This window comes from Pseudomonas sp. KB_15 (assembly GCF_052114525.1).
GTDB lineage: Bacteria > Pseudomonadota > Gammaproteobacteria > Pseudomonadales > Pseudomonadaceae > Aquipseudomonas.
In genome coordinates, this window is record NZ_JBFREX010000034.1 from 1 (window position 1) to 52,807 (window position 52,807).

44 protein-coding genes and 6 pseudogenes are annotated in these 52,807 nt (G+C 57.5%); 28 read left to right on the forward strand and 22 right to left on the reverse strand.

Annotation, left to right across the window (positions count from 1 at the left end; translation table 11 throughout):
• Together AB4Z35_RS21885 and AB4Z35_RS21890 are read right to left on the reverse strand one after the other, a co-directional pair.
• A pseudogene (locus tag AB4Z35_RS21885) lies at nucleotides 1-357 on the reverse strand (IS5 family transposase); the annotation flags it as partial.
• A gap of 137 nt (nucleotides 358-494) precedes the next feature.
• The gene (locus AB4Z35_RS21890) at nucleotides 495-1,418 is read right to left on the reverse strand and encodes a LysR family transcriptional regulator (RefSeq protein WP_008000287.1); all 924 of its coding nucleotides are present in this window, start codon (nucleotides 1,416-1,418) and stop codon (nucleotides 495-497) included.
• A gap of 175 nt (nucleotides 1,419-1,593) precedes the next feature.
• Here AB4Z35_RS21890 and AB4Z35_RS21895 point away from each other — a divergent pair, with 175 nt between their 5' ends.
• The 11 genes from AB4Z35_RS21895 to AB4Z35_RS21945 all read left to right on the forward strand — a co-directional run bounded on the left by AB4Z35_RS21895 (nucleotide 1,594) and on the right by AB4Z35_RS21945 (nucleotide 13,781).
• Nucleotides 1,594-2,733, forward strand: a complete 1,140-nt coding sequence (locus AB4Z35_RS21895; protein WP_442099372.1) for an iron-containing alcohol dehydrogenase — start codon at nucleotides 1,594-1,596, stop codon at nucleotides 2,731-2,733.
• Between the two features lie 73 nt (nucleotides 2,734-2,806).
• Entirely contained in the window at nucleotides 2,807-3,586 is a 780-nt protein-coding gene (locus AB4Z35_RS21900; protein ID WP_442099373.1) for an enoyl-CoA hydratase-related protein, read from the forward strand.
• Nucleotide 3,587: 1 nt separating this feature from the next.
• Nucleotides 3,588-4,793, forward strand: a complete 1,206-nt coding sequence (locus AB4Z35_RS21905; protein ID WP_442099374.1) for a CaiB/BaiF CoA transferase family protein — start codon at nucleotides 3,588-3,590, stop codon at nucleotides 4,791-4,793.
• A gap of 93 nt (nucleotides 4,794-4,886) precedes the next feature.
• The gene (locus AB4Z35_RS21910; RefSeq protein ID WP_442099376.1) at nucleotides 4,887-5,753 is read left to right on the forward strand and encodes a TRAP transporter substrate-binding protein; all 867 of its coding nucleotides are present in this window, start codon (nucleotides 4,887-4,889) and stop codon (nucleotides 5,751-5,753) included.
• Between the two features lie 15 nt (nucleotides 5,754-5,768).
• Nucleotides 5,769-7,667 carry a TRAP transporter large permease gene (locus AB4Z35_RS21915; protein WP_442099377.1) on the forward strand — a complete coding sequence of 633 codons (1,899 nt, stop codon included), beginning with the start codon at nucleotides 5,769-5,771 and terminating at the stop codon, nucleotides 7,665-7,667.
• Nucleotides 7,668-7,698: 31 nt separating this feature from the next.
• Nucleotides 7,699-8,157, forward strand: a complete 459-nt coding sequence (locus AB4Z35_RS21920; RefSeq protein WP_442099378.1) for a thioesterase family protein — start codon at nucleotides 7,699-7,701, stop codon at nucleotides 8,155-8,157.
• A gap of 15 nt (nucleotides 8,158-8,172) precedes the next feature.
• Nucleotides 8,173-9,132 (forward strand): amidohydrolase family protein, encoded by a 960-nt coding sequence (locus AB4Z35_RS21925; RefSeq protein ID WP_442099379.1) that lies wholly within the window; start codon nucleotides 8,173-8,175, stop codon nucleotides 9,130-9,132.
• On the forward strand, nucleotides 9,125-10,084 hold the full coding sequence (locus tag AB4Z35_RS21930) for an amidohydrolase family protein (protein WP_442099380.1): 960 nt from the start codon (nucleotides 9,125-9,127) through the stop codon (nucleotides 10,082-10,084). The genes AB4Z35_RS21925 and AB4Z35_RS21930 overlap by 8 nt, the downstream gene beginning before the upstream one ends.
• Nucleotides 10,085-10,115: 31 nt before the next feature.
• Nucleotides 10,116-11,693, forward strand: a complete 1,578-nt coding sequence (locus AB4Z35_RS21935; protein ID WP_442099381.1) for an aldehyde dehydrogenase (NADP(+)) — start codon at nucleotides 10,116-10,118, stop codon at nucleotides 11,691-11,693.
• Between the two features lie 118 nt (nucleotides 11,694-11,811).
• Entirely contained in the window at nucleotides 11,812-12,384 is a 573-nt protein-coding gene (locus AB4Z35_RS21940) for a PPC domain-containing DNA-binding protein (protein ID WP_442099382.1), read from the forward strand.
• An 89-nt stretch (nucleotides 12,385-12,473) separates the two neighbouring features.
• The gene (locus AB4Z35_RS21945; RefSeq protein WP_442099384.1) at nucleotides 12,474-13,781 is read left to right on the forward strand and encodes an OprD family porin; all 1,308 of its coding nucleotides are present in this window, start codon (nucleotides 12,474-12,476) and stop codon (nucleotides 13,779-13,781) included.
• Between the two features lie 273 nt (nucleotides 13,782-14,054).
• Here the strand turns inward: AB4Z35_RS21945 and AB4Z35_RS21950 are convergent, their stop codons facing one another.
• The gene (locus AB4Z35_RS21950) at nucleotides 14,055-15,836 is read right to left on the reverse strand and encodes a helix-turn-helix domain-containing protein (RefSeq protein WP_442099385.1); all 1,782 of its coding nucleotides are present in this window, start codon (nucleotides 15,834-15,836) and stop codon (nucleotides 14,055-14,057) included.
• 168 nt (nucleotides 15,837-16,004) lie between these two features.
• Between AB4Z35_RS21950 and AB4Z35_RS21955 the strand changes: the two genes are divergently transcribed.
• The 12 genes from AB4Z35_RS21955 (at nucleotide 16,005) to AB4Z35_RS22010 (ending at nucleotide 28,533) form a co-directional block, all read left to right on the forward strand.
• Complete coding sequence (locus tag AB4Z35_RS21955) at nucleotides 16,005-16,604, forward strand: amino acid synthesis family protein (protein ID WP_442099386.1); 600 nt, start codon at nucleotides 16,005-16,007, stop codon at nucleotides 16,602-16,604.
• Nucleotides 16,605-16,718: 114 nt separating this feature from the next.
• A complete protein-coding gene (locus tag AB4Z35_RS21960) occupies nucleotides 16,719-17,681 on the forward strand; it encodes a flavin reductase (protein ID WP_442099387.1) in 963 nt (320 codons plus the stop codon).
• A gap of 22 nt (nucleotides 17,682-17,703) precedes the next feature.
• Nucleotides 17,704-19,215 carry an aldehyde dehydrogenase gene (locus tag AB4Z35_RS21965; RefSeq protein ID WP_442099388.1) on the forward strand — a complete coding sequence of 504 codons (1,512 nt, stop codon included), beginning with the start codon at nucleotides 17,704-17,706 and terminating at the stop codon, nucleotides 19,213-19,215.
• Nucleotides 19,216-19,233: 18 nt separating this feature from the next.
• Complete coding sequence (locus AB4Z35_RS21970; protein WP_442099390.1) at nucleotides 19,234-20,310, forward strand: LLM class flavin-dependent oxidoreductase; 1,077 nt, start codon at nucleotides 19,234-19,236, stop codon at nucleotides 20,308-20,310.
• A 5-nt stretch (nucleotides 20,311-20,315) separates the two neighbouring features.
• The gene (locus AB4Z35_RS21975; RefSeq protein WP_442099391.1) at nucleotides 20,316-21,131 is read left to right on the forward strand and encodes an alpha/beta fold hydrolase; all 816 of its coding nucleotides are present in this window, start codon (nucleotides 20,316-20,318) and stop codon (nucleotides 21,129-21,131) included.
• The gene (locus AB4Z35_RS21980) at nucleotides 21,124-21,519 is read left to right on the forward strand and encodes a carboxymuconolactone decarboxylase family protein (RefSeq protein WP_442099392.1); all 396 of its coding nucleotides are present in this window, start codon (nucleotides 21,124-21,126) and stop codon (nucleotides 21,517-21,519) included. The genes AB4Z35_RS21975 and AB4Z35_RS21980 overlap by 8 nt, the downstream gene beginning before the upstream one ends.
• Nucleotides 21,520-21,761: 242 nt before the next feature.
• The gene (locus tag AB4Z35_RS21985) at nucleotides 21,762-22,907 is read left to right on the forward strand and encodes a quaternary amine ABC transporter ATP-binding protein (protein ID WP_442099393.1); all 1,146 of its coding nucleotides are present in this window, start codon (nucleotides 21,762-21,764) and stop codon (nucleotides 22,905-22,907) included.
• On the forward strand, nucleotides 22,900-23,796 hold the full coding sequence (locus tag AB4Z35_RS21990; RefSeq protein ID WP_008001672.1) for an ABC transporter permease: 897 nt from the start codon (nucleotides 22,900-22,902) through the stop codon (nucleotides 23,794-23,796). Before AB4Z35_RS21985 ends, AB4Z35_RS21990 begins: the two co-directional genes overlap by 8 nt.
• Nucleotides 23,797-23,869: 73 nt before the next feature.
• Nucleotides 23,870-24,904, forward strand: coding sequence for a glycine betaine/L-proline ABC transporter substrate-binding protein ProX (proX, locus tag AB4Z35_RS21995; protein ID WP_008001674.1), 1,035 nt, complete (start codon nucleotides 23,870-23,872; stop codon nucleotides 24,902-24,904).
• A 164-nt stretch (nucleotides 24,905-25,068) separates the two neighbouring features.
• On the forward strand, nucleotides 25,069-26,541 hold the full coding sequence (locus tag AB4Z35_RS22000; RefSeq protein ID WP_442099395.1) for an NAD-dependent succinate-semialdehyde dehydrogenase: 1,473 nt from the start codon (nucleotides 25,069-25,071) through the stop codon (nucleotides 26,539-26,541).
• 23 nt (nucleotides 26,542-26,564) lie between these two features.
• Nucleotides 26,565-27,950 carry an aspartate aminotransferase family protein gene (locus tag AB4Z35_RS22005; RefSeq protein WP_442099396.1) on the forward strand — a complete coding sequence of 462 codons (1,386 nt, stop codon included), beginning with the start codon at nucleotides 26,565-26,567 and terminating at the stop codon, nucleotides 27,948-27,950.
• 91 nt (nucleotides 27,951-28,041) lie between these two features.
• Entirely contained in the window at nucleotides 28,042-28,533 is a 492-nt protein-coding gene (locus AB4Z35_RS22010) for an Lrp/AsnC family transcriptional regulator (protein ID WP_442099397.1), read from the forward strand.
• Between the two features lie 23 nt (nucleotides 28,534-28,556).
• Here AB4Z35_RS22010 and AB4Z35_RS22015 read toward each other — a convergent pair whose 3' ends face one another.
• From AB4Z35_RS22015 to AB4Z35_RS22055, 9 genes and pseudogenes are all read right to left on the reverse strand, one after another.
• Nucleotides 28,557-30,644, reverse strand: a complete 2,088-nt coding sequence (locus tag AB4Z35_RS22015) for a DNA/RNA non-specific endonuclease (RefSeq protein ID WP_442099399.1) — start codon at nucleotides 30,642-30,644, stop codon at nucleotides 28,557-28,559.
• Nucleotides 30,645-30,821: 177 nt separating this feature from the next.
• Nucleotides 30,822-33,593, reverse strand: coding sequence for a cystathionine beta-lyase (gene metC / locus AB4Z35_RS22020; protein ID WP_442099400.1), 2,772 nt, complete (start codon nucleotides 33,591-33,593; stop codon nucleotides 30,822-30,824).
• Between the two features lie 97 nt (nucleotides 33,594-33,690).
• Nucleotides 33,691-33,939 (reverse strand): annotated as a pseudogene (locus tag AB4Z35_RS22025) (glutathione S-transferase N-terminal domain-containing protein); the annotation flags it as partial.
• Nucleotides 33,936-34,532 (reverse strand): cysteine dioxygenase, encoded by a 597-nt coding sequence (locus AB4Z35_RS22030; RefSeq protein ID WP_442099401.1) that lies wholly within the window; start codon nucleotides 34,530-34,532, stop codon nucleotides 33,936-33,938. The gene AB4Z35_RS22030 and the pseudogene AB4Z35_RS22025, both read right to left, overlap by 4 nt.
• Nucleotides 34,533-34,549: 17 nt before the next feature.
• Complete coding sequence (locus AB4Z35_RS22035; protein ID WP_442099403.1) at nucleotides 34,550-35,386, reverse strand: amino acid ABC transporter ATP-binding protein; 837 nt, start codon at nucleotides 35,384-35,386, stop codon at nucleotides 34,550-34,552.
• Nucleotides 35,373-36,161 carry an amino acid ABC transporter permease gene (locus AB4Z35_RS22040; RefSeq protein WP_442099405.1) on the reverse strand — a complete coding sequence of 263 codons (789 nt, stop codon included), beginning with the start codon at nucleotides 36,159-36,161 and terminating at the stop codon, nucleotides 35,373-35,375. The genes AB4Z35_RS22035 and AB4Z35_RS22040 overlap by 14 nt, the downstream gene beginning before the upstream one ends.
• Entirely contained in the window at nucleotides 36,151-36,885 is a 735-nt protein-coding gene (locus AB4Z35_RS22045; protein WP_442099406.1) for an amino acid ABC transporter permease, read from the reverse strand. The genes AB4Z35_RS22040 and AB4Z35_RS22045 overlap by 11 nt, the downstream gene beginning before the upstream one ends.
• Entirely contained in the window at nucleotides 36,882-37,040 is a 159-nt protein-coding gene (locus AB4Z35_RS22050; RefSeq protein WP_442099408.1) for a hypothetical protein, read from the reverse strand. The genes AB4Z35_RS22045 and AB4Z35_RS22050 overlap by 4 nt, the downstream gene beginning before the upstream one ends.
• A 61-nt stretch (nucleotides 37,041-37,101) precedes the next feature.
• Nucleotides 37,102-37,944, reverse strand: coding sequence for a transporter substrate-binding domain-containing protein (locus tag AB4Z35_RS22055; protein ID WP_442099410.1), 843 nt, complete (start codon nucleotides 37,942-37,944; stop codon nucleotides 37,102-37,104).
• A 245-nt stretch (nucleotides 37,945-38,189) separates the two neighbouring features.
• Between AB4Z35_RS22055 and AB4Z35_RS22060 the strand changes: the two genes are divergently transcribed.
• Both AB4Z35_RS22060 and AB4Z35_RS22065 read left to right on the forward strand, forming a co-directional pair.
• Complete coding sequence (locus AB4Z35_RS22060) at nucleotides 38,190-39,041, forward strand: LysR substrate-binding domain-containing protein (protein WP_442099412.1); 852 nt, start codon at nucleotides 38,190-38,192, stop codon at nucleotides 39,039-39,041.
• A gap of 137 nt (nucleotides 39,042-39,178) precedes the next feature.
• Complete coding sequence (locus tag AB4Z35_RS22065; protein ID WP_442099414.1) at nucleotides 39,179-39,388, forward strand: hypothetical protein; 210 nt, start codon at nucleotides 39,179-39,181, stop codon at nucleotides 39,386-39,388.
• A gap of 275 nt (nucleotides 39,389-39,663) precedes the next feature.
• On the opposite strand, the gene AB4Z35_RS22070 is transcribed toward AB4Z35_RS22065, so the two are convergent.
• Genes AB4Z35_RS22070 through AB4Z35_RS22080 form a run of 3 tightly spaced genes read right to left on the reverse strand, consistent with a single transcriptional unit; the run spans nucleotide 39,664 to nucleotide 42,895 of the window.
• On the reverse strand, nucleotides 39,664-40,674 hold the full coding sequence (locus AB4Z35_RS22070) for an asparaginase (protein WP_442099416.1): 1,011 nt from the start codon (nucleotides 40,672-40,674) through the stop codon (nucleotides 39,664-39,666).
• Complete coding sequence (locus AB4Z35_RS22075) at nucleotides 40,674-41,408, reverse strand: aspartate/glutamate racemase family protein (protein WP_442099418.1); 735 nt, start codon at nucleotides 41,406-41,408, stop codon at nucleotides 40,674-40,676. Before AB4Z35_RS22075 ends, AB4Z35_RS22070 begins: the two co-directional genes overlap by 1 nt.
• Nucleotides 41,405-42,895: an alanine/glycine:cation symporter family protein gene (locus tag AB4Z35_RS22080; RefSeq protein WP_442099420.1), complete on the reverse strand. Its 1,491-nt coding sequence runs from the start codon at nucleotides 42,893-42,895 to the stop codon at nucleotides 41,405-41,407. Before AB4Z35_RS22080 ends, AB4Z35_RS22075 begins: the two co-directional genes overlap by 4 nt.
• 184 nt (nucleotides 42,896-43,079) lie before the next feature.
• Here AB4Z35_RS22080 and AB4Z35_RS22085 point away from each other — a divergent pair, with 184 nt between their 5' ends.
• Nucleotides 43,080-43,889: a helix-turn-helix domain-containing protein gene (locus AB4Z35_RS22085; protein WP_442099422.1), complete on the forward strand. Its 810-nt coding sequence runs from the start codon at nucleotides 43,080-43,082 to the stop codon at nucleotides 43,887-43,889.
• Between the two features lie 148 nt (nucleotides 43,890-44,037).
• Here the strand turns inward: AB4Z35_RS22085 and AB4Z35_RS22090 are convergent.
• The 4 genes and pseudogenes from AB4Z35_RS22090 to AB4Z35_RS22105 form a co-directional block, all read right to left on the reverse strand.
• Nucleotides 44,038-44,274 (reverse strand): annotated as a pseudogene (locus tag AB4Z35_RS22090) (histone-like nucleoid-structuring protein, MvaT/MvaU family); the annotation flags it as partial.
• A gap of 114 nt (nucleotides 44,275-44,388) precedes the next feature.
• Nucleotides 44,389-44,895 (reverse strand): cupin, encoded by a 507-nt coding sequence (locus AB4Z35_RS22095; RefSeq protein ID WP_442099424.1) that lies wholly within the window; start codon nucleotides 44,893-44,895, stop codon nucleotides 44,389-44,391.
• A 413-nt stretch (nucleotides 44,896-45,308) separates the two neighbouring features.
• Nucleotides 45,309-46,185: pseudogene (locus tag AB4Z35_RS22100) on the reverse strand (isocitrate lyase/PEP mutase family protein).
• A 166-nt stretch (nucleotides 46,186-46,351) separates the two neighbouring features.
• Nucleotides 46,352-47,281, reverse strand: a complete 930-nt coding sequence (locus tag AB4Z35_RS22105) for a LysR substrate-binding domain-containing protein (protein WP_223507570.1) — start codon at nucleotides 47,279-47,281, stop codon at nucleotides 46,352-46,354.
• Between the two features lie 229 nt (nucleotides 47,282-47,510).
• Between AB4Z35_RS22105 and AB4Z35_RS22110 the strand changes: the two genes are divergently transcribed.
• Nucleotides 47,511-48,797, forward strand: coding sequence for a dicarboxylate/amino acid:cation symporter (locus AB4Z35_RS22110; RefSeq protein ID WP_442099425.1), 1,287 nt, complete (start codon nucleotides 47,511-47,513; stop codon nucleotides 48,795-48,797).
• A 10-nt stretch (nucleotides 48,798-48,807) separates the two neighbouring features.
• Entirely contained in the window at nucleotides 48,808-50,328 is a 1,521-nt protein-coding gene (locus AB4Z35_RS22115) for an amino acid racemase (protein ID WP_442099426.1), read from the forward strand.
• 63 nt (nucleotides 50,329-50,391) lie between these two features.
• On the opposite strand, the pseudogene AB4Z35_RS22120 reads toward AB4Z35_RS22115, so the two are convergent.
• From AB4Z35_RS22120 to glnQ, 3 genes and pseudogenes are all read right to left on the reverse strand, one after another.
• Nucleotides 50,392-50,577, reverse strand: a pseudogene (locus tag AB4Z35_RS22120) (histone-like nucleoid-structuring protein, MvaT/MvaU family); the annotation flags it as partial.
• A 150-nt stretch (nucleotides 50,578-50,727) separates the two neighbouring features.
• The gene (gene serS / locus AB4Z35_RS22125) at nucleotides 50,728-52,008 is read right to left on the reverse strand and encodes a serine--tRNA ligase (RefSeq protein ID WP_442099428.1); all 1,281 of its coding nucleotides are present in this window, start codon (nucleotides 52,006-52,008) and stop codon (nucleotides 50,728-50,730) included.
• A gap of 527 nt (nucleotides 52,009-52,535) precedes the next feature.
• Nucleotides 52,536-52,807, reverse strand: a pseudogene (gene glnQ / locus AB4Z35_RS22130) (glutamine ABC transporter ATP-binding protein GlnQ); the annotation flags it as partial.

A 52,807-nucleotide genomic window follows, 5' to 3' on the forward strand; every position in this document is an offset into this window, starting at 1 on the left:
AGCTTGGTATGTACACCTCATCCAGCAACGGCTGGGCATAAGCGATGTCACTGGCTTGCCCGCCCGACAATAGAAATTTCAGTGGTACGCCGTTGGCATCGCACAGCATGTGGATTTTGGTCGTCAGGCCGCCCCGACTTCGTCCGAGCGCGTGATCTTGCGGTTCTTCAGACCCCCTTTTTTCCCGGCACCAGAAGAGGCCCGGGTTGCGCGTACTGCCGTGGAGTCAATCATCCAGGTCTGCAGATCAATTAACCCTTGCTCATTGAGCTTGATGTGAAGCCGCTTGAGCATCTGCTCAAACGTTCCGCGATTACGCCAGTCACGAAAACGTTGATAGACCGTTGACCATGAGCCAATGATGGGACAGGCAAAGTCCCGGCGAAGTATCGCGACGCTTATCCGCTACAACCACTGCGCCTGACGCAAATCAAATTTGCCTAAATTGCACGAATGCGCGACTCCAAAGCCAGTCAGTATCCCAAGCGCGTGGGTCACACCGGGTTCAACAACGCCTCACGCAGCAGTCTGGCGGCGGGTGAGTCCGGCACATTTTTGCGCGAAACCAACTCATACGGTTCGCTGCGCGAGGTAATGGGCAGCGGCAGCGTGGTGGTGAAACCGTAGCCGGAGCAGAACTTCGCCACGTCGGTCGAGACCAGCGCGACGAGGGTCGGGTTTTCCTGAAGCAGCGACAAGGTGGCGAACGCTGATGTCGTCTCCAGCAGGTGCACCGGAAAACGCAGGTCGGCCTCATGAAACTCTCGTTCCAGCAGCAAACGCATCGGCATGTTGGCGCGATAGACCACCCAGCGGTAATCCACCAGGTCCTTGAGCGACAACTGCCGGGCATAGGCAAACGGATGCTGGGTGCTGGCGATCACTGCCAGGGTTTCCTCGACGAACGTCGAGCTCTCATACAGATAGGGAGTGGTGCTGATGGTAGTACGACAGATCGCCAGATCCAGGCGCCCCGCGTCAATCTGGCTGAGCAGCGCGGCGCTGGTGTCTTCGACAATCTCGATGGACAGCTTCGGGTGATCGGCAATCACCCGGCTGATCGCCGTGGTCAATAGCGGCACGGCGCCCATGATGGTGCCGACTGACACGCGCCCGCCCTCGCCGCTCATGATGCCGATGATCTCTTCGCGCAGGTGCGTGAGGTCGGTCTGGATCAACCGGGCGTACCGAATGACAGAGCGTCCGGCATCAGTGGGTTCAAGCCCGCGGTTAGTGCGAGTGAATAGCGAAGTGCCGAAGGTGGTTTCAATTTCTTGCAGGGCTTTGCTGGCACCAGGTTGTGTCAGCGCGACCTGTTTGGCCGCGCCCAGCAAGGAGCCGTGCACATCAAGGGCTATCAACAGGCGCAGCTGCTTGATGTGCAGGCGGGACATGATTGAGTTCAGTGAGGGCGTCATCAGGATTAACTAAAAGTTATAGAGGTATCGAAAGTTGTCAGTATCGAGGCTCGCCACGACGGACCTATAGTCCACCCCACAACCAGGCAATGCAATGGGTTTGACCAGAGAACGAAAGTCCTCCTGCCGTAGACCGGTTGCAACAATAACAATCCTGTATAACTCGCGGTGAATCATGTCCCTGATCAATTACGTCACCAAGATCCAGTTCGGCTACGACAGCCTGCAGCACCTGGCCGTCGAAGCCGAGCGCGCCGGCATCACCCGGCCGCTGATCGTTACCGACCTCGGCGTGCGCAATGCCGGCATCGTCGACAAAGTCATCAAAGCCCTCGGCGCTGAGTGTGCTCCGACGATTTTCGACGCCACCCCACCCAACCCGAACGAACAGGCCGTGCGTGAAGCCGTGGCGCAATACCACCTCGGCGAATGCAACGGCATCATCGCCGTCGGCGGTGGTTCCTCCATCGATCTGGCCAAGGGCGTGTCGGTCTGCGCCACTCACGACGGTCCTTTGCAAAGCTTTGCGGTGATCGAAGGCGGACTGGATCGCATCACCCCGGCCACCGCGCCATTGATCGCGATTCCGACCACCGCCGGCACCGGCAGCGAAGTGGGTCGCGGCGCCATCCTGATTCTCGACGATGGTCGCAAAGTCGGTGTCATATCGCCATATGTCGTGCCCCGCGTGGCGATCTGCGATCCGGAATTGACCCTGGGCCTGCCGGCCATGCTTACCGCCGCCACCGGCATGGACGCCATCGCACATTGCATCGAAACCTTCATGGCGCCGGCCTTCAACCCCGCCGCCGACGGCATCGCCCTCGACGGCCTGTGGCGCGCCTGGGAACACATCGAACGCGCAACGGCCGAACCCGGTGATCGTGAAGCGCGGATGAACATGATGAGCGCCTCCATGCAAGGCGCCCTCGCCTTTCAAAAAGGCCTGGGCTGTGTGCACAGCCTGTCCCACGCACTGGGCGGGATCAATCCGAAGCTGCACCATGGCACCTTGAACGCGATCTTCCTGCCTGCGGTCGTGCACTTCAACGCTGATGCCCCGACCGTGCGTGACGAGCGAAAACTCGAACGATTGCGCCATGCCATGGGCCTTGAGGCAGGCGCCAATATCGGCGCGGCCATCGAAGACATGACCCGACGCCTGGGACTGCCGACCCGGCTGAGCGAGATCGGCGTGGACGAGAGCCTGTTTGCCGGCATCGTCGAAGGCGCGCTGCATGATCACAGCCACAAGACCAACCCCCGCGAAGCGTCCTCTGCGGACTACCTGTCGATGCTCGAACAATCGCTGTAAGCAGCCGCTATCCAACAACAATAAATCAGGAGGCACCCGCGTCGTCGGCCCGGCCGACGCCAGCGGAACAATCATGAAACCCACCGTCCTTATCGAACGGCAAGACGCCATTGCCATCGTCACCCTCAGTCACCCGGGAAAAATGAATGCCCTGACCCTGTCCATGTGGCAGGACCTGGGTGACGTCATGACCGAACTGTCCGCTGACCCTAGTGTTCGTTGTGTGGTACTGCGTGGCGCCGGTGAGCAGGCCTTTGCCGCCGGCGCCGATGTTGGCGAATTTCCAAGCGTGCGTGCCAACCAGGCACAAGCCCGGGTGTATGCCGAAGTTACTTCCGCGGCGATGCGTGCGGTCGCCGACTGTCCGCACCCGGTGATCGCGATGATCCACGGTGTGTGCGTCGGCGGCGGCCTTGAAATCGCCGCGCTCTGTGACCTGCGTATCTGCGGCACCTCCAGCCGCTTCGGCGCGCCGGTCGGCAAGCTCGGGCTTGTCATGTCCTATGACGAAATGGCCGGCCTGGTGGCGCTGGCCGGGCGCTCGACCACTCTGGAAATGCTCCTGGAGGGCCGCATCCTCGACGCCAATGACGCCTACGTGAAAAATCTCGTGACCCGTGTCGTGGCCGACGTCGAAGTCGAGTCGCAAACCCTCGCCACGGCTAAACGCATCACCAACGGCGCGCCGCTTGTCGCTCGCTGGCACCGCCAGGCTGCACGACAACTGGAAGCCGGCGTCGCACCCACCGACGAGCAGATCGAAAGCAGTTACTCCTGCTACGACACCCAGGACTTTCAGATCGGCCTGAACGCTTTCATCGCGAAAGCCAAACCACAATTCGAGGGCAAATAACATGGGACCGCTGACAGGCATGCGCGTCGTAGAACTGGCTCACATCATGTCCGGACCGGTGTGCGGCATGATGCTGGCCGACATGGGCGCGGACGTGGTGAAAGTCGAGAAAGTCCCGGATGGCGATGACTCGCGCCGCTTCTCGCCGATCATGGCCAGCGGTGAATCCGCCTCGTTCATGGTGGTCAACCGCAACAAGCGCGGGATCGGCCTTAACCTGAAAACCGACGGCGGCCGAGACGTGTTGCGGCGCTTGCTGATGGACGCCGACGTGGTCACGGAAAACTACCGCGCCGGCACCATGGAAAAATTCGGCCTGGGCTATGAAACCCTGAAAATCCTTAATCCGGGCCTGATCTATTGCGCGATCTCCGGCTACGGTCGCAGCGGACCGTTCGGCGAGAAAGGCGGATTCGACCTGATCGCCCAGGGCATGAGCGGCATGATGAGCATGACCGGTGAAGCCGGACGCGAGCCGGTCAAGGCCGGTTCGCCAGTAGCCGATATCAACTCGGGCATCCTCGCCGCCCTCGGCATCTGCGCCGCCTACGCCGCCAAACAGAAAACCGGCCTTGGGCAGATGGTCGATACCTCGCTGTTCGAAGCCGGCCTGCAACAGATGTACTGGCCGGCAGCAGCGTATTTCGCCGATGGCACCATCCTGCCGAAAATGGGTTCAGCCAACTCCACCAGTGCGCCGTATCAGGTGTTCCGCACCGCCGATGGCTGGATCAACATCGGCGCCGCCAACCAGGCCAACTACGAGCGACTGGTCGAGGCGCTGGCCGTCCCGCAGCTCAAGGCCGATCCGCGTTTTGCCAGTAACGCGTTGCGCATGGAGCACCGTTTGGCTTTGGTGGAAATTCTCAACGAAGTGCTGGTGGCGCGCACCACCGATGAATGGATGGTGTTGTTCGACAGCCTCGGACTGCCTGCCGGACCTGTCCTCGACATCGCCGCCGCCCTGGCCCACCCGCAAACCAAGGCGCGCGGCATGGTCGTCGAGACTGAACACCCCACTGAAGGCCGGGTACGCGGCATGGGCCTGCCGATTCACTTCTCCGACATGGACAACGCCGCACCACCGACCAGCCGCCCTGCGCCACTGCTCGGCGAACACACCCGCGAAGTGCTGAAGGAAAGCGGCTTTGCGGATGATGAAATCGACGAGTTGATTAGAAGCAAGGCGGTGGTCGCACTGGCATAACGCAAAAACCTGTGGGAGCGGGCTTGCTCGCGAATGGGATCAACGGTCAACTCAGATATCGAGTCTGACGGCCCCTTCGCGAGCAACAAGCAGATGAAAGCTGCCTCGCAAGCCATCAAGGTCGAAACCAATGGCGCAGTGGACTTGCAGGTCTACGCCAACGGCGCCATGGGCGGCGACACCGACATGCTGTCCCAGGTGCGCGCCGGGGCGATCGATTTCATTCCGTTGCCCGGCGCGATTCTTTCGACGCTGGTGCCGGCCATGTCGATCGAAAGCATGCCGTTCGCCTTCAAGGACTACGACAGTGTCTGGGCCGCGCTGGACGGCAAGCTGGGCGAGCACGTACGCGCCAGGACCGAGAAAGTCGGCCTGATCCCGATGGAAAAAGTCTGGAACAACGGCTTCCGCCAGATCACCAGTTCGACGCGGCCGATCAACACCCCGCAAGACCTCGCCGGCTTCAAACTGCGCGTTCTGGTCAGCCCGCTGTGGACGTCGATGTTCAGTGCCCTGGGCGCCTCGCCGACCGGCATCAGCATCAATGAAACCTACTCGGCCTTGCAGACCAAGGTCGTCGATGGCCAGGAAAACCCGCTGGTGGTGGTCGAGTCCGCGCGTTTCTATGAGGTGCAGAAATACTGCTCGATGACCGACCACATCTGGGGCGGTTTCTGGATCGTTGCGTCGGGCAAGACCTTTCCAAAACTTCCCGCTGATGTGCAGGAAATCGTCTCCCGGCAGATCAACGCTGCCGCTCTGGTCCAGCGCCAACAGGTGATCGATCTCAACTCCAGCCTGGAGCCATCCCTGACTGCCCACGGCATCACCTTCAATAAAGTCGACCGTGCATTGTTCAGGGCTGACCTGCAATCGAAAGGCTTCTACACCCAGTGGAAGGAAAAGTACGGCCCTGAAGCGTGGAGCTTGCTCGAGCAGTACGCGGGTCAACTGTCCTAAGCCGGAGACACAGTCATGAAAAATCAAATTCCAATGACGGATGTCACAACCGCTGAAGGACTCAGCCCACGCCACGCCACGTTTCGCCTGGGACGCACGCTGGACACCGGCCTGCGCTGGCTGACTGAAGGCAGCGCGGCTCTGCTGGTGGTGATCGAAGTCACGTTGCTGTTCTGCAACGTGTTCTCGCGCTATGTACTCAACCAGCCGATCGTCTGGGGGGATGAACTGGCGTCGCTACTGTTCCTATGGCTGGCGATGCTCGGTTCGGTGGTGGCGATGCGTCGCGGCGAGCACATGCGCCTGACCTCGTTCATCGGGCGCTTGCCGGTAGAAAAACGCGCATTCGTCGACACCTTGGGCGCAGTCATCGTCATCACGTTCATCGGGCTGCTGTTCACTCCGGCCTGGGAGTACGTCAGCGACGAATGGATCATCACCACCGCGGCCCTGGAAATCCCCAACGCCTTTCGCGTGTCAGCCATCGCTGTCGGCCTGAGCCTGATGCTGATGACCTGTGTCGCGCGGCTGTTGACCAGCGCCCGGCTGATCGATTTCTCGGTGTCAGTGGCGATGCTCGCCTCTCTCGCCGCGCTGTTGTGGGTGGCGCAAGGCACGATGCTACAGATGGGTAACTGGAACCTGGTGATCTTCTTCATGATCGGCGTGATGGCGATGATCGTCATCGGCGTGCCGATCATGGTCGCGTTCGGCCTGGCAACGGTGGCGTACCTGTCGACCATGACCAGCACGCCGCTGACCCTGGTGGTCGGTCGGATGGACGAAGGCATGGCGAGCCTGATCCTGTTGGCCATCCCGCTGTTCGTGTTCCTGGGCGCGCTGATCGAAGCCATGGGCATGGCGCGGGCGATGATTCGCTTCCTGTGCTCGTTGATCGGTCACGTGCGCGGCGGTCTGTCGTATGTGCTGATAGGTGCCATCTACCTGATCTCCGGCATTTCCGGGTCCAAGGCTGCCGACATGGCCGCCATTGCCCCGGCACTGTTTCCGGAAATGAAGAAACGCGGCGAAGACGAAAACGAGCTGGTGGCGATGCTCAACGCCTCCGGGGCGATGTCGGAAACCATCCCGCCAAGCCTGGTGCTGATCACCATCGGTTCGGTAACCGGTGTGTCGATTTCCGCACTGTTCACCGGCGGCTTCATGCCAGCAGTCGTGGGCGCAATTGCCATGGCGGCGGTGGTCTGGTGGAAAAACCGCAAGAAAGACGCTTCCACTGGTAAACGCGCCACGGGCAAGGAAATCGGCCACTCGCTGCTGGTCGCATTACCGGCCCTGGCCCTGCCCTTCGTGATCCGCACCGCCGTGGTTGAAGGCGTCGCTACCGCGACCGAAGTCGCCGCCATCGGCGTGGCGTACACCTTCGTCGTCGGCCTGCTGTGCTATCGCTGCTTCGATTGGCGCCGCTTGTATCCGATCCTGGTCAGTACCGCGTCGTTGTCCGGCGCGATCCTGATCATCATCGGCAGCGCCACCGCCATGGCATGGGCGCTGACCCAGTCAGGCTTCTCCCACCAACTGGCGCAAGTGATGTCGACTGTGCCGGGCGGCGCGCTGGGCTTTCTGATTATCTCCGCCGTGGCGTTCATCCTGCTCGGCAGCTTTTTGGAGGGCATCCCGGCCATCGTCCTGTTTGGACCGCTGCTATTCCCGATCGCCAAAGCCATGGGCATCAACGACGTGCACTACGCCATGGTCGCGATCTTCGCCATGGGCCTGGGCTTGTTCGCCCCGCCGTTTGGCGTGGGGTTCTACGCCGCATGCGCTATCGCCAAGGTCGACCCCAGCGGTGCCATGCGTCGGGTCTGGCCGTACCTCGGCGCGCTGGTGGTGGCACTGGCGGTGCTGATCGCCGTGCCGTGGGTTTCCATCGGTTTCCTGCCTACTGCCTGAATTGCCCTTTGACTTAACCAAGAGGTTTTCCATGAATTTCTCCACAATGCATGCAGGCTCCGCCACCGAACGCCGATTGACCGTCGACAAGGAGCGCACCATCTCGTTTCTCGGCGAAGACTTGCGCATCTACGCCACGCCGCGCCTGGTCGATGACATCGAGCAGACCTGCCTTGATTACCTGCTGACCTTCCTCGATGAAGGCGAGAACACTGTGGGGGCCGCGGTCGATATCCGCCACGTCGGCGCCACGCTGCAGGGAATGTCGGTGAACATCGCTGCCACGGTCACGCGCATTGAAGGTCGCAGTGTCACCTTCAACGTCGAAGTGCGCGATGACGTTGAACTGGTGGCTACGGCGGCGCACACCCGCGTAGTGGTGAACGTTGCCAAACTGCGCAGCCGCGTCCAGGCCAAAGCCGAAGCAGAGGCTGCGGGCGACGTCGAAGATGGCGTGCTCAGCCCTTCCCGATTGACTGCGGCGCGCTGAACAAGGGACGACGTCATGATCACGCTGCACGAACGCAACGGTTTGCCGAACCTTGCCGGCGAAGACGCGCTGCCGATTGTCGATGCTCACCATCACTTGTGGGACTTGGGCAACGGTCGTTACCCGTGGCTGCAGGACGACTATCACGAGGATTTCTTTCTTGGCGACTATCACAGCCTGTGCCGTGATTTCCTGCCGGAAACCTTTCTCGCTCTGACCCAAAAGCAACGGTTGGTCGGCACCGTGCATGTCGAGGCCGAGCGCGCACGCGATGAGCAAGTCGCCGAAACCCTCTGGCTGGAACAGGTGAACGCCCGTTATGGTTTCCCGAGCGCCATCGTCGCCCACACCTGGTTCGATCGCGAAGACAGCGCCGAGATTCTCGCCGCCCAGGCTGCGCGGCCACTGGTCAAAGGCATACGTTCGAAACCGCTGACCTCGGCGTCGCCGGACATATCGATTACCGGGGCCAAGGGCACCATGCAGGACCCGAAATGGCTGGAAGGATTTGCGCGACTGGCTGATCACGATCTGTCGTGGGACTTGCGCGTGCCGCCGTGGCACTTGGTCGAGGCGGCCGAGGTGGCGGCGATGTTTCCGCAAATCCGCATTGCGCTCAATCACACCGGCTTCGCCTGGGATCGCAGCCCGCAAGGCATGGCACGCTGGCGCAAAGGCCTGGAAGCACTGGCCTTGCAGCCCAACGTACACATCAAGTTGTCGGAGTTCGGCCTGAAGGATTCGCCCTGGAACTACGCCGACAACCGGGTGGTGGTACTGACCGCACTGGAGATTTTCGGCCCCGAACGCTGCATGTTCGCCAGCAACTTTCCGGTGGCCGGGCTGCGCGCTTCCTACGACACGATTGCCAATGGCATGGCTGACATGCTCGCGCCGATGGGTCGTGCCGTGCAGGAAGCAGTGTTCGCCGGCAACGCTCAACGCTTTTATCGCCTGGAGCAACTGCATGGATGAGGTATCGAGCATCGACTGGCGCGAACGCTTTCTGGCCAGCGGCGACGATGCGGACCTGCCTATCGTCGACGCGCACCAACACTATTTCGACATCGAAGCCCATTACTACCCGTGGCTGAACGATCGCCCGTTGCTACCGTTCCGCTATGGTGATTACTCGTCCATTTGCCGCAACTTTCTGCCGGCCGACTATCGCCGACTGGCCGGCAAGCATCGCGTGGTGCAGACCGTCGTCATTGAAGGTGAATGGGACCCGGCAACACCTGCGGATGAAGTGATGTTTGTCGAATCACTGGCGCAGAGCGAACCCAGCGTGGCGGCGATGGTTGCGCAGGCCTGGCTGGACCGTGAAGACGCTTTCGACCTGTTGCGCCTGTACGCAAATCACCCGTTGGTGCGCGGCATCCGCCACAAACCGACGGTGACCAGCCGCGAGGCCTGGCGTGTAGATTTTGCAGAATCAGGCTCCATGCGTGACCCGCGCTGGCGTGAGGGCTACGCACAACTGGCGAAAAACGGCCTGCACTTCGAGTTGCAGGCGCCCTGGTGGCATCTGCCAGAAGCCGCCGAGCTGGCCCGGGACTTTCCCGACGTGACCATCGTGGTCAATCACACCGCGCTGCCGGCGGATCGGTCCGAAGCAGGCTTGGCCGGGTGGCGTACCAACCTTGCGCTGCTGGCACGGGAGCCGAACGTTGCCTTGAAGATTTCCGGCATCTGCATCCCCGGCAAGGCATGGCCAGTCGAAGCGAACCGGATGGTGGTGAACGACGCGATTTCGATTGTCGATGTCAGCCGTTGCGCGTTCGCCAGCAATTACCCGGTCGATGGCGTGGTGAACAGCCTCAGCGAAGTCCTCGACGGGTTCAAAGCCATTGTTCGCGACCGCCCCCTCGCTGAGCGGCTGGCCCTGTTTCATGACAACGCCCGACGCATCTACCGGCTCACCTGAACCCCTTTGTACCGCTCACCAGGAGTCCAACATGTTTGAAGTTTCAGGCCACAACTACATCGCCGGCACACGTTCGGCAAACGGTACGACCACCCTGCTTAGCCACGACGCCACCACCGGGGAAGCGCTGCCGTACCGCTTTCATCAAGCGACAACGGAAGAAGTGAACGCCGCCGCACAAGCAGCCGCCACGGCTTACCCGACCTTTCGCAACCTTTCTGCCGCACGTCGCGCCGGTTTTCTCGACGCCATTGCCACAGAACTGGAGGCGCTGGATGAACCGTTCATCAGCCTCGTGTGCCGGGAAACCGCCCTGCCCGCCGCGCGCATCCAGGGTGAGCGGGCCCGCACCAGCGGCCAGATGCGCCTGTTCGCCACGATGCTGCGGCGCGGCGATTTCTACGGTGCGCGCATCGACTGTGCGCTGCCGGACAGGCAACCGCTGCCCCGCCCGGACCTGCGCCAGTATCGCACCGGCCTCGGACCGGTCGCGGTGTTCGGTGCCAGCAACTTCCCGCTGGCCTTTTCTACCGCGGGCGGCGATACAGCCTCCGCCTTCGCCGCCGGTTGCCCTGTAGTGTTCAAGGCCCACAGCGGGCATATGGCGACCGCCGATTACGTCGCCGATGCGATCACTCGCGCCGCGGTAAAAACCGGCATGCCTGAAGGTGTCTTCAGCCTGCTTTACGGCAGCGTCGGTGAAACACTGGTCAAGCACCCGGCGATTCAGGCGGTCGGTTTCACCGGTTCGTTGCGCGGCGGTCGGGCCTTGTGTGACATGGCAGCAGCACGCCCGCAACCGATCCCGGTGTTCGCCGAGATGAGCAGCATCAACCCGGTGTTGCTGTTGCCCGAAGCGTTGAAGGCACGCGGCGACAAAATCGCCACCGAGCTGAGCGCTTCTGTGGTACTGGGTGCGGGTCAGTTCTGCACTAATCCCGGTTTGGTACTGGGCATTCGCTCGCCGGAGTTCACCGCTTTCATTGAGCGTTTTGCCGGATTGATGAACGAACAACCCGCACAAACCATGCTCAACAGCGGTGCCCTGAAAAGCTACTGCCACGGCCTGGACAACCTGCGCGCCCACCCCGGCATAACGCACCTGGCCGGCACCGACCAACAGGGTAATCAGGCACGGCCACAAGTGTTCAAGGCCGACGTCAGCCTGTTGATCAACGGTGATGAATTGCTACAGGAAGAAGTATTCGGCCCGACCACTATCGTCGTCGAAGTCGCCGACCACGCCGAGTTGATGCAGGCCTTGCACGGCCTGCGCGGACAGTTGACCGCCACCCTGATGATTGAAGACACGCAAGCCAACAGTGTCAGCGACGTGCTGGCCCTGCTGGAACAGAAAGTCGGGCGCGTATTGTTCAACGGTTACCCTACGGGCGTGGAGGTCTGCGACGCGATGGTCCACGGCGGACCATACCCGGCGACGTCGGATGCGCGCGGCACGTCGGTCGGCACTCTGGCGATCGATCGCTTCCTGCGCCCTGTGTGTTACCAGAACTGCCCCGACAACCTGCTGCCAGACGCCCTGAAAAACGCCAACCCGCTGGGCATCGCCCGCCTGGTTGACGGCGTCAGCCACCGCGAAGCGCTGTAAGTCACCGGCTTCAACTAACGCCCACTGATAGCAACAACTTCCGTGCCTGTGAACAACAGGCATCGGATTGGCTCGCCCCGAAAACCGCTGCTCCCACAATAAAAACAGAGGAAGTCTCATGCACGTTCAACGTCACCCGAAACAACGCTTTTGCAGACTGATGCTGGCCGTTACTGCCGCCGTGATGATCAATACCGCAGGCACTCAACTGGCCGTTGCCGACACCACCCCCACCGCGACGACAGCGCCCATGCAATGTGCCACTGAAGCCACACCCCGCTACACCAAGACCCCCACCGGTTACCTCATGGTGTTGCGCATGGGTGACAACGCGTTCAAGGAACTGACCAAACTGGCGATAGCCGAGAAGATCCCCAGTGCCTCGATCAGCGGGATCGGTTTCGGCAACGTGAAGTTCGGTTTCTGGAACAAGGACAAAAAGGACTTCGACGCCAAGACCTTCAGCAACGTCGAGATGGCCAGCATCACCGGCTCGGTGGCGTGGAAGAATGATCAGCCTTCGATCCACATGCACGGTGTCGCCGGCGACGCCACGTTCCAGGCCTATGGCGGCCACATACTGGATTTCGAAGTCACCACAGGTTCGATGGAGATCACTGTGATCTTGCACCAGCGTCGTCTGGAACGCGGGATTGACCCGTGCATCGGTGCCAACGTACTGGGTATCTGATTCCAACAGCATGCTCCCGCCGACAGCGCATCTGTGATGGCGGGAGTCACCCTTCTCAATTCCAACTACAAAAACAAGGGGCGCTTCATATGAGCAACAAGAACACGGTCGTAACCCTGGCTCTGGGTGCCATTGCACTCAGCACCCAGGCACAGGCCGACTTCCTGAGTGACAGCAAAGCCACGCTGGGCATGCGCAATTTCTACTTCAACAATGACAACCGCGACGGCTCGGCCGCCCCCTCGAAAACCGAAGAATGGGCACAGGGCTTCATGCTCGACTACAAGTCGGGCTACACCGATGGCGTGGTGGGTTTTGGCATCGATGCGCTGGGTTTGATGGGCGTTACCCTGGACAGCGGCAAAGGACGGCATGTCGGCAGCTCGATGATTCCTTCGGACAGCGACAACAGAGCCGTCGATGAGTGGAGCCGGTTGGGGCTGACCGGCAAGGTCAAGGTCTCGAAATCCGAACTGCGTCTGGGCACGCTGATGCCGAAGCTGCCGATCCTGGTGGCCAACGACGGTCGCCTGCTGCCGCAGACATTCGAGGGCGGGCAAATCACTTCGGGCGAGTTCAAGGATCTGACCCTGACAGGTGGCCGGATTGAACACGCCACAGGCCGGGGTTCAAGCGATCAAACCGGCCTGGCCGCCACGGGCGGTACCCGTGAAAGCAATGCGTTCGACTTCGCTGGCGGCGACTGGAAAATCACCAAAGACCTGACCGTCCAGTATTACTACGCCAACCTGGACGACTATTACACCCAGCAGTTTTTCGGCCTGATCCACACACTGGCGATCTCGGACAATCAATCCCTGAAAACCGACCTGCGTTACTTCAAGACCGACTCGTCCGGTAAAAACAGCTCGGGCACCTCGGGCTACAGAATCAGTGGCTACACCCAAGACAGCGATGGCGAGATCGACAACCGGACCTGGAGTGCCGCACTGATTTACTCCTTGGGTGCCCATGCGATTACGGCGGGTTACCAAAGCGTTTCGAGCGGTAGTAATTTCACTCAGCTCAATCAGGGCAATTTGCCGGACAAAGGCGCCGGTGGGGCCAGTCTTTACCTGTATACCGATCGCCTGATCCAGACCTTCACCCGCGCGGGCGAGCGCACAGCCTTCGGTCAGTATGCATATGACTTCGCAGCCTTGGGGGTACCGGGTTTGAAAGCGTCAGTCATGTACCTCAGCGGGGACAATATCAAGACGACATCCAGTGATAACCAGAAAGAATGGGAGCGGGATATCAGCCTGGACTACGTGCTCCAGTCCGGTGCGCTTAAAGGGGTTGGATTCGGTTGGCGCAATGGCAAGTCGAACAGCGAAGCGTCCCGCAACCAGGATCAGAATCGGTTGATCGTGACTTATAGCATTCCGCTGTTTTAGCTACTGGACATCACGATATCGCTCACTTCGAGGACGCTGGCCTACGGGAGGGGCTAGACTTTTGAGGGCATGCCGCTGGCGTCACTGTCTTGCCCATAGGTCCAGCACGCAGTGAAGATAGAAACTCGCATGGAACGGCGATATCACTGCGCCTTGGGGGAGTTCCCCCGAGCGCAGCTACCCTGCGGCCATCCCTTAGTCGCTTCCTTTGCCGCAGTCAGATTGCAAGATGATCCGATCTGAAAGGTTCGTTGAACCTGAAAAAACGTCATCCTAATTATCAATTACCTGTTGCAGGTGAATCGCCAACTCCGTTGCAAACCGCCGCTCCGGTGTCTCGACTTCGATGCCAAATAGCTCCTGAATCCGCGTGAGGCGGTATCTGAGCGTTGTCACATGCACCCCCATCGCATCCGCACAGGCCTGGCTACGGCATCTTTCGCGCAGATACACAGTCAGTGTTTCCAGATAAGGCGTTTGATGCTTGCGATCATGGGCCAGCATCGCGCCCACGCTTTCGTTGACGAAGGTACGAATATCCTCCCCGCCCACCGCGGCCACAAAGATCGGAATCGGCCCGAAGTCCTTATCGGAAATCGGCCCACGGCGGCCAAACGATCGGGCGATCTCGATCAGCCGCCGGCAGCGCTCCCACGCGGCCGGGTAATCGCTGAGAGCCTTGCAGACGCCACTGGCCAGCAGAATCGRCTCGCTCCCCAAGTAATGCGCCAGGTCATCGACAATCTGCCGCTTGAGCTTGGTCAGCCGCTCGCGGCCTTTCTCGCCTTCGGACGGCACCAGGCACACCAGACCGTTGTCGACGATGATTACCGTCGAGTGAATGCCCGCCCGTTGCAGGATACGGGCGACGTTGTGGTGCAGATTCTTCGCCTCCCGCGCCTTGTCGCCATAATCGACAATGATCATCTGCTGCGCGGTATTGAAGCCGAAACCCAGACGCTGGGCCCGCTGCTGAATGTCATCGGTGTCGCGCCAGCGTCCTTCGAGTACTTCAAGCAGAAGTTCGGTCTGGGTGCGGGTTTCAAAGCGAAAGCGGATAAAGCTGCGCATCATCTGCACGCTCAAGGCGAACTTGGCGCTTTCCAGCATCAGCAGGTCCAGTTCGTTGACCGGCGCAGCCACCGGGAACAGCACCAACGCTCCCACCAGTTCTTGATCGACCATCAACGGCTCGATTTGCGCCCGCAGGGTGAACTGGCGCTGGCCGTCGTCGAGAAACAGGTTGACTGTGCTGCGCAAAGCACTACGCAAGCTTTCATGGGTCGCTTTGGAGATTTGCACCCCCAGCACACCAGCGACAGCCGACTGCCAGGCGGCATCATCGAACAATGCAGTGTCCGGCGAGCGACCGGCGACCACCTGATTGGCGGTAAAGTCCACGGCAATCACCGGGTTGGGCAATTGGTTGCCGACCATCAACGACAATGAGGTCACCGAACCTCCACCCAGCACGTGTTCCAATAAGGTGGTGTGCACATGCAACGCCTGTTGCATGCGTTCGGCGGCGCGACGCTCGGCTTCCAGTTGACGCTGGCGCTCCACGGCGATGGCACCCAGGTGGATGATCATGCCGAGGAACACCCGATCTTCCTCCGATACGTCCATGAGCGTGCGGGAAATCACGCTGAGCACCATGGGCCGGCCATCGAAGTCGGTGCAGTTCATCGGCATCACCATCACCGTGCGGTAATCCCGCTCCAGAGATTCGTGGCGATAACCGGGGTACTCGCATACGCGCACGTCACGGATAAATACCGGCTCATTGCGCTGCAAGGCGGTCATTACCGGGCTGGATGACAGCTCCCAGCAATCCACCAGCGGCCGCTGCACCAGGGTCGGGTCATGGCGGGCGATGACATGGCCAAAACCGGCTTCCATATCGATGGCCATGATCGAACTCATGGTCCAGTGGGTGTGCCGGCAACTGGCGTAGACCAACTGGTGCAGCATCGATTGCAGATCACCGCCGGAGTTGATCTGACTCGCCACATCACGCAACGACAGTATCTGCATTTCTCGATTCAAGGCGCTCACCTGAACATGGAGGTCAAGGCAGCCAACTTGCCTGCCAGGCCCGCCGGATACTTGCGCCGTTTCAGAGCAATGTCCAACTAATTTTCACTACGAAACCACGGAAGACGCTCTTTCCCTTTGCTCCTAGCCTAAGGCCACAACCAACAGCCACAAGGGCGACGAGTCATCATGAATCTGGAAAATCTGGGCGTCAGGAAATACTGCACCTTTATCGAAGAAACCTTTATCGAAGGCGGCAAGGACGCCGGTAAGCCGATCACCCTGATCGTAGTGGCAGCCGTGTTGAAGAACCCTTGGGCTGGCCAGGGTTTCGTCGAAAACCTGCGCCCGGAGATCCTGCGCCTGGCCCCGGGCCTGGGCTATGAAATGACCCGCCGCCTGACGGCTCTGATGCCGGGCGACAAGGTCGAAGCCTTTGGCAAGGCCGCCGCCGTCGGGGTCAACGGTGAAATCGAACACGCCTCGGGGCTGATCCACACCCTGCGCTTCGGCAACCTGTTCCGCGACGCCGTACAAGGCACCGCCTACCTGAGCTTCACCAACACCCGCAACGCTCCGGGCGCCCTGCTCTCGTTGCCGATGGTGCACAAAAGCGAAACCGGCAAGCGCTCGCACTTCCTGACCGCCAACTTCCAGGTCGCCGATGCACCGGGGCCGGACGAAGTGCTGATCGCCATTGGCGCCTCCGACGGCTCCCGTGCGCACCCAAGGATTGCCGACCGCTATCAAGACATGGCGGAGATGGAAGCGGAACAACTCAAGGACTGATCTTTCCTTCTTAACGCAGCAAAATTTCCACAAAACTTCCTCTTGATCGACGCAAGCCTACGGTTTTGCTTCCCCGTAGGCTTCTTCCAAACAACAAGAAACAGGAGTACTCCGATGCCAAGCACCGTGATCAATGCCAACGTCGCCGCCGTCGATCCCGGCGCCTTGCGCCAGGCCTTCGGCACCTTCGTGACCGGCGTCACCGTCATCACCACCCATGACGCCGAAGGCAATCCACGGGGCATGACGGCCAACTCATTCACCTCGGTTTCCCTGGACCCGCCGCTGCTGCTGGTGTGCGTCGGCAAATCGGCGGCCAGCTACACCGCGTTCGCCGCCAGCGAACAGTTTGCCGTGAACTTGCTGCATGAAGGGCAAGTGGACGTCTCGGGCACCTTTGCCTCCAAATCGCCAGACAAGTTCCAGACCGTCAATCACGACACGGTCCACACCGGGGCGCCGATCCTCACCGACAGCCTGACCTGGTTCGATTGCACCGTGCACCAGCGCATTGAAGCCGGCGACCATCTGGTGTTGATCGGCCAGGTTCGCGCCTTCGGCACCAGCCCCAAGTTGCCGCTGTGTTTTTGCCGGGGCCGCTACGGGAATATCCAGGACCCGCTACCGGCCAGTTGGCTGGACTCGCACAAGATGATCATTGGCTACCTGATCGAAGCCGGCGACGCGATCCTGTTTCGCGCCGATGGCCAAGGCGGCTGGACGCTGCCCGTAGCCGGCAAGCGCAAAGGCTTCATTGATGCCGGCCAAAGCTCGCTGCCGGTCGAACTGGAGTCGACCTTTCTGTATTCGGCGTTCGATGTCGACGACACCGACCCGGGTTACCTGATCTACCGCGCCCAACTCGACAGCCTTGATGTCGAGTTACCCGACACCTTGCGCTTCTTTCCCCTCGACGATTTACCCATCGAATTGATGCCGGTCAACGAACTGCGCTCGGTGGTGCGCCGCTATGCCCGCGAGCGCCAGAACCAGCAGTTCGGCATCTATACCGGCTCCGCCGCCAGCGGACGGGTGGCGATGATCGAGAACAGCGCACTGGCTGCCGAACCCCTTTGACACGCACCCACAGGACTCTTCCATGAAAACCACGGTCAGCGCCCTTGCGGGCAACCGCCTCAACCTGTTTATCGATGGCCGGTTCGTCGCGCCCGCCAGCGAAACCTGGGTCGACAGTTTCGACCCCACCACCGGCCAGGCCTGGTACCAATTCGCCCAGGCCGATGCCAGCGATGTGGCTAGCGCAGTCGCGTCGGCGCACAAAACTTTCCACGACCCGCAGTGGCGCAATATGACGCCCACCGCACGGGGCAAGTTGTTGTATCGCCTTGCGCAACTGGTCGCCGAAAACGCTGAAGAACTGGCCCTGCTGGAAACCCGCGACAACGGCAAGCTGCTTCGGGAAATGCGTGCCCAGATGAGTGCCCTGCCCGACGCCTACATCTACTTCGCCGGCATGGCCGACAAGCTGCAAGGTGAAACCATCCCGGTCAACAAGCTCAACCAGCTCAATTACAGCACCCGCGAACCGCTGGGGGTCGTCGGCATGATCACCCCCTGGAACTCACCGCTGATGCTGCTCACCGGCACCCTGGCGCCGTGCCTGGCGATTGGTAACACCGTGGTGATCAAGCCGTCGGAACATGCCAGCGCCTCTACCCTGGCCCTGGCCGAATTGGTGATCGAAGCGGGCTTCCCGGCTGGCGTGGTCAACGTCGTCACCGGTAACGGTGCCGTCACTGGTGATGCTCTGACTCGCCACCCGGACATCGCTAAATACGTGTTCACCGGCAGCACCGACACCGGCCGACGCATCGCCGGCAATGCGGCCAACAACCTGGTGCCGTGCCAGATGGAACTGGGCGGCAAGTCCCCCCATGTGGTGTTTGCCGACGTCGACATCGACAAGGCGGTCAACGGCGTGGTCTCTGGCATCTTCGCCGCGGCCGGGCAAAGTTGCGTCGCCGGCTCGCGCTGCTTCGTCGAAGCGCCGATCTACGACAAATTCGTTGAAGCCCTGGTGGCCCGCACCCAGCGCATCAAGGTTGGCCATCCCATGGAAGAACACACCGATATCGGCCCGCTGGCACTGCAAGCCCAGTTGCAAAAACTCGAAGGCTACATCGCCAGCGGCGCAAAACAGGGCGCGCAAGTGGCCATCGGCGGCAAACGTCCCAATGCCTCGAATCTGTCCGAAGGCTGGTACTTCGAGCCAACGGTGATGGCCAACGCCACCAACGACATGCCGTTCATGCGCGACGAACTGTTCGGCCCGGTGGTCGGCGTGATGCCGTTCACCTCGGAAGAACAAATGATCGGCCTGGCCAACGACACCCACTACGGCCTGGCCTCGGGGATCTGGACCCAGAACATCGACCGCGCCATGCGTTTCGCCAACCGGATCGACGCCGGCACAGTGTGGATCAACACCTACCGCAGTTCAGCCTACATGTCCGCCAATGGTGGCTTCAAGCAGAGCGGTTACGGCCGTCGTGGCGGCTTCGACGTGATGCGCGAGTTTTCCCGGGCCAAGAACGTGGTCATCGACTACTCCGGCGAAATGCAAGACCCCTTCGTCATTCGCCTGCGCTGATTATCCAAGGAGCACCTTATGAAATTTGCCGTATCCCTGAGCATGGAACGCTTTTCCCCTGACGTGCCCATGCAGACCGTCATGGCCAACCTGCTGGAACTGGCGCAGATCGCGGATGAAGGCGGCTTCGAAACCCTGTGGACCTCGGAGCACCACACCCTCGAATGCACCATCGCCCCCAACCCGTTCCAGACTCTGGTGTGGCTGGCCCAGCACACCCAGCGCATTCGCCTGGGCACCGCGACGCTGGCCGCCGCGTACTGGCATCCGATCCGCCTGGCCGGTGAAGCCGCGCTGTGTGATCACCTGACCAAGGGCCGCCTGGAGTTCGGTATCGCCCGCGGCTCTTATCAATACGAGTTCGACCGCATGACCCCTGGCCTGCAACAGCAGGAAGGCGTGGGCTATATGAAGGAGCTGGTGCCGGCGGTGCAAAAACTCTGGGCCGGCGATTACGCCCATGACGGCCATTACTGGAAATTCCCGCTGACGGCCGCCGTGCCCAAGCCCTTGCAAAAGGATCACCCGCGTATCTGGGTGGCCGCGCGGGATCCGGGCACCTTCGATTGGGCCGTGAGCATCGGTGCCAACATTCTCTCCACCCCGCTCTCGGCCCCGGCGGCAGAAATCGCCGTGCTGGGCGAGAAATTCAACAAAGCCGTGGCCGACAACCCCCATGTACCGCGTCCGCGGTTCATGATGCAGCGCCGCACCTGCGTCTACGCCAAGCCGGAGGACTGGGAACTGCCGGTCAAGCACAGCATGGACTTTGGCCGCGCCTTCGAAAACCTCATGCAGAACGTCGGCACCGTGCACAACGGCTTCCCGGAGTCTGTGCCCTTTGAAGCCGTGCGGGGCAAGGAGAACTACAACCCGGAAAACATTCGGCGCAACCTGATGTTCGGCACCCCGGAGGAAATCATCGAAAAGTTGCTCGACTACGAAGCCGCTGGCGTCGATCAGTATTGCCTGGGGCTCACCTTCAACCTGCCATTCGAATTGCAGAAGCAGACCCTGCGTCTGTTCATCGATGAAGTGATGCCGGTTTTCGCCGAACGCGAACGCGCCAAACGCCACGACAAGGTCACGGGGTAAGCGCCATGAGCCAGGCACAACAATTCAGTGTGGCCAACGTCACGCTCAACTATCGACTCGATGGCCATGGGCCGCGACCCCTGGTGTGCATTCATGGCGTTGGCTCAAGCCTTGAAGCATGGAGTGATGTGGTGAACGGATTGAAAGATCAGTTCACCATCCTGACCTTCGACCTGCGCGGCCACGGCCAGTCGTCCCGCACCCCGGGACGCTATGAGATCGATCACCTGGTGGGTGAAACGCTGGCCCTGGCCGATCACGTTGGCTTCAAGCACTTCGACCTGGCGGGCTTCTCGCTGGGTGGTTTGATCGCCCAGTGCCTGGCGCTGACACATCCGGCGCGGGTTCAGCGTCTGGTGTTGTTGTCGACGGTCGCCGGGCGTACTGCGCAGGAACGCGAACGGGTCCAGACACGGCTGGCGGCCTTGCAAGCCGGCGAACCGGTGGCGCATTACGAAGCGTCGCTGTCACGCTGGCTGACCGAGGATTTTCAGACGCATCACCCTGAGGCCGTCAGCCGTCTGCGGCAGCTGAACGCCAACAATGATCCCGGTTGTTATGCGGCGGCGTATCGGGTGTTGGCGGAGTCGGATTTCGGCGACCAACTCCAGCGGATTCGCTGCCCGACGCTGATTGCCACCGGTGCCGACGATGCGGGTTCCAACCCGAGAATGGCGGCCTTCATGCACGAGCGCATCCACGGCTCACAACTGAAAATCCTGCCGGGGTTACGCCACTGCATTCTCATCGAAGCGCCGCAACTGGTGGCGAATCTGATGCGTGACTTTCTGATTGATGTTCCGGAGGTACAACATGGATAAGTCATTGCAAGCCCAGGGTGAAACGGTTCGCCGTCAAGTCCTGGGGAATGCTTACGTCGACCAGGCGCTGGGCAAGGCCGATGATTTCTCCCGGCCGTTCCAGGACGTGCTCAACGAATACTGCTGGGGCATGGTCTGGACCGATGAAGGCCTGGACCTCAAGCAACGCAGCCTGCTGAACCTCGGCATGCTCGCGGCGCTGGGCCGCATGGACGAGTTTGCCACGCACTTCTGCGGCGCCATCCGCAATGGCCTTACGGACGAGGAACTGCGCTGCGCCCTGATACAGGTCGCGGTGTACTGCGGGGTGCCAGCGGGTGTCGAAGCCTTCCGCGTCGCCCGGAATGCACGGGAAAGCATGGGTGCGACAGATTCCGCTACCGGCTGACGTCTCAACCTTGCACTCGCCACACCGCTCATGCTGTAAGTGCCCCGCACAACAACAAAAATTTTCAGATTGCACCCTTGCGCCCGTAGCAGCTGAAAGACCATTAACTGCCAGAAGCCCAAAAAATTTCTATTGATGAAATTTTCCACAGATTGAAAAACAACAATTGGAGGCAATTGGTGAGCGAACGACTGAAGATTGAGAACCTCTACAAGGTCTTCTCCTCAACCCCGGACAGAGCCATGCAGCTCTTGACCGCCGGCGCCAGCAAAGACCGGATCCTGGCCGAGACCGCGACGGTGGTCGGCCTCAACAACGTGTCGCTGTCTATTCCCAGCGGTGCGATCTACATGATCATGGGCCTCTCCGGCTCAGGGAAATCCACCCTGGCCCGCTGCATCAACCGCTTGAACGAACCCACGGCCGGCAAGATCCTGCTGGACGGCAAAGACCTGGTGGCCCTGAACGAAAGCGAGTTGCGAGAGGTGCGACGAACGCGCATCTCCATGGTGTTCCAGCACTTCGCCCTGCTGCCGAACAAGACCGTGATCGAAAACACCGAGTTCGGCCTCAAGCTTCGCGGCGTTCCTGCCGCCCAGCGGCGCAAACGCGCCGAGGAAGTGCTGGCCATCGTCGGCCTGGCCAAGTGGGCCGATCATCACCCCCATGAACTGTCCGGCGGCATGCGCCAGCGGGTTGGTCTGGCCCGCGCCCTGACCACCGACGCCGATGTGTTGATCATGGACGAAGCCTTCAGCGCCCTCGACCCGTTGATCCGCACGGAAATGCAGGACGAACTGCTGCGCCTGCAACGCACCCTGAAAAAAACCATCCTGTTCATCACCCACGACTTCCAGGAAGCACTGAAGCTCGGCACGCGCATTGCGATCATGGCGGACGGCCAAGTGGTGCGCGAAGGCACGCCCCAGGAAATCGTCGCCAACCCCGGCAGCGACTACGTGGCCGGATTTACCCGCGAGGTGGATCGCTCGCGGCTTTTCGATGCGCGCTCGATCATGGAGCAAGCCGGCACCCTGCTGGTCCAGGACGACATCCGCATCGTCGGTAATGAAAGCGCCAGCGCGTTTGTGCTGAATGCCGCCGGCGAGGCAATTGGCGTGCTGGACTCCCGTGCACTGCTTGCGGTGGGCGGTGGTGCCGATGCTCGGCAACGCCTGTCGCTGCAGTTTGTCAGCGTGCCGGCCAGCGCCAAGTTGGTGGAAGTGGCACGGCTGCTCAAACCCGGCCTGCCGGTCGCGGTGGTCGAGGCTGACGGTGTGTTTGTTGGCACCCTGAACAGCGCCCACATCCTGGATTGCATCGCCGGCCTCCCTTCCAGCCCCCCGGCCACTCGCCCTTTCGTCTCGGAGGTTGCACACCATGCTTAGTTCAGAAGACCTCGCCGTTTTCCCCGTGGACCAATGGATCAGCCAATGCGTCGAGTGGCTGGGCATTCATTTTCGCCCGATGTTCCAGGCCATTCGCTGGCCGGTGGAGCACCTGCTGGCGTTCAGCGACACGGTGATCCACGCCATTCCGTTCCCGGTGATGGTGCTGCTGATGTTCCTGATCGCTTACCGCGCCGCCAGCCTGGGGGTAGCGCTATTCAGTGCCATTGCCCTGGTGATCATCGCCACGCTGGGGGTGTGGGACGAGGCGATGACCACCCTGTCGCTGATCACCACGGCGATTGTCATCTGCATGGTCATCGGTATTCCCGTGGGAGTTTGGTGCGCCCGCAGTGAACGGGTCTGGGCCGTGATGCGACCGATCCTCGACATCATGCAGACCACGCCGACCTTCGTGTACCTGGTGCCGGTGGTGATGCTGTTTGGCGTCGGCACCGTGTCGGGCGAAGTGGCGGTGGTGATTTCTGCCTGCCCGCCGCTGATCCGCTTTACCTACCTGGGCATTCGCATGGTCGAAACCGAACTGGTCGAAGCAGGCCAGGCCTTTGGTGCCGACCGTCGCCAATTGCTCTGGGAAATCCAGTTGCCCCTGGCGATCCCGACCATTCTCGGCGGGCTGAACCAGACGGTGCTCACCGCCATGGTGATGTCCGTGGTGGTGGCGATGATCGGTGCCGAAGGTCTGGGCCTGGTGGTGTTGCAAGGCCTGGGACGGATGGACGTGGGCCGTGCGGCGGTGGGCGGGATCGCCATTGTGTTGCTGGCGATGATGCTCGACCGCATCACACAGAACCTGGCACAACCGACGCCGCACAAGCGCAAGTCGCTGTTCAAACGGCTGCTCAATTCGCGCCAGGTCAACGCATAAGAAAAAGAAGTCATGAATGCCAGTTATTGACTGCCGCACCTTAACCATAACGAGAAAAACAAAGAGGAAAATCATGATGCGTCCATTCAACGCCTTGCTTGGATTTGCAGCAACGTTGTCCGTGGTGGGTCTGGCTTGCACTGCGGTGCAGGCCGAGGACCTGCCGGGCAACGGCAAGACCATCCGCTTCGTGCAGTCGGAAAGCACCGGCGGTAACTACGTCATCACCAAAATCGCCATCGAAGCCAGCAAGCGCCTCGGTTACGCCACCAAGTTGAGCACCGTCAATACCACGCTGTTTTTCCCGGCAGCGGCCCAGGGCGACCTGGACCTCTCGATGGACGTGACCCTGCCGCAGTTGCAACCCAGCTTTGACAAGGTCAAGGAACGTACCGAGGTAGTAGGCGCCGGCTCTATCACTGGCGCCGGCTACAACGGCTACATGATCGACAAGAAAACCGCCGACGCTTACCACATCACCAGCCTGGAACAGCTGAAAGACCCGAAGATCGCCGGGCTGTTCGGCAAGAACGGCAAGGCTGACCTGATCAGCTGCGACCCGGGTTGGGGCTGCGGCGATGTGGTCGACTATCAACTCGACAAGTTTGGCCTGAAGGCCACCGTCAACCCCGTACGCGGCAAATATGAGGCGTTGATGTTCGAGAACGTCGCCCGTCTCAAGCGCGGCGAACCGGTGTTTTTCTATGCCTGGGCGCCGTCGTGGATGACCAACACCATGGTGCCGGGCAAGGACGTGGTGTGGCTGCCGACACCGTTTGACGCCCTGCCTGGCAATGTACCGAGCACCACTTCGGCGCTGACTCCCGGGGTGGCGGGTTGTGCCGGTGGCGCCGACCCATGCCGCATGGCCATGGCCGCGTGGAACTGGTACGCCATCGGCAACAAGCAATTCATCGCCGCCAACCCGGCCATCAAGTCCCTGGTGGAGCAGATGACGTTCCCCCAGTCGACCTGGAGCTACTGGGAAAAAACCATCAGCCAGGATGGTTCAAGCGAACGCAATATTCGCAAGTTGGCTGACGACTGGATGAGTGAAAACAAGGCGACGATGGATGGGTGGGTGGCCACGGCCAAAAACGCTCAGTAGCGCCAACTACCTTGTGTCGAGCGGGGACGCCCGCTCAACACAAAAACCTCTGTTTGACAGCCTGTAATCAGAAAAAAACTACTGTTGCCCCCTAACCAAACCGCGAATTCCCCCCACCGCCCTGCCCTAGCATTAGTTGTACTCAGACGATTGGGAGTAACACCATGACCAACAATTACCCGTTGCTGTTCAAGGCCCTGTGCTATGTGGACGGCCATTGGGTCCACAGCGACAGCGGCCACAGCATCGCCGTGCACAACCCCGCCGATCAGACATTGATCGGTCATGTACCGCTGCTCGATCAACCGCAGATCGTCGCCGCCGTCGATGCCGCGCACCGTGCTTTTGCCGAGTGGCGCGAGCAAAGCCTGGAGGCACGCGAGAAGATTTTGCGGCGCTGGGCGGCGTTGATTCTTGAGCATCAGGAAGACCTGGCGCGCATCCTCAGCCTGGAACAGGGCAAGTCCCTGACCGAGTCCCGTGGCGAAATCGCCTATGCCGCCAGTTTCATTCCCTGGTTCGTCGAAGAGGCCCGGCGCCTGTACGGGCAAAACATTCCCAGCCACATCCCCGGCGCGCACCTGGGCACAGTCAAGGAGCCAGTCGGCGTCTGCGCGTTGCTGACTCCGTGGAATTTCCCCTCGGCCATGATCACCCGCAAAGCGGCCGCAGCCCTGGCCGCCGGTTGTACCGTGGTGATCAAACCAGCCCATGAAACACCTTACTCGGCGTTCGCCTTGGCGCAACTCGCCGAGGAAGCGGGTTTCCCGGCCGGTGTGTTCAACGTGGTGTTGGGTGAACCGCAGATGACCATGCAGACCCTGGTGCAAGACAGCCGCGTGCGTTCGGTGAGTTTCACTGGTTCGACCCGCGTCGGTAAGTTGGTGCTGCAGGCGGCGGCTCAGGATGTGAAAAAGGTTTCGCTGGAACTGGGCGGCAACGCGCCGTTCATTGTCTGCGCCGACGCCGATCTTGAGCTGGCGGTGAAAATCGCGGTAGCGGCCAAGTTCCAGACCTCCGGCCAGGATTGCTGCGCGGCAAACCGCATCATGGTCGAGCGTTCGGTTTACCCGGAATTTCTCAAGCGCTTTGCCGCTGCCGTGCGTGAGTTGAAAGTCGGTCCGGCCATGATCGGCGACCGCGAACAACAGGTCGATGTCGGCCCGTTGATGCACCAGGCCGCCTTCGATGTCACCGCCGAACGTGTCGCCGATGCTTTGCAACAAGGCGCGCAACGGCTGGTCGGCGGCGAGGCCCATGCCCTTGGCGGTTTGTTCTACCAGCCAACGGTACTGGCCGACGTCACACCGCAAATGCGCATCTACCGCGAAGAAAATTTCGCGCCGATTGCCGGGGTAATGCCGTTCGACACCCTCGACCAGGCCGTCGAGATGGCCAACGACACCGAATACGGTCTGGCCGCCTACATTTGTTCCAATCGCCTGGACCTGATTTACCCGCTGATCCGCCGACTCGACCACGCCATGGTCGCTGTCAACGGCGTCAAGTTCACCGGCCATCCGATCCCGTTCGGTGGAATGAAAGCCTCGGGGCTCGGCCGTGAAGGCGGCACCGAGGGCTTCGAAGCCTTTGTCGAAACCAAATACTTTTGCCTGCACCATCAAGGCCAGTTCTAAGGCCAGTTCTCAGGAGACATGCCATGAACCAAGAACTCGACTCGCTGTTCGAACAAGACCGTGCGCACTTCATGCACCCTTCGACTCACGCCCATGACCACGCCAGCGGCGCGCTCAAAGGACGCATCATCCAAGGCGGCTCGGGTATCCGCATCCGCGACCACGAAGGCCGTGAACTCATCGACGCCTTCGCCGGCCTGTACTGCGTGAACATCGGCTATGGCCGCACCGAAGTTGCCGACGCGATCTACAAGCAAGCCAAGGAGCTGGCCTATTACCACACCTACATGGGGCACTCGACCGAAGCGATCATCGAGCTTTCGAGCCGCATCATCGACTGGGCGCCTGAAGGCATGAAGAAGGTCTATTACGGCCTCTCCGGTTCCGACGCCAACGAAACCCAGATCAAACTGGTGCGCTACTACAACAACGTATTGGGTCGCCCGCAGAAGAAAAAAATCATCTCCCGCGACCGTGGCTATCACGGTTCGGGGATCATGACCGGCAGCCTGACTGGTCTGCCGAGCTTCCATCAGCATTTCGACCTGCCGGCCGAAGGCATCAGGCATACAGTGTGCCCACACTGGTATCGCAAGGCGCCGACCGGCATGGATCAAGCCGCGTTCGTACGTTATTGCGCCGACGAACTGGAGAAAATGATCCTCGCCGAAGGCCCCGATACCGTCGCCGCATTCATTGGCGAACCGGTCATGGGCACCGGCGGCATCGTGGTCCCTCCTGCCGGTTACTGGGCAGCGATTCAGGCGGTGCTGAACAAGTACGACGTGTTGCTGATCGCCGACGAAGTGGTCTGCGCCTTCGGTCGCCTGGGATCGAAGATGGGCAGCCAGCGTTATGGCATGCGTCCGGACCTGATCACCACGGCCAAGGGCCTGACCAGTGCTTATGCGCCGCTGTCAGCAGTGATCGTCGGCGAAAAAGTCTGGGATGTGATCGATAAAGCTTCCGAGTCCCAAGGCGCCATGGGCCATGGCTGGACTTATTCCGGGCATCCGATCTGCGCGGCGGCGGCCTTGGCCAACCTCGATATCCTGGAGCGGGAAAACCTCACGGCCAACGCCGAAAAGGTTGGCGGTTACCTCAACCGCCGGCTGCGCGAAACCCTCGAAGGCCATCCGTTGGTGGGTGAAGTACGTGGCGACGGCATGCTCGCCGCCGTCGAGTTCATGGCCGATCGTGAACAGCGCACACCATTCGATACGGCCTTGAAGGTCGGTCCGAAAGTCTCGGCAGCCTGCCTTGAGCGCGGCATGATCGCCCGGGCGATGCCCCATGGCGACATCCTCGGCTTCGCCCCGCCACTGATCCTGACCGAGGCCGAGGCGGACTTGATTGTCGATATCACCAAGGGAGCGATTGACCAGGTGGCCGCAGAAGTATTGGGTTAACGCTATCGTTGTGGCGAGGGAGCTTGCTCTCTCGCCACAGGTTAAGTTGATACCCTGATACTCCCCCCGTCCGTAACAGAGTTCTTTGACGATGCACAAGCTCGACCGCTATGACCTGAAAATCCTGCATCTCCTTTCCGAGGATGGGCGTATCACCAAGTCGAACCTGGCCGAGGCGATCAACTTGTCCGTAACGCCCACGTGGGAGCGCGTGCGCAAATTGGAAAGCGCCGGCCTGGTGAAGGGCTATCGCGCGGTGATCGACTGGAACCTGGTGTTCAAGAGCCAGCAGCTGTTGGTGGAAATCACTCTGTCCCAACACACGGCACACGGCATGCGCCGCTTCGAACAGCGCATGAGCGATGCCGCCGAAGTGGAGTTCTGCTACGCAACCGGAGGCGGCGTGGATTACATCGCAATGATTCGCGCGCCGGACATCGATCAGTACCAGCGCTTTATCGACCAGTTGCTGCTTGAAGGCCTGGGCATCGAACGCTACTTCACCTACATCGTCACCAAGACCATCAAGACCGGCGGGGCGCTGCCGTCGCAGGCACTGGCCCCTCTACCGACCTCTGACTAACGCCAAGTTTTGGCCCATCAAACTCAAATCTGATCCGCGTCGTGATAGAGCTGCGCAAAGCTCACCAGACCGATTAGCTTCTCGATCTGAGCCAGAGACTTTTGCCTGGCTTTCCACACCGGCGTGATGACGAACTCCTTGGGGAGAGTTGAAAGATCCTGTTCCAGAACGAAGGCAAAAACCTGAAGCTTGCCATCCTTCACGGCGCAAACAACCTTCCAGAAGCGAGATGGGATCTGAACTCGCTCGGTTCCAGAAAACACTTCATCGTCGTCGGACAAAACCGGCCCTGCAAAAATGCAGTAGCGCTCAGAATCCGCTTGCGACCCAATAAAGTTCTCTAGCTGTCCCCAAATACCACTCTTGCCGGTCTGGTTGAAATTTCCACGCTGAGGGGAGCAGTTGGTTACGTGGTAGGTATCACCATTGGCCCGCTGAATTTGCTCAAAAGTTTTTCCCCAGCAGACATCTTCTCGACGAACAATGTGCCCCTTATCAAAGGCCCCATTGTCCTTGGTGTAAAACCGATCCGGAATCTGAAAACACTCGTCAACGCGCGGGTCAAGAACCCACTTTTCCATTTCTCCTTTTTTGAGCAGACCTGTAAGTCCGGCCCGTGTGTAGTCATGCCCCGGTTGCGGTTGTATAACTTGCGTGCGGCCATCAACATTCGAGGCCGTGAAGATGGCCAGCTTTCTTTTCCGGTGCAAAACGACACTGAAGTGCTCGTAAGGAATGATTGAATCGCCACTCTTGGTTGGGGCGATCAACGACGGGTCATTGACCTCAGGGAGGGGGGTGTCGAGACCGAGAAAATTCAAATCGAAGCCAGTTCTGGTCGAGTAATCAATATCGATAATCGGCTCTTTGTAAGTCTCCGTCGCGACGCTCACATCTGTCATGTCTGCAGCAACATTGCCGGCCAGATTTCGCTGCGTCCCCAGCCCCAATCTTGCTGCGAGACCGGCAAATGGCTCACCCAGTTCAAGCACCAATGTCCCCAGTTCCAAACGCCCTCCCCCGGTAACGGACGCATAAACAGGTGTTGAAGCCGACGCAGGCGCAACTGAAGCAGGTTGCAGAGTAACCTCCTCGCTTCGACGAGAGGCGTGAAACGCGGTGGAAAGGATATCGCCCCCTTCCCGCGAGGCCACCAACTCTGCCAGATAGCCCTGGTTTTCTGGTGCCGCCTGATCAATGTGAGCGCAAATACTACTGACACGTATGCCTTCGTTGGCGGCCCAATCCACCAGCGAATCTTCAATACCATCAAGGCTGTCGACCGAAGAGCCGTCACGTAGCATCGGGCGGCCTGAGGCGTCTTTCTTCGGCACGCCTGAATGGTGCAACGCCACCACCTGAAAACTATCGTTCAGAACCGCCGCACCACTGGAACCGGGGGCCGTATCACTTCGGTACAAAAGCACGTCCGCCAGACTGTCTTCCATACATTCATTTTCCCGAATGGCCCATTGCCGAGGCGCACCACCAGGATGCTGGACAATCGTGAGCCATTCGCCTTTCACCGCCTTACCGCTGGTTGGCATCAACCGGTGGTAGCCGAAACGCGATAATGGTGTAGCTCCATCGACTGACTTGGGTTCCACTGCAACCAAGGCAAAGTCAAACTCGACGTTGTTAAAAAAATACAGGTCAGGCCGCAAATGAAATCGGTAGGTTGGTTCAGGATCGCCGGCCACGTTCATACGATAGTTAAACTCTGCCAATGAGGGCGCAGCCTCTTCAGCGCTGCGCAAAACATGCTCATTAGTGAGTAGCAGCCGGGGCGACACCATGAACCCTGTTCCTGAACCCAGAGATCGTCCATCTTGCCCACGAATCAGAATGCGACAAACCGGCATGCCCGCCAGCAGGGCCCGATCAAAAAAAAATTCGTCGACCAGATCGTTCGTCCCCATGATCCGCTCTTGCTCGACTGGGGTTGGCCGAGCACCTCCGGCAGATAGAAAGGCTCGCCTCACTAACAGCTTGAGCGGTAAATCGTGAGCCTCAACCGTTGGTGTAGTGCTCAGTGGTTGGTTGCCGCCGCTCGCCGCCATGGCGGCTCGTTGTGCGCTCAAATCCAGTTGGTGCTGACGAACGATGCCCATTCAATCTCTCCTTTATCTTCCCGGACGCGAGTCTAGCGACGCGCTAGCAGTCAAAGGGTAGACGAGGAAGTGTCAGGCCATGAGCAGTGTTGATGAGTACTTCGCGAAAGGAAGAACAGGGCAAAATCCAGGTTTGAGCCTCTTGCCCATACACAGATATGGCCAGCCGAAGATCCATCATTGAGGCTGATCAGCGGATTGATCATGCAAAGCCTTAAACCCGCGCTGCAAATCTTCGATCAACGCCGCGACATCTTCCAGGCCGATATGCAACCGCAACACAGGATTCATTGTGCGATCAGCCGCGCTGTTACGGTGTTGGGTATCGGCCAAGGTGATCAGACTTTCAAAACCACCCCAAGAAGCACCCAAACCGAATAGCTGCAGTGCATCAATAAAGCGCTCGACATACTCGTCGTCCGCCTCGCTCAATTCAAAGGACAGCAAGCCGTTGCTGCCGGTGAAATCTCGCTGCCACAAGACGTGGCCAGGATGATCGGTCAAGGCCGGATGGAACACCCGTTTCACCTGCGGTTGCGCTTGCAACCAAAGAGCGACTTCCAAGGCCTGGCGCTCATGCACCTCCAGGCGTGGCGCCAGCGTTCGGGCGCCTCGCAATACCAGATAAGCGTCGTCGGGGCTGACGGTCGCGCCAAAGGCATCGCTCATATTCATCATGGGCTGCCAGGCTGCTTCACAGGTGCAGACACTGCCCATGACCACATCACTGTGGCCGCTCAGGTACTTGGTCAGCGCCATGATCGAGATGTCCGCACCAAGTGTCAGCGGTCGGTACAGGTAACCGGAGCCCCAGGTGTTGTCGACGGCCAGCAAAATCCCTCGCGGTTTGCACAAGGCGGCGATGGCCGGCAAGTCGCACAGTTCATACAACAAAGAGCCTGGCACTTCGGTGTAGACCATTTTGGTGTTGGCTTGCAATTGAGCCTGCAAGTCACGGCCGTCCGGGGCGAAATAATTGACCTGAATACCGAAGGGCTGAAGAAACTCTCGTGCCAGACGCCGCACAGGTGCGTATACCGCGTCGGTGATCAGCACATGATCGCCGGGTCGCAGGTAAGCGAGAAACGTCTGCGCGACCGCTGCCAACCCGGTACCGAACAAGCGAGTGCGATACCCCCCCTCCAGCTCGGTGACCAGGTCTTCGAGGGCAAACGCCGTTGGATTTCCGCGTGCTCCATAACTCAGCACACGCTCGCTATCACGGCGAGCTCGGGCGTCTCGCATTTGCGCCAGATTGTCGAACAGCACGGTGCTTAAGCGAGTGACCGGCACATTGACTGCGCGGCCGCCGGCACCCTGAGCCCGCGCCGAATGCACAAGGCGCGTACGCACCTGCGAATCCGAACGAGCGGGAGGTTGTAATGGCTTGAAACTGGCGATTTCGTCGTCGCTCATCTGCGCCAGCAAACCAATTTCCCAAGCCAGATACTGACGCGCCGCGTCTTTGTTACCGGAGTGGCGGTCATGGGTAAAAAACAGAAAATCGATGCATCGATCATTGGATGGCGTGTCCGGGTTTTCCTGCACGGCGAAACCCGCTGCACGCCAGGCCTCGAGCCCACCGTCAAGCAGCTGCACCTGCGCACGCTGGGCGTGAGGTAATTCCTGTGCGGCGAGCGCAGCCAGTCGCGGATCATCGGCCAGTAACACCAGCGGTCGCTGTTCGCCCGCGACGTGTGACGCCAGCAACGAGCGGATCGACCAACTCGCGCCGACAATGTGCCCTTTGCGATAGGTCATGCTCGGACGAACGTCGATCAGCGCGACGGCGTTATCTTTCAACGCATCAGACAGTGCCCGTGCAGTGATCGTTGACAACTTTTCATGAGCGAAGACTTTACCCGCGGGTAACGCCAGGCCACTGCTCATACCACCTTCCAGTACATACGCCTCATGCCCCAATTGGCGCAGCCAACTCGCGACGACAGGCGCCCGCACGCCATCGCTGTCGATCAGCACCAGCCGCGCCTGACGCACGCCGATATACAGATCAGTCGATTGAACTAACTGACCACCTGGCGTGTGTTGAGCACCAGGTAAACTGCCGGCGGCAAACTCTTCGGCGGTGCGCACGTCGCACAAAAACAGACTGCGCCCGGCGTCTGTGGCCCACTGCACGACCTTTGCAGCCGTTACCGTTTTCACACCGGCCCGCTCCGCCAGTTGTGTAGCCGCCAGACGTTGCGCCGTTAGTGGTGCAACCGACACCGCATCGGCAAAACGACGGCTGCTGCCATGCTCCAGTTGAAAGTCTTCCAGGTACCAGCCTTGGGTTCCGTTTTCCAACGCGTAGACCGGATTCTTCAAACCCAGGTTGATCAGTGTCTGCGCACCGATAATGCTACGGGTTCGACCAGCGCAATTGATCACGATTGGCGTGCTGTTGTCTGGCACCAGGTCATGGATTCGATAGCCCAGCTCGCCGTTCGGGCAACACACTGAACCGGGAATGGTCATCTTGCGGTATTCATCGAACGGCCGGCCGTCGAGTACGACCAGTGGCTCGCCACGAGATTGCAAATCGGCCAATTGTTGCGCGGTGACATGCGGTGTATGACTGGCCTCTTCCACCAACTCGCCAAAAGCCTTGGACGGGACATGCACGCCGGCGAACAGTTGATAACCGGCGGCCTGCCAACCATCCGCACCGCCCTCCAGAACGTGCACGTTGCCATACCCCAACGCATGCAGGCGCTGGGCAGAACGCGAAGCGACATCACCGCCGTTCTGGTCATAGATCACCAGCCGCACTTGGGGATTCGGTGCAAGACGCAGCACCTCCAGCTCCAGTCGGCTGTAGGGCAGGTTGATCCCGAAAAACAGATGGGCTTCGCCATACTGGCCATGCTCGCGCACATCAAACAGGGCGATTTCCTGCCCGTCGAACAGCCACTGCTGCAATTGCTCTGGGGTTACGGTCTGGTTCATGGGTGTTCTGCTCGAAAGAAAATTATTGAAGCGCCAGAGAGCGCTCATTGGCCGCCAGTTCGCGGCCCTTCGCATACGCACGTTGAATGGCTAGACGCGCCTTGTTAGCTAGATAATTGAGAATGGCGCCGGATTCGAACAGGCTCAGCGGTTCGCTCAACCCCTCTGGCGCATGGTCGACAATCGCCGGAATTCGCCCATTGGCGCTGATCCGCTGGAACGCCGCCGGCGTCTGTTCGCCGTCGCGGATGTTGATCGGCACCATGCGGTAATCCAGCTCAAGCTCTTCCAGCAGAATGCCGATCTTCAACCCATTGCCGGTGGGCCAGTAGTAAAGATCGATCATGCGTAAGCCTTGATCGACGGCGCCATTTGCGAGGCGTTGTAATTGAGAATGCGTCCGTCGGCCTCAACGCCATAGCGACCATTGAGGGACTCCAGCGGCAGACCATAGAGATGGAAATGCAAGGTCGCCTGCTCACCCTCGACGCGAATGCCGTGCAAGTCTTCACCGAGGAACGAGATCGACGTGCCGGGTTGCACGATCACTTCCTTTTCCAGGTGCAAGGTGGTGAAACCAGGCTCGCGACCTTCGTCATCACGGCTGTAAACGTAGTTGATCTCCTGGCCTTCGACGGCACTGATAATCGCCCAGGTTTCGTGGTTGTGCGGGATCGTACTTTTGCCCGGCAACAGTGAGTTCAGGTACAGCGTCGGTGTGTCTCCGTCGTCATTCAGACGGTAACGAAAGGCAGAACTGCCCTGCCCCGGCACCGGTGCGGGAAACTCGTCGAAATTGAATAGATCACGGCGTTCGGCCAAGGCTTCGAGCAGGGAAACAATTTCCACCAGTGCGGCGCGGTCAACGCCGTTTTGGTTAATGACTCGGATTTTCTTCAGGAAATCTTCGATAACGACGGCACGGTTTTCGGTACTCATAAACAGGCTCCTCGGTTTTAGACGGACAGGCTGTAGCGACCCAGGTTGGTCAGCAGATAAGGGTCGTTGGCGACAACAGGACGGCGCCCCGGATCACCCAATGCATGGCGCAGGAACTCCCGGGTGCGCTCGCTGGTCGGGCGTTGAAAAATCTGTGCGGCGCTGCCGTGCTCAACGATCACGCCGTTTTCGGTGAAATAGACGATGTCGCTGATCTCTTCGGCGAAACGCATCTCGTGGGTGACCAGCACGCAAGTCATCCCCTCTTCGGTCAACTCGCGAATCACCGTCAGCACCTCGCCGACGGTTTCCGGGTCAAGGGCGGACGTCACTTCATCGAACAGAATCAGTTCCGGTCGCATCGCCAGCGCCCGGGCAATTGCCACACGTTGTTGCTGGCCCCCGGACAGTTGTCCCGGATAGGCATCGGCCTTGTGCTCCATGCGCACTTTGGCCAGCAAGGCACGTGCCTCTTTTTCGGCATCGACCCGGCTGCGCCCCAACACCTTGCGCGGTGCAATGACCAGGTTCTCCAATACCGACAGGTGCGGAAACAGGTTGTACTGCTGAAAGACAAACCCCACGCGCTTGCGCAATTCGATGCGCTGGGCTTCCTGGGCCAATTTGTGAACTTCGGTCGTGCCGACACGGATACTGCCGCGCTGGGGCTGCAACAGTCCGGTGATGCAACGCAGGATGGTCGACTTGCCAGAGCCCGACGGGCCGATGATCGACACCGCCTGCCCCCGATGCACGTCGAGGTCGATGCCGTGGAGCACCAGGTTACTGCCAAACGACAGGTGCAGATCGCGCAGGCTCACCAGCGGCTCAGCGACGGTTTCAATAGAAGGCATAACGTCGCTCCAGGCGTTGGGTGAGACGGGAAATCGGGTAGCAATAAGCAAAGAACAGCACCAGCAAGCTCAGGTAGATCACCACAGTGAAACCGGTCATGTTCACGGTGTTGCTGGCAATCTGTGCGGTGTCGATCACATCATGCACGCCCACCAGAGAGGCCAGCGCAGTGCCCATGGTGATCACCGCATACAGGTTCATCCACGGTGGCAACATGCGCTTGAAGCACTGCGGCAGAATGATCGATCGGAATATTTGCCCCCGGGTAAAAGCCAGCGAGCGTGCGGCCTCCCATTGAGTGCCGGGGATCGAAGCGATGGCGCCACGGAAGATTTCCGCAACGTTGGCGCTCGCCGGCAAGGCCAGGCCGATCGTCACTTTGACCCAGTCCGGAAACGACACGTGAGCGCTACCGATGTGGATCTCGAACGGGAACACGTAGGTAGTGAAATAGATCAGCACCAGCCAGGGTGCATTGCGGAAGATCTGCACCCAGATCCGCGCCGGCAAACTCAGAAGACGCAGCGGCGACAACCCCAGCGCCCCAACCAGCAACCCCAGCAGCGAGCCCAATGCGATCGCGACCAGGCTGATTAGAATGTTCTGACCAAAGCCTGCGACCAGTGCCGGCGACCATTGCAGCAACGCCTTTAACACCGGACTTTGCGGGGCGAACCACACCAACCAGAGCACGATGCAGACCAACAGCAGAAGTTTGCCGACATGCCGACGCGGCCAGGCCACCGGTACGGTGACGGACGATTCAATGGCCATAACCAGGCATCCTCAGGTGCGCTTCAAGGTAGCGCCCCACGCAATTGACAATAAAACTCAGCAGACCGAAAAAGCTCAGGATCAAAATCATCATTTCCAGAACGTTATCGCTCTGCGTCCAGATCATGATCGACGCGTAGGTGATGTCTGCGACGGCAATCGCCGAGGCGACGGCGGTCATCTTCACCAGGTCGATCAGGTTGTTGATCAGCGAAGGCAAAGCGAACCGCAGGGCCAGCGGCAGTTGCACGTTCCATAGCAACTGACGGCTGCTGAATGCCAACGAACTGGCCGCCTCCAGCGTCACCGCCGGTACAGCCTCGATGCCGGCGCGCAGGGCCTCGGCATGGAAAGCGCCCTTGTGCAACGAGATCACGATCACCACCCAGGCGAACGGCGTCAGTGGGTTTGCTGCACCAACGGCTTGAGTGAGCAACATGTTCAATACGAGGAACGCGCAATACAGCTGCACCAGGGTCGGCGTGTTGCGGGTGACTTCGATGAACACACGTGCCGGTTTCGCCAACCAGGGATTGCCCGACGTCAGCATCGCCGCCAGTCCGAGCCCGGCGAGCAAACTGCCGAGAATGGTGCACAGGCACAACCACATCGTGGTCAACGCACCCTGCACCACGCTGCCGCGTTGATAGGTGTCCAGCAGGAAGTTGTAGTTCAGACCGAACCCGGCAGCCCAGTGGACGAAAAGCTCCAACCAATGACTCATGCTTCTCCCCGCAATTGCGTGCAGGCCCGGGCAATGCGACGTCCGGATTCAGCGACGCTATCGATCGCGGTGGACAGGCGAAACCAGGACGACAATGCAACAACGCTGGCCAGGCACAGTGAGGTCAGGTTTTTAGTGGAAAAATGACGGTTCATGCGCGACTACCTTGAATAGCCGTCGCGCGATGCGGCGGCGTATTGAATACGACGAGGTGAATCAGGCGCCGTTGGCCTGGAACTGCTTTTGCAGCTCCACCAGCGCAGGTGACGCGGGGGTGATGTGATTGCGGGTCTGGGCTTCGATCAACCAGCCGCTGCGGTGCAGTTCCTTGACGATCGGGTCGAGCTTGGCCTGGATGTCACTTTCACCACGACGCGTCCAGATCACCGACGGCGCCGGGTTAAGTTCCGGACTGATGGCGCGATAGCCTTGCCATTCGGTGTTGTCGGCGATTAACGGATTGATCAGTGTGGCGTCATGTACTGCCGCAACGCAGTTGTTGCCACGCAGTGCTAACAAAGACTCGGACGAACTTTTGAATGCCTTCAACTCAGCGCCCAACTCGGTGAGCGGCTTGACGTAGCTGCTGCCTTGAGAGGTGCACACCGGTTGCCCCTTCAGGTCTTCCCAGCGGGTGATCTTGCTATCCTTGAGTACCGCGGCGGTACCGCCAACCCGGTAAAACGGTGTCGGCACAAAGCCGAGAATCTCGCCGCGCTCTGCCGTCCATTCCATATTGGCGATCAGCAAATCGACCTTACCCTGCTGCAGAAACTGCACGCGGTTGGCCGGCAATACCGGCACCAGTTGCACCTCAGCACCCAACTGCCGACCCAGTTCTTGAGCGAGCTCTACATTCAGACCACGCGGCTTCTGTGTGGCAGGATCGATCCCGCCAAAGGGGCCACCCGACAGCAGCACGCCAACCACAACCACATGACGCTGCTCGATCTTATCCAGCGTCGCGTCAGCCTGGGCAGCAGTGCTGGCGGCTAGTGAGATCAAGGCACCCAACATCATGGGCAATAAACGTTTTACAGGCGCGCGCTCGAACAACATGGATTTCCCCTCATTAATGATCGGCAAAACCCCGATCTGATGAGTGGGCATCCTGCGTACAGCGCCGAGGTAACGGAAATACAAATATCTAATATCGTTATAACTCAGGTGCTGTCACTTTTTAGATAAACGCTTATAAGCCTACGTTTATTGGCCTCTTCGAGCTTCCAGAAAAATAAATTTCTCCGAACACATAAAGATATGTAATGTTTATGTTCGAACCCTTAATGTAAAAAACAGCCGCCATGTCGACCCTCGATCTCGAACTACTGCGCACCTTCATTACCGTAGTCGATCAGCACAGCTTTGCCGAGGCCGGTGTGCAACTGGCCCGCACACAATCGTCGGTCACTCAGCACATGCAACGCCTGGAGCAACAGGTCGGGGTCAGCCTGTTCGAAAAACGCGGGCGGCAAAAGCAGCTCACGGAAGCCGGGCAGCAGTTGCTACGCCATGCCCGGCAGATGCTTTCGCTCAACGATGACGCGCTGAACTCCTTGCGCGAAAGCAGCTTGAGCGGCGTGCTGCGCATTGGCTCTCCCCATGACATCGCCGACACCATCCTGCCACCGATTCTCAGCCACATCGCGCGTTCGGCGCCACGTTTGCGCCTGGAAATCGACGTCGGCCGAAGCCCGTTTCTCATGGACGACCTGCACCGTGGCAAGGTCGATATGGTGATTTCCACTCGCGAAGACCCCAATCTGGAAGGTTTTGCCTTGCGCACCTCACCGGTATGGTGGATTTGCTCTGCGCAGTACCTTCACAACCCCGGCGAGCCCTTGCCGTTGATCCTGGTGGATGAACCCAGTATCTATCGGCGATATGCTCTTGAGGCTCTCGAACGCGCCAACATTCCTTGGCGCCAGGCTTATCTGGCGTCGAACCTGATTGGTATCAAGGCGGCGACCCGCGCAGGTCTTGGCGTCACTGCCAGAAGCATGGAAATGTTAGGCCCGGATATGCGAGTGCTGGGTGAAAGCGATGGTTTGCCCCGTCTGCCGGACGTCACCTACCACCTTTGGATTCGGCCCAATACTATTAATCCTCTGGTGCGTCGGGCTTATGAGTTAATTCGCAGCAGTCGCGGGCATTAAATGCCGATGAGTCGCTCCCCCCTCCGGTGCAGATGAAATCCTGCCGCATCTTAAATACGCTACCTATCCGATTGGTTTACACCATCTGTCCTCGGTGCACACGGTGCTACGCTGACCACCTTCACGGAGGAATCACAATGTCGAACGCAGATCTGCTCCCTTCCCTACTGTTCAAGATCAATGAAAACCAACTGGCTCTCGAAGCTGCGATCATGGAGCTTACGCTTTGGGCCGAGCAGCGCAGATCAGCGGATGTTGCTGGTAATGTTCGTGGTGCTTTGGACACAATCAGCAAGAACGAGGAGTTCATCAATATGACGCTTGCGGTGCTAATGACGCCGGAGTGATCTGGTCACCCCTCACCGAGGATGATGCGAGCCTTCTAATCTCCAGTCGACCGATCAGGTCAATAGCCCTGCTGGGGCTTGTTAGTCATCACTTTGACTAGCGAGGCAGCTTCTTGGTCAAAATTTCGTAGGGTCCACTTTAAAACCGGACTTGATATAGGAGGCTAATGGGTGATGGTTGTCCTTAGGTGCGAAAACTGCGCAATAATGTGGAAAAAGACGACCTCGACTCGCTGTTGAGCCGAGATCGTAAAGATGAAGTTAAGTGAAACTAATCAGCGTAACTCACCGCAAAGATCTGTCTGAAACAGTCTTTGAACTTCCGGAACTGGCAGATTCGAACCTAAAAGCATATGAAGCTTTCCAAATGCGGCCTCTCGCGTCATACCCGCCCCAGAAATTACACCAGCGTCATTTAAAGCGCTCCCAGCGACATAACTCTCTAGCTCAACGCCCCCTTCAAAACATTGTGTTACAGCAACCATCACCACTCCGCATTTGTTCGCATGCCGCAACGCATTAACAAACTCATGATCATCGCTGGGCCCAGTACCACTACCGTAGCACTCCAAAATCAATCCTTGTACGTTCAACTGCACAAACGCATGTATGATTTCAGYGCTGATACCAGGATACATTGGCAATACGACAACCGAAGCCAAAGCTTTCCCACTGGTATATTTTAATACCTCACTCAAAAAATATGAATCAATTGAAGCACAACCTTCAAGTTTTGCAGGAGCAAAAAACGGATTTCGACCAGCACTCCGAAATTTAGTACAGTGAACTGATGAGAAAATCTCACCATGGAAATACAACCAGACTCCTGAACGCATACCCTCCACTAATAATTTAATCGCTCCATCAATATTTTCCCACGCATCGCTTCCTTCTACTCCGACAGGAAGCATTGACCCCGTAAAGACAACAGGGGCATGTAGACCGATCAATTGAAAAGCTAATGCTGCTGCGCTATAGGCCAGTGTATCGGTACCGTGCAATACCAGCACAGCATCATTTTTACCTTCCGAAACCGCTTGGACAATCGCGTCACGAATATACTGCCAATAGAGCGGCGTCATGCTAGAGCTGTCGATTACAGGCTCTAACTCACAAAAACCAAACTCTGCTTCCGACTTATCCGCATCAAGACCAAAATGCTCAAGCAACACCTCTTCGAACCCACTGGCGGGTGCCAATCCTCTATCGGTGGCTTTCATGCCTATTGTACCGCCAGTGTACAATATCATTATGCGTCTTTTCTTCTTTAGGGCCTTCACCTTCATCACGCGCACTCAACTTCTTCTATACCAGAGTGATCCAGCATCGCTTCAACTACAAGCTGAGTTACGTCTAATAAATGCTTATTAGTCGAAACATCCGCGATGAGTGGCAGTTCAGTGCAGGCCAAAATCACTGTATCGGCTTGAATGCGAGCTAACAACTCTTTGAATCGTGGCCGAAGACTTTCGTCGTGAGACCCAAGCGATTTAATATCATAAATCAACTGGTGTAATTCTTGGGAATCTGGCACTGACTCAAGGTCGATAACATCTGCCAATGTTCTATAGGGTGACCATGATCCTAGCTCGGCCACTGGGCGAGAACCTAACAGGCAAGCATTACTAATCCCTGCCCGCTGAAAATACCCATGTAGTACGTCATTGAAGGATATGAATTTGCTTTGCAAATCCAAACCTTCAATTCTATCGGCAAATAAATTCAGAGTATTGCATGCAATACTGAAGGCACATACCCGCCCGTCCAACTGATAAATATCATCACGTAACGCAGACCACACCTGGCTCTCAGTCAACTCCAACTCCATGGACAAGCCAAGCTCTGGATCAGAAACAATGACGACCGGAATAGCGTCCAAGTCGCCCCTAAATGCAGACCCCATACGACGCCGATTTTCCTGGAGTAACTTAGCCCACATATCCATTCCCGCCTCCGGGCCTGAACCTGTAATAATGCCGAGCTTAGGTTTTTCCACGTAGCTTCTATTAGTTATCGTCATTTCGTCTTATCCATTGCCATTGCCATTGCCATTGCCAAAGTGTTGGCTTTATCCTTTGCATGACTAGCCGCAACCGTTGAGTTTAGTGACGATCCCGTGTCGCTGGGCCAAGCCTTCAAATCCAGATCGAGATCATCAAATTTGCTCGAATCAAATACCGGTACGGCAATACCCTTCGATCGCTGGCTGTCGTAATCATCGAGCACACGCAGACAAACCTTGAACAGTAATACCATTGCAGTGAGATTGACCAAGGCGGCTAATGTCATGGTTATATCTGCAAAAGCGAATACCGTACTTAGATTCTCCACTCCGCCCCAAAAAATCAGCATAAGAACAAACCCGCGAAATACAACTATAGCTTTCTTATTCTCACCCAGTAGATAGCGCAGGCTATTTTCGCCGAGATAGTAATTATAAAGAATCGAAGTAAAAACGAAGAGAGCCAGAGCAACGCTGATGAACATGCGTCCCCAATCACCTACCACAGCCGCGAGAGAATTTTGAGCAAGTACCAGCCCATCCCCCTCAAATCCTGGAGCATAAATTCTCGAAAGGAGAATGAGCAACGCAGTGCAAGTGCAGATAACGAATGTATCCAAGAACACGCTGAATGCTTGGACAACGCCCTGAGCAACTGGGTGTTTCACCTGCGCTACAGCGGCGACATTAGGCGCACTGCCTAGACCAGCTTCGTTTGCAAAAACGCCTCGTTTTACACCCATGACTATTGCGGTGCCTATCATCCCAGCGAAGGTTTGATCCAAGCCGAAAGCGCTTTTTACAATGGTTAACAACATCAGAGGTACGTGATCAAACTGGACAACTATCACGTATATCGTGATTGCTACATAACTCAACGTTTTTATAGGAACAAGGAGATCAGCGACCCGCGCAATACGCTTGATACCACCAACAAACACCGCTCCAAGCAGGATAGCTAAAACAAACCCAGTGTAGTCAACGCTCAGACCAAAAGCATTGTTTAGCGAGTGCGTAACTGCATGAGATTGTACGGCATTGAATCCGAAACTAAATGTCACCAAGATAAAAACGGCCATGATCATACCGAGCCATCGTTTACCCAAGCCATACTGTATGTAATAGGATGGCCCACCACGATACATACCTTCGGAATCGCGACGTTTATAAAGCTGAGCCAGTGTACATTCAAAGAAGCTACTGGACATTCCGATAAAGGCGGCCACCCACATCCAAAAAACCGCACCAGGGCCACCGAGAGTAATCGCCACGCCCACTCCCGCAATATTTCCCGCCCCGACTCGACCGGCAAGACTTAGCATCAGTGCTTGAAATGAGGTGAGGTGTCCAGCGGTACTGCCGAGACTACCTTTGAATACGGCGAACATATGTAAGAAGTGACGCACTTGGACGAACCGCGAGCGGATCGTAAAATAACCTCCAAGCCCAACGACGAGCAATATGAGTATTTTTCCTGATAGAAAGTTGTTGATTAATTCAAGCATCGGAGTGTCCTCGCGAATTATTTTTGGTAGAGAACCCAAGTGGAGCTGGAGCGCGTTATGCTTCCGGCTTTCGACTAGAATGTTGACCAAAGGGCATGCTGAATACAATTTCTCTGCCTGCTTGAAAATGGCGCTACATGATGCGAGACTAGCGCCAAATAGCGCCACCCTGGAGAGCGGCATAATGAGTGACTCCTTACCAGAAAACTTGCAGTTGCTGTGCAAACACTACACTTCAATTGCTGATGTTTGCCGCCGCCTGAATATAAATCGAGCGCAGTTCAATAAATACTTAAATGGRCAAAGCACTCCATCCCCCTATAACCTGAAACGAATTTGTGACTTCTTTGGCGTTGAAGAACTTGAAATAAATTTATCTACGGAAAAATTTAGCGACATAATCGCAGGGGGCAAGACAAGGAGCATTTCAAAAACAAAAACAGCTGCGCAAGAAATATTTGAGCGCCTACAAAAACACTCATCAGATGAAATAAGCGATTATATAGGTTATTACCACGAGTATTATCACTCAATGTCTGCACCTGGTTATATCCTTTGCTCTCTAGTTTATCTTAGAGAGCTAGATGGAAGTTACATCTATAGTCGCAATGAACGAATTCAGAGTTTCAGCTTGAAAGTCGACGAGGGTGACCGATACTCCTACCAGGGCGCTGCATACTGTTTGAAAGGGCGTTTTTTTTTCGTGGATTACGAGTCCCTTACGTCTAACGAAATATCTCAAACAATATTAGTCCCTAGCTATAAAAGCCGTATAAATAGACTTAACGGCTTAAAGATTGGCGTTTCATCAGGAGATCAACGCACTCCAGCTTGCACTCGGGTTGTATGGGACTATTTAGGAAAAGAAATTAATAGAATTGAAGCATACCGACATGTCCGCCTTTATCATCCTGACGATCCAGCTCTTGATGCCGATCTACGCGAGCGGCTTTCAAAAACCGAAATCGTCAATGGGCTATTTAAAATGACCTAATATCTTGATCCCGTGCCCGAACGAGACGCATAAAAAAATCCGATGCCAGTACAGGCATCGGATTTTGATTTCTTGCGGCCAAAGGTCAAGCGAAAGGGCTTAACTGATCGGCATTACCCTCAAAGGGCTCTTTGTACTCAAACCTAAATCACTTGGTGAGCCAGGATTCAACGGTCGCTGAGCCGTGCTCTGCTTTCCACTCTTTCAAAGTCTTGTGGTTGCCTCCTTTGGTCTCTACGACTTCGCCAGTATGGGGGTTCTTGTAGATCTTCACCTGGCGAGGCTTGCGCGTGCTCGATTGGGATTGGGCGGCTGGAGAGCGACGACCAGACTTCGGATCAAGCAGGTTGATCACGTTCGGCAGGCTGTAGCCATACTCGGCAACCTAAAAGCGGTTAAGCATTGAGTGTTGTCCGATTAACCTACAAAACACTCCCACTAATGGCAGCCAATGGCTGCGTTATCAGCCCTGCTCTACCTGGCCTCAATGCGTACGGTTTTACTGTATGTGGCGGCCGACCCAATACTTACATACGGCGCCATGCACGCCTTGCAATGGGTCTTGATCTGGAAACGGCAGCACGTTGATGTTCACCAGTTGCGGCTTGCTTGTTGCCTCACGACATATGTCTTCGCGCTGTCCTGGCGGGTAAGCGCCGACCACCAGAAAATCGTCGCTGGAGTCCAAGTTGCAGTGACCTGTGCCGGCAGGTAGTAGCAACGCATCACCTGCCCTGACTTCAACCACAAAGCCATCAGGGCAGCCTAGCATCATGCGGGCGTGGCCACTGGCGATGCCAAGCACCTCGTGCCCTTCAGTATGATAATGGTGATAACCGTATACCCCGTCACGCCATTGCGGTGGCCAGCCATTAGCACTGAAGGTTCCCTCGGACTGTGAAGCCAAGTCGATGCGCCGACTTGCAATCGCTTTGAGGTATATGAGTACAGGTAGGTGTGGGTTATTGGGAACCCAGCCATTGTGTTCAAGCATCAGGATTTGCATAGAAACTGCCCCAGATTGTGACCCGAACATTGGAAGATCTCCGGAGCGTAACAACGCTCGCTGACAGCTAAAACCAATCGGTTGCACCCATCAGTGAATCCACAATCGATGGCTACTCTTTAAGACAGACAGCTACTGGCTAGAAGCGCTCATTCGTTTTTTCGGTTCGAAAAATACTTTGTCCCMCATGCTCAGAGCCAAGGAGCAAGGCGAAGATACTTAGGGCTCCGAGCGCTTTGTTGAGAAGAAAAAAAGCTTCCAGATCGCTCCGGAAGCAAACTGCTGAATACGCAACCGAGGGTGACCAAACCGCATGAGTGCGAGTGCCCTTCTCGGCACGCAAATCATGCTTGCGGATTCAAGCAGGAGGAAACCTGTAGGCAGAGCAACGGGAGCTGATCAGGAGATTTTCATCACTCCTGAACATCCATGAAGTCCCTGGCCCAATTCAAATATGTTTCCGGCAACGTGTAGGTAAGGGCCAGCTCGGTAGCGCTTAAGTTTGATGTGCTGCGCGTGAGCTGGCGTTGTTCACGAAGGCAGTCATAGGTCGCTTTAATGGAGGCGAAATAAGCACCATGACCTGCAACAATGATTCGTACACCTAGCTTGGCTAGCCGTTCGTTGTCGTTGAGTCTTGGATTTCCGTAAGTGACCAACATCAGTGGAATCGTGATGTGCTCCGCTATCTGTTCGAGGTGCGCAAAATCCTGTACGCCAACAATACAAATGCCATCCGCGCCGGCCCGTTGATAAGCGTGCGTTCGGTGAATGACCTCATGCACCGGTAAAGCTGATGCGTTGGTTCGAGCAATAATCGAGAGCTCTGGATCAATGCGTGCTTCCAGTGCCGCACGCACTTTGCCTACACCCTCTTCAGTGCTGATGAGGTCTGTTGATTTACACCCGAATTGAGCCGGAAGGAGGGTGTCTTCAATCGTGAGCGCCGCTATTCCTGCGCGCTCCAACTCCTGGACAGTTCGCATGACGTTGAGTGCATTTCCGTAACCGTGATCGGCATCAGCGATGACAGATGACAGGCAACTGGGCCACACGGCCTATTCTGGCCGCTTGCTCGACAAATTCAGACAGGGTAATGAGTGCGAAGTCTGGTGCAGCCAGAACCTGCAGAGATGCAACTGATCCCCCCAGAATACCCACTTCAAATCCGAGATCGGCGGCTATGCGTGCTGACATCGGATCAAACACTGAAGCGGTCTGAAAACAGTTACTGGATACCAGCAGCTCGCGAAACGAATGGCGTAATGCATGGTGGGAAACTCGGGGCATGATCGCTCCTCACTGTGGCCGTCATCGTGTGAACAATCAGTGCCAACTCAAAAGTGCGACGAGACTATCATGCAAAAAATAGGGGGTGATGACGATTCAGAATGACCCGATGCACAGATGTCATTACCCATACTTGAGGGATGCTTTTCGAGCTTTGGAGCTTCGATCAACTGGCTGTTTTGCCGTGGAGATCGCGGGAAGCTCCTTCGAGGGTTTTCCATAAGTTGCGCATAGTAGGGTTCTCATTCGTGATGGAGCAGTAGGAGCGTATCTCCAGTCGCGTGCTCCATTCATCACCACCCGCTTTTACCAACTGTCCTCGCTGAAGCTCGTCTATGACAGCGCTTTGTGGCAACCATGCCACCCCATAACCCTCAACTGCCATTCGCATCAGTAGCATCGTCATATCCGCCTCGTAGCACCGCTCCAACATGCATGCAGTCGGGCCATTCTTTATGACGATGTCGGCAACACGACCTAGAAAAGTCGTAGCTGTATAAGCGAGGTGAGGAACTGTTTTGCTGGAGGTACCCGGTAAGGGATACAGCGGATTCCCATCGCTGTTAGGTGCGCACACAGGAATAAACGCGTCATGGCCCAAGGTCAAACTCCCGAACTTTTCCGAATCGAGAAGAATGGGCGCCAAGGGGTGATGATAGACAATCATCAGATCACAACTACCCTCCTCCAGAGATATGACCGCGTCGTGGATGTTGGCGGCAACAACCCGCGCATTGAATTGCTCATTGTGCTGCTGAAATTGCTTCAGCCATTTCGGCAGGAATGTCATCGACAGACTGTGGCCGGCAGTTACCTGGATGGATCGCCCAGGCATTCGCTCTACCTCGCGAAGGCTTGAGCGCAGCCTCATTAACCCCGCCAATGCCTCGCGACTTTCTTCACAAAATGTGCGGCCAGCAGAGGTCAGTTGGACAGGATAGGTGCCACGATCCACCAACTCCGCACCTACCCATTCTTCAAGTGACTTTATACGCCTCGACAAAGCCGACTGGGTCACACAGCGAACCTCCGCAGCACGAGAAAAATTCTTCCACTCCGCGACCGCCAGAAGATCATCCAGCCATTTGATTTGCATACCGACACCTCATGTCCCGAATGAGCAGTTTACTGCGCCCTAGTCAGGAAAAAGCAGCAGTTTCTAAAACTATTCCAAATGCGCATGAGGCTATTGGGATTACTCATCACCCCCTTCCAAGCCCGACCCTAGAATCGAAAACGTTGGTGCGAGGCCACAGAGCTTCGACCGAATGACACTTGTCTCCTGCCAAGTAAAAAAAGCAAAAAAACCACTTGAGGAAAGCTCCGTGAAGAAAAATAAACTTCCGCGTCGGATCGCAATTGGCATCGCCTTAGGCGTGCTTATCGGTTGGGCGTGCCACCACCTCTCAGGGAGCGAACAAAGCGCCAAAGAGATCGCGTCTTACTTCTCGATGGTCACCGACATATTTTTACGCATGATCAAGATGATCATCGCGCCTCTGGTGTTCGCCACCTTGGTAGGCGGCATTGCCAGCATGGGAAACTCCCGCTCTGTTGGGCGCATAGGCCTGCGAGCCATGACCTGGTTCGTAACCGCTTCGGTGATATCGCTGGCAATCGGCATGGGCCTGGTGAACCTGTTCCAACCCGGCAAAGGACTGAACATTGAGGTCGTCCAGCACGCGGCGAGCCCCGTGGTGAACACCGGGGATTTCAGCCTCAAGGTTTTCATCAGTCACGTGTTTCCCCGCAGCATTGCTGAAGCAATGGCCAACAACGAAATCCTGCAAATCGTGGTGTTCTCGTTGTTCTTCGGGTTTGCCTTGGCGGGTGTGAAGCGAGCCGGTTACACAACGATTGTCGATGGCATCGAAGAGCTGGCCAAGGTGATGTTCAAGGTCACGGACTTCGTTATGGCCTTCGCGCCAATCGGCGTTTTCGCAGCCATCGCATCGGCGATCACCACTCAAGGTCTTGGCTTGATAATCGATTACGGAAAGCTGATTGCCGAGTTCTACTTGGGCATTGTGATTCTGTGGTGCGTGTTGTTCGCTGCCGGCTACCTGTTCTTGGGGCGCTCAGTGTTTACCTTGGGCAAGCTCATCCGCGGACCTGTTCTTTTGGCATTTTCCACTGCCAGTAGCGAGTCCGCATATCCGAAAACCATGGAGGCACTGGAGAAATTTGGTGCGCCGAAGCGCGTATCCAGCTTCGTTCTACCGTTGGGGTACTCATTCAACCTTGATGGTTCAATGATGTATCAAGCGTTCGCGATCATGTTCATTGCACAGGCCTACAACGTTGACTTGAGCTTCACACAGCAACTGCTCATCTTGCTGACGCTGATGATCACCAGCAAGGGAATGGCGGGTGTGGCCCGAGCATCGGTGGTTGTAGTGGCGGCTACGTTACCCATGTTCAACCTACCCGAAGCCGGCATCTTATTGATCCTTGGAATTGACCAATTCCTCGATATGGCCAGGACTGCCACCAACGTGGTTGGCAATAGCATCGCAACGGCTGTGGTTGCTAAATCAGAACCACATGAAGAAGCTGAAGATGCGCCCGGTACTCAGTCTCCACTCCCAATTCATACTGCAGCCACCGTGTGAGAACCTAAACATGAAAGGTAAATCGAAGCCGTCCAGCAAGTCATCGATTGCTCGCAAACTAGGTATCGTCGGTGGACTTGGATCACTGGCCGGCGGTGACCTTTTCTACAAGTTGGTGAAGTCCCAAGCGGTTTTGGAAGATCAGGGCCGCTACCACTTTCTGTTTGAGCAACACCCCTTCAAGGACGTCCTGATGCCGCTGGATCGGGGCGCCAACATGACCTCCAGAAAGTTCTATGTATTCCAGGTTTGCCAGACGTTCGAGGCCAGCGAAGTCAACGCAGTCTTACTGCCTTGTTTCGCTAGCCACACCTTTCGAGAGGAGATCCAGGAAGAGATAGGCATACCTGTCTTGGATATGATGACGGCTTTGCGCAAGCACATCGATCATATCGCCGAACCTGGTACTACGTTGGGCATCATCGCGTCTGACTATGTCCGGCACTCCGGGTTGTTTGAGCGCCATTTCGGCTCGGATTTCAAGCTGGTTTATCCCCACGAAAACGTGCAGTCTGGCTTGATGGGCGCCATGTATGGGGTTAACGGCATCAAAGATGGACACCTTGGAGGAGTACCACTGGAGTGCGTGTATCAGGCCTGCCTCTCGCTTCAGGATCAGGGTGCCACAATCATCCTGCCTGGCATGACGGAGCTCTCATTGGTCTGCAGTGATCTTCAAAGACGTGGCTTGACTGTCCTGGATATCAACGAGATTTATGCAACTTTTGCTACGTTGGAAAAAGGGCAGTCAACCCGCCCGCCATTCAAGCTTGGGATCGTAGGCGGAGTTGGGCCAGCGGCAACGGTAGACTTCATGGATAAGGTCGTGACGCATACACCAGCAGGTCGCGATCAAGAGCACATCAAAATGGTGGTAGAACAAAACCCCCAGATTCCTGATCGCACAGCCAACTTGCTGAATGACAAAACTGATCCAACGATGGCGATGTACGCAACGTGTAAGCGACTAGAAAGCGCTGGAGCCAATGCCATAGCGATTCCGTGCAATACAGCTCATGCATTTGTTGAGCGGATCCAGGCACACCTGCGCGTGCCTATTGTGAACATGCTGACTGAGACGGTAGAGACAATCGTGCAGCGGTATGGCGCTGGCAAAACCGTTGGACTGCTTGCGACCTCCGGCACGATAAAAAGTCAGGTGTATCACGAGGCAGCCCGGCGGGCAGGACTTCAAATCATCATCCCTGGCACGGACTACCAAGCATTGGTGATGGAGTCGATTTACGGAGACCACGGAATCAAGGCGGGTTTCACAGACGGCATCTGCAAAGATCAGTTACTGACCGCTGCTGAACACCTATGTGAACTGGGTGCAGATGTGCTCATCCTGGGGTGCACAGAGCTACCCCTGGTGCTCCAGCATAGTGAATCCTACATGATCAAAAATCATGAGGTTGCATTGGTCGACCCGACAACCATTCTGGCATTGAAGTGCATTGAGCTTGCCCGAGAAAATACGGTGAAGCCTAGTCAACCAGTTGGCTTATCGACTACGGAAAACCAACTCTAGAATCAACGTCCGCCAAACAGTAAAAAGGCCCATCTCGGGCCTTTTTTTGTACTCAAACCTAAATCACTTGTTCAGCCAGGACTCAACGGTCGCGGAGCCGTGCTCAGCTTTCCACTCCTTCAGAGTCTTGTGGTTGCCGCCTTTTGTTTCGACGATTTCGCTGGTGTAAGGGTTTTTGTAGACCTTCACTTGGCGTGGCTTACGAGTGCCGGCTTTGGAGTCGACGGTTGGAGCGCGACGGCCCGCTTGGCTTCAGCAACAGTGGCCGCATGCCCTCAATTCCATCGATGTCAGCCTGCGCGGATGGATGTATATAGGCGCGGTTTACCTTTCGAATCTCCATACAAAGACGTTCTGCTGCCTGAACCACTGTCCTAGCCCCAGAGCTCTATACAGTCTTTAACGAATGATATCGACACCGCCCATGTAGGGTTTGAGCACCTCCGGCACACGGATGGATCCGTCGGCATCCTGGTAGTTTTCCAGTACCGCGACCAAGGTGCGCCCCACTGCCAGCCCAGAACCGTTGAGGGTATGCACCAGCTCCGGCTTGCCGGTTTCTGGGTTGCGCCAGCGCGCTTGTATGCGACGGGCCTGGAAGTCACCGCAGTTGGAACAGGAGCTGATCTCGCGGTATTTGTCCTGGCTCGGTACCCATACTTCTAGGTCGAAGGTTTTGACGGCGCTAAAACCCATGTCGCCGGTGCAAAGAACCAAAACACGGTATGGCAATTCGAGCGCCTGCAACACACGCTCGGCACAAGCTGTCATCTCTTCCAAAGCCTCCATGGACTTCGTCGGCTCAACCACCTGAACCATCTCGACCTTGTCGAACTGATGCTGTCGGATCATGCCACGAGTGTCACGGCCAGAAGCACCTGCCTCACTGCGAAAGCATGGGCCGTGGGCGACAAATTTGAGGGGCAATCGTTTTGCATCGAGAATCTGCCCAGCCGCCAGATTGGTCAATGGGACTTCAGAGGTAGGGATAAGATAGAAGTCAGCCTGACCTTCACGGGTGATCTTGAACAGGTCTTCCTCAAACTTCGGCAGTTGGCCGGTGCCCTGAAGAGCAGACGCATGAACCATGTAGGGGATGTAGGTTTCCTCGTAATCATGTTGTGAGGTGTGCAAGTTGATCATGAATTGCGCCAGTGCGCGGTGCAGGCGCGCAATCGGGCCATGCAAAACGGAAAAGCGGGCGCCGGACAGCTTAGCTGCGGCCTCAAAGTCCAGACCTCCGCAGATTTCACCCAACGCTACATGGTCTTTGATCTCGAAATCGAACACACGCGGAGAGCCCCAGCGCCGCACCTCTACGTTGTCGTCCTCATCGGAGCCGATTGGTACGCTGGCGTCCGGTAAATTGGGAACGGCCAGAACGATATCGTCCAGTTCTGCCTGAATGCTGTGTAGTTCATTTTTGCCAGACTCAAGTTCGTTGGCCATGCGCGCAACGGCATCCATTAAGGGCGCAATGTCTTCCCCGTTAGCCTTCGCCTGTCCAATAGATTTTGAGCGAGCATTACGCTCTGCCTGCAATTGCTCGGTGCGGTTCTGCACCGCTTTTCGGCGCTCTTCCAGTGATTCGATGCGCGCAACATCCAGGCTGAAGCCACGAGAGGCCAGAAGATCCGCCACTTCATGAGTTTGGCTGCGTAACAGTTTGGGATTGAGCATATCGGCTTCTCGCAGTGTGAGGGTAGCTTTGCAATCCAGTCATGAATAAGCGAGTCCAGCTGACAGGAGGCATAGTCAATACGTAATACCAGCAACAGTCAAAGTAAATGACGTCAAACTTATTTAATGCAAATATAAATTAAGGAAAATTTAAACAACACTTGCTACAACCAGTCGCTTGACGAAAATTCAGTATTGCATACTCAACAGCCTCGCGACTGGTCTCATGATATCCGAGAGCCAGTCTCTCCTCTGACCGGAGAAGTAGAATACATATATTCGTATGAACCTCGTAATCACCATTAGCTTTCGACAATTTGCTTACGTAATAGTGTGCCATCTTTTATCTCCACTACTGTCAAACTCGAACCAAATAAAAAAGGGTTTCCCGATGACTCAGGAAACCAAGCGCAGAACACGTGACCGAAGGTGACCAAACCAGAAGACCTGCCCGACCGGAGAGACGGATCTTTCATCACGAGCCCTGACAAAAACTATCAAAGTCGAAATCCAATAAGGCAGTCGACTCAGTGAATGATTTGACTCAAGAACAAGCGTGTACGCGAATTCTGCGGATTATCGAAGAAGTCGTTCGGCGCGGCCTGCTCGACGATTTCACCCTTGTCCATGAAGATCACCCGATTGGCCACGGTGCGGGCAAAGCCCATTTCGTGGGTCACGCAGAGCATGGTCATGCCGTCTTCGGCCAGGCCGATCATGGTGTCCAGTACCTCTTTCACCATCTCCGGGTCGAGTGCCGACGTCGGTTCGTCGAACAGCATGATTTTCGGCTTCATGC

Coding starts and splice junctions, on each gene's coding strand:
- AB4Z35_RS21890 (WP_008000287.1), bottom strand. CDS start 1,418: ATGACGCCCTCACTGAACTCAATCATGTCCCGCCTGCACATCAAGCAG.
- AB4Z35_RS21895 (WP_442099372.1), top strand. CDS start 1,594: ATGTCCCTGATCAATTACGTCACCAAGATCCAGTTCGGCTACGACAGC.
- AB4Z35_RS21900 (WP_442099373.1), top strand. CDS start 2,807: ATGAAACCCACCGTCCTTATCGAACGGCAAGACGCCATTGCCATCGTC.
- AB4Z35_RS21905 (WP_442099374.1), top strand. CDS start 3,588: ATGGGACCGCTGACAGGCATGCGCGTCGTAGAACTGGCTCACATCATG.
- AB4Z35_RS21910 (WP_442099376.1), top strand. CDS start 4,887: ATGAAAGCTGCCTCGCAAGCCATCAAGGTCGAAACCAATGGCGCAGTG.
- AB4Z35_RS21915 (WP_442099377.1), top strand. CDS start 5,769: ATGAAAAATCAAATTCCAATGACGGATGTCACAACCGCTGAAGGACTC.
- AB4Z35_RS21920 (WP_442099378.1), top strand. CDS start 7,699: ATGAATTTCTCCACAATGCATGCAGGCTCCGCCACCGAACGCCGATTG.
- AB4Z35_RS21925 (WP_442099379.1), top strand. CDS start 8,173: ATGATCACGCTGCACGAACGCAACGGTTTGCCGAACCTTGCCGGCGAA.
- AB4Z35_RS21930 (WP_442099380.1), top strand. CDS start 9,125: ATGGATGAGGTATCGAGCATCGACTGGCGCGAACGCTTTCTGGCCAGC.
- AB4Z35_RS21935 (WP_442099381.1), top strand. CDS start 10,116: ATGTTTGAAGTTTCAGGCCACAACTACATCGCCGGCACACGTTCGGCA.
- AB4Z35_RS21940 (WP_442099382.1), top strand. CDS start 11,812: ATGCACGTTCAACGTCACCCGAAACAACGCTTTTGCAGACTGATGCTG.
- AB4Z35_RS21945 (WP_442099384.1), top strand. CDS start 12,474: ATGAGCAACAAGAACACGGTCGTAACCCTGGCTCTGGGTGCCATTGCA.
- AB4Z35_RS21955 (WP_442099386.1), top strand. CDS start 16,005: ATGAATCTGGAAAATCTGGGCGTCAGGAAATACTGCACCTTTATCGAA.
- AB4Z35_RS21960 (WP_442099387.1), top strand. CDS start 16,719: ATGCCAAGCACCGTGATCAATGCCAACGTCGCCGCCGTCGATCCCGGC.
- AB4Z35_RS21965 (WP_442099388.1), top strand. CDS start 17,704: ATGAAAACCACGGTCAGCGCCCTTGCGGGCAACCGCCTCAACCTGTTT.
- AB4Z35_RS21970 (WP_442099390.1), top strand. CDS start 19,234: ATGAAATTTGCCGTATCCCTGAGCATGGAACGCTTTTCCCCTGACGTG.
- AB4Z35_RS21975 (WP_442099391.1), top strand. CDS start 20,316: ATGAGCCAGGCACAACAATTCAGTGTGGCCAACGTCACGCTCAACTAT.
- AB4Z35_RS21980 (WP_442099392.1), top strand. CDS start 21,124: ATGGATAAGTCATTGCAAGCCCAGGGTGAAACGGTTCGCCGTCAAGTC.
- AB4Z35_RS21985 (WP_442099393.1), top strand. CDS start 21,762: ATGCAGCTCTTGACCGCCGGCGCCAGCAAAGACCGGATCCTGGCCGAG.
- AB4Z35_RS21990 (WP_008001672.1), top strand. CDS start 22,900: ATGCTTAGTTCAGAAGACCTCGCCGTTTTCCCCGTGGACCAATGGATC.
- proX (WP_008001674.1), top strand. CDS start 23,870: ATGATGCGTCCATTCAACGCCTTGCTTGGATTTGCAGCAACGTTGTCC.
- AB4Z35_RS22000 (WP_442099395.1), top strand. CDS start 25,069: ATGACCAACAATTACCCGTTGCTGTTCAAGGCCCTGTGCTATGTGGAC.
- AB4Z35_RS22005 (WP_442099396.1), top strand. CDS start 26,565: ATGAACCAAGAACTCGACTCGCTGTTCGAACAAGACCGTGCGCACTTC.
- AB4Z35_RS22010 (WP_442099397.1), top strand. CDS start 28,042: ATGCACAAGCTCGACCGCTATGACCTGAAAATCCTGCATCTCCTTTCC.
- AB4Z35_RS22015 (WP_442099399.1), bottom strand. CDS start 30,644: ATGGGCATCGTTCGTCAGCACCAACTGGATTTGAGCGCACAACGAGCC.
- metC (WP_442099400.1), bottom strand. CDS start 33,593: ATGAACCAGACCGTAACCCCAGAGCAATTGCAGCAGTGGCTGTTCGAC.
- AB4Z35_RS22030 (WP_442099401.1), bottom strand. CDS start 34,532: ATGAGTACCGAAAACCGTGCCGTCGTTATCGAAGATTTCCTGAAGAAA.
- AB4Z35_RS22035 (WP_442099403.1), bottom strand. CDS start 35,386: ATGCCTTCTATTGAAACCGTCGCTGAGCCGCTGGTGAGCCTGCGCGAT.
- AB4Z35_RS22040 (WP_442099405.1), bottom strand. CDS start 36,161: ATGGCCATTGAATCGTCCGTCACCGTACCGGTGGCCTGGCCGCGTCGG.
- AB4Z35_RS22045 (WP_442099406.1), bottom strand. CDS start 36,885: ATGAGTCATTGGTTGGAGCTTTTCGTCCACTGGGCTGCCGGGTTCGGT.
- AB4Z35_RS22050 (WP_442099408.1), bottom strand. CDS start 37,040: ATGAACCGTCATTTTTCCACTAAAAACCTGACCTCACTGTGCCTGGCC.
- AB4Z35_RS22055 (WP_442099410.1), bottom strand. CDS start 37,944: ATGTTGTTCGAGCGCGCGCCTGTAAAACGTTTATTGCCCATGATGTTG.
- AB4Z35_RS22060 (WP_442099412.1), top strand. CDS start 38,190: ATGTCGACCCTCGATCTCGAACTACTGCGCACCTTCATTACCGTAGTC.
- AB4Z35_RS22065 (WP_442099414.1), top strand. CDS start 39,179: ATGTCGAACGCAGATCTGCTCCCTTCCCTACTGTTCAAGATCAATGAA.
- AB4Z35_RS22075 (WP_442099418.1), bottom strand. CDS start 41,408: ATGACGATAACTAATAGAAGCTACGTGGAAAAACCTAAGCTCGGCATT.
- AB4Z35_RS22080 (WP_442099420.1), bottom strand. CDS start 42,895: ATGCTTGAATTAATCAACAACTTTCTATCAGGAAAAATACTCATATTG.
- AB4Z35_RS22095 (WP_442099424.1), bottom strand. CDS start 44,895: ATGCAAATCCTGATGCTTGAACACAATGGCTGGGTTCCCAATAACCCA.
- AB4Z35_RS22105 (WP_223507570.1), bottom strand. CDS start 47,281: ATGCAAATCAAATGGCTGGATGATCTTCTGGCGGTCGCGGAGTGGAAG.
- AB4Z35_RS22115 (WP_442099426.1), top strand. CDS start 48,808: ATGAAAGGTAAATCGAAGCCGTCCAGCAAGTCATCGATTGCTCGCAAA.
- serS (WP_442099428.1), bottom strand. CDS start 52,008: ATGCTCAATCCCAAACTGTTACGCAGCCAAACTCATGAAGTGGCGGAT.